Below are 57,671 nucleotides of genomic sequence, written 5' to 3' on the forward strand. Positions count from 1 at the left end.
GCGCGAAGAAATTCCACACCACTGGCCTGGTCCAGGACTTCTCGCCGGGCTCGAGGTCGCCGGGCTTCCCGTCCACGGGGCCGGGGGTGTGGCCCGCGTCGAACGCCGCCCATGCGACCGGATACCCGGCCCGGCACCCCGAGTAGGTGGTGACGATGTGCGTAAGGCTGCCTTGCGCCGGCTCGGGCGGGTTCTGGGGGGTGCAGCCGTTGTTCCTGACGAACCTGTCACGTAGCGACCGGCCCGTGGAGATGTTGAGCACCCCATCCCTGAGGCCGTGCAGCCCGATGTACGCGATGGGCTGGTTGCCGCCGCTGCACCCACTGAGCTGCCCGCCGGAGTAGACCGCCACGGCGCGGAAGACCGTCGCCCTGTTGCACGCGAGCGAGTAGCTCATGCCGCCGCCGTAGCTGAAGCCCATGGCGAAGCGCTGGGCGGTGTCGACACAGAGGTCCGCCTCGATCCGGCGGATCATGTCATCGACGAAGGTGGTGTCCTCACCGCCCGAGTTGGCCCAGCCGTTGTTGAAGCCCTGGGGCGAGACGAAGATCGCGGTGTTGTTCGACAATGCCCTGAGCCCGTAATAGGACCAGGGGTAGCCGCTGGTTCCGCCCCCGTCGACATCGTTGGCGGTGCCGCCATTCCAGTGGAATCCGAAGATTAACCGGTAGGGGTTTGCGTTGTTATAGTTGTCCGGAATTCTCAGGATATAGTTACGATTTTTTCCGCTGGTGGTAATCGACTGCGGACCGCTTCTCAGCGTCGGGGACTTGCCGCATCCAGCGCTGCCCGCGAGGGCGCTCTGTTGTGCGAGGGACGAGGGCGCGGTGTCGCCCAGCGCCGTATGCACCGTGGCCAGGACGACGAGCAGTACAGCGGACGCGATAGCGGTGAAGAGGTATCTAGGCCTCGACATCACGCGAATTCCTTTCCCTTTTTGGGGAGTGAGGGCGTTTGACGTGTTAGCGCTCACTCAACGCCGCCATAATGGGCTCTCCCTTCTTCCTGGCGGCTGGAGGCGATGGTGCAGCGGAGCAAATATGACGGTGACAAGACCTGTCAAGGATCGGCCTTCTCGACGTTGGCGGACCGCGTCTGAGATGACCTCGTCGCTCTGGCGCCTGACCAGGAGAAGCGGCCATGGCAACCACTGGCGCGTCGTGATGAAACTTTCACGGCGGTTAATCGAATCGTTCCGCGCGCTCGGTATCGCGGGGTGTGCTCGTGCTAACGCTGTAGCCGTACGGGATCGGCCGGTCCGCTGCGGCGGACGATCCAGGCCTCGGTGATGTGCTGGAACATCGCCTCGGCGGCGCCCGCGGGATCATGGGCGGCGATGCGTTCGTAGACGCGGCGGTGGCCGAGGTTCGACGCCACGCACAGGGCCCGTTCGGTCCGGCCCATGTACCGGGCGGTGTTGATGACCTGGCTCTCCATCGCCCGTACGACGCCACGGGCGATGCGGTTTCCAGACGCCCGCATGATCGTGTCGTGGAAGGCGCGGTCGCTTTCGGCGTACGTGACCGGGTCGGCCACGAGCTCGTCCATCCGATCCACCAGCACGCGTAGCTGCTCGACGGTGTCCGGCTCGGCCAGGCGGGCGGCGACGTTGGCCATGTCGGACTCCAGCACGCGCCGGGTGACGACGAGGTCGTCGAGGATCGTCAGGCTCTCGTCCGCGGCGATGGTCGCGGCGAGGACGAGTTCGTCGAGCATGTCCCACATCACCGGAGGGGTCACCATGGTGCCGGAGCCCTGACGGACCCGTACCAGTCCCTTCTCCTGCAGGACTTTCACCGCTTCCCGGACGACGGTGCGGCTCACGGAGAAGGCTTCGCACAGCGCGGGCTCGGTGGGCAGCGGCGTCCCCGGCGGGTGCACGCCGCGAACGATGCGCTCCACCAGCTCGGCGGTCACCGCTCTGGCGAGACTGGCCGGCCGCTGGGACCAGGCCGGTGGCGCCGGGACAGCGCTGCCCGTTTCCTGCGGTGCCGTCATGTCTCCCCTCCGGGGCTGGCCAAGGACAGCGCGACCGCATCAGTCTACATGTCCCACTTGACCGTAATACGTCATACGAATTATGTTTCGGGCCAAGACGGCCGGGCTCATCGGCCGCTCTCGGAGGGTGAACAACTATGAAGCAGCGAGCGTTGTGGTCGGTCCTGCTGGCCTCGGGACTGGCCGTGGCCGGCTGCGGGAGTGCGGCGCGGCCGGAGTCCCCGTCCGGCGGAGAGTCGCAGCCCAAGTCGCAGAAGCTCGTGGTGTGGGACTGGAAGTCCGGCGAACCGGCGGCGGCCACCTACATCGAGAAGGCCAAGGCCGACTTCGCCAAGCGGCATCCCGGCGTCACCGTCGAGTTCGTCGCTCAGCCCTTCGACCAGTACTACACCTTGCTCGGCACGGCCATTCAGTCCAGCAAGGGGCCCGACGTCATGCTCTTCAACGGGGGCGGCCAGATCCGCGACCGGGTGACCGCGCTCCAACCGCTGGACCAGTACGTGACCGAGGACAAGAGCCGGTTGGCGGGCTGGGACGCCTTCAGCAAGGACGGCAAGACCTACGCCGCGCCGGTGACCCTGCAGGGCCACCCGATCTACTACAACAAGGCGCTCTACGAGAAGGCCGGTCTCGACCCGGCGAACCCGCCCAAGACCTGGGACGAGTTGGTCAGCGGCTGCGCCGCCATCAAGAAGGCGACCGGAGCCACGTGCTTCGCGCTCGGCAACAAGGAAGGCTTCGGCATCCAGTTCTTCATGTCGGGCCTCGGGTCCGGCATCCTGACGCCTCAGGAGTACGACAACTGGATCGCCGGGAAGCGTGACTGGACCTCCCCCCACGTGAAGCGGATCTTCGAACTGTGGAAGGACGCCGGCGACAAAGGGCTGAACAACGACGGTGCCAACTCCACCGCGATGTTCACCGACATCTTCCGAGTCTTCGAGACCGGTAAGGCCGCGCACATCATCGGGCTGATGTCGGACGTCGGGCACTGGAAGGACTTCGCCGAGTTCCTGCCGCCCGACAAGATCGGCGTCATGCCGGCCCCGGTCGTCACCGACGGAGCCACGCCCAGCCTTCCGTACGACGGCGGCATCGGCTACGCCGTCGCCAAGTGGACGAAGGACCCGAAGCTGGCCGCCGATCTGGTGCGATCCCTGACCTCGACCGACGCCTTGAGCGCGTTCTACGCCAAGGCCGGCGCGATCGCGTCCGACACGACGATCGACGTCTCTCAGGCGGGCCCGGCCGTCGCCGCGATGGTGCCCGAGATCAAGACCGGCAAGCCCGCCCTGCATGTCGCGCTGTCCTCCAAGACCCTGGACCTGATGGGAAGACTGTCCCAGCAACTCCTGAGCGGTTCGACCACCGTGGACAAGGCAGTGCGGCAGTTGGCCGCCTCCGATCGGACGGGCTGATCGCGTGCCGATCGGACATTCGTCGTCGTCGGTCCGCCCGGCCGGATCCGGGCGCGCCGATGCGGACCTGATGGAGCAGCGTGGACACCGCGGGGGCGTCCACGCGAGCGCCCGTGGGGCGCGCGCCGAGCGCCTCGCGCCCTACGTTCTGGTGGCCCCGGCCGTACTGATCATCGTGGTGCTGCGGCTGTGGCCGCTGGTTCTCGGCGTCAACTTCTCCTTCACGGGTGACGGCGACCTCAATGGGACCGCGGTCGGCGTGCGCAACTACCTGGAACTGCTCGGCGACCCGTTGTTCCACACCTCGCTGGGCAACGTCGGGCTGCTGGTGCTGCTGCTTCCCGTGGCGGTGGCGATTCCGGGTCTGCTCGCGACCTTCATCTATCTGCGGGTGCCCGGCCACCGGTTCTACCGCAGCGTCTACTTCTTCCCGGCCGTGCTCTCACCGGTGATCGTCGGTGCGATCTTCAACCTCATGCTCGGGTTCGACGGCCCGCTGAACACTGTCCTCGGGGCCGTCGGCGTCGGCCCGGTCGACTGGCTCGGCGATCCGGGCATCGCCATGTTCACGGTTGTCGGCGTGCACATATGGGCGACGTTCGGGATGGCTCTGGTGGTGTTCCTCGCCGGGTTCAGCACGCTGGACGCCTCGCTGCTGGACGCCGCCCGCGTGGACGGCGCGTCGCTCCGCCAGATCATCTGGCACGTGATCATCCCGAGCCTGACGCGCACCATTCAGTTCGTCTTCGTGACCACGATGATCGGGATGCTGACGTCCATGTTCGGCCTGCTCTTCGTGATGACCGGCGGCGGCCCGGAGGGGTCGACCTACCTGCCGGAGTACTACATCTGGCACCAGCAGGGACAGATGAACCGCCCGGCACTCGCCTCGGCCGCGTCGACGGTCCTGTTCGTCGTCATGCTCGTGGTGGGGCTGCTGCAGATCGGCGTGCTTCGTCGCACGGGGAGGCAGGACTGATGCCCGGCAGACGTCTGGCCAGGTGGGCGGCCGCCGTTCCGATGGCCGTTCTCGCGCTGGCGACGATCTATCCTCTCGTGTTCACCGCCAACGTCGCGATGAAGACCCGGCGTGACTACGTCCTCGACCGGTTCTCCCCGGCGGGTTCCCTGCGCTGGGACAACCTCGCCGAGGCGTGGGCCAGCGCGGGAATGGCACGGTATTTCGTCAACTCATTCGTCGTCGTGGCATTCGCCGTGGCCCTGTTGCTGCTGTTGGGGTCGATGGCGGGCTTCGCGCTGAGTCAGCTGCGCTTCCGCGGTTCTTCGGTGATCTTCCTGGGCTGTCTCGCGGGGCTGTTCATCCCCTTCCAGGTGATCATGGTGCCGCTCACCAGAATCATGGCCGACAGCGGGCTCATCGACACCTATCCGGGGCTGATCCTGGCCTACGTGGCGCAGTTCCTGCCGTTCACCGTCTTCCTGATGACGAGCCACTACAGGACCATCCCGGCGGAGATCGTCGACGCGGCCAGGATCGACGGGAACACGGTGTACGGCGTGTACCGGCGGATCATGCTGCCGCTGGGTGTTCCGGCACTGCTGTCGGTCGGCATTCTCGACGCCTTGTTCTGCTGGAACGACGTGCTCATCTCCCTGCTGATGATGCCGTCGCCCGAGCATCGCACCCTCATGATCGGGGTCAACGCGCTGCGTGGACAGTATTCCGATGACATCCCCACCTTCGCCTCGGGGGTCCTGATCGCCGCGGTACCCGTGCTCATGATCTATCTGTTCCTCCAGCGGCAGATCGCCGAAGGCGTCACCGCCGGTTCCACGAAGGGCTGACATGCGGATCACGGGGTATCGCACCACGACGACGGTCCAGGAATGGGGCCGTCCCGTCGGTGACGCCAACGGCGTCTTCGCCGACGGAGTCGTCTCGGTGCCGCTCGTCATGGTGGACACCGACGAGGGGATCACCGGCATCGGGCTCGGGCCGCATGTGGAGATCGAGGCTGTCTTCGCCGCGATCGAGGGCGAGGATCCGCGCGGCGTGACGGCGCTCTACGACCGCATGCTGCGGCAGACCTTCAAGGCGGGCCACGCCGGAGCCGTGTTCGGCACGATCGGCGCGCTCGACACCGCCCTGTGGGACATCAAGGCACAGGCGGCCGGTGAACCGCTCTGGCGGCTGCTCGGCGGCCGCGACCGGCGGGTGCCCGCCTACGCCTCGGGCCTCGACATCGGCCTGACCGACGACGAACTCGTCTCGGCCTACCAGGTCTACGCCGAGCACGGTCTGCGCGCGGCCAAGATCAAGGGTGGCCTCGACGTCGAACGTGACCGGCACCGCCTGACGCTGGTACGGGACGTCCTGACCGAGGCCGGGCACGGCTCGCGGCCGGGCCTGATGCTCGATGTGAACGAGGCCTGGACTCGCAAGCAGGCGGTCCGGCACGTCTGCGAGCTCGAACGCACCCTGGATCTCACATGGATCGAAGAGCCGGTCCGGCGGTGGGACGCCGAAGGCCTGGCCGTCGTCGGCAACGGGATCCGCGCCTCCGTCGCCACGGGGGAGAACCTGACCGGGCTCGAGCAGTTCCGTCCGCTGCTGGCCGCGGGGGCGGTCGACATCGTCCAGACGGCCGCGGTCTGGGGGGTGACCCACTTCCTCCGGGTGTCCGCCCTGGCGCACGCCCATGACCTGCCGGTCAGCCCGATCGGCACCACGCCGGTAGCGCTGCTGCATGCCGCGACGTCGGTGCCGAACCACCTGGTCAGCGAGCTGCAGGACCTGCACCCGCCGGTCGGGTTGTCGCTCGACCTGTACGTCGAGGACGGCGCCTTCATCCTCGGAGACGCGCCGGGTCTCGGCGTCACGATCGACGAGAACGCGATCAACGCGTTCACCCGCCGACCGGACGTCAGGGCCGCCAAGGGCCCCAACATCCGGCCGGAGCACGCCGGACGGCGGCTGCTGGCGGTCACCGGCGGCTTCCATCAGACCTAGTGTCATGCGCCGTTCGCCCGGACGCCGGTCACCGCCTCCCCCTGCTGGGCGGAGTAGGTGGCCGGCGTCCGGGTTCGCCGGAGGTGAGTGAGGCCGGGTCAGCGGTAGCCGGCGGCGATGATGTCGGCCTGGACGGCGTTCTCCGTGGCGTCGGTGGGATAGCCGGCGACCATGGCTCCTTCGTAGAAGGTTCCGGCGCTGAGGTTGGCGCCGCCGTCGGGCTTGCAGCAGTCGCCGCCGCTGCCCAAGATGATGGCCCCTTGCTTCTTCATCGGGTTGTAGCCGTTGGGGAGGGACCCGTCGTACAAGGTGTACAGGCTGCCGGACTGCGCGTTGCTGCCCTTCATGGCGAACCGGCTGGTGCCGTTGTTCTTCAGCGTGGCGGTGACGAACTTGTGGGGGAAGGCCCGCTGATTGGGGTTCCAGGACTGGCTGCCGCCGGGGTAGAGCCCCCATTCGAGATCGGCCTGGACCCAGGGGCCGCGTCCCTGGCAGCCGCCGAACCAGCACTGGGTGCTGAAGTTGATGGCGTCCATGGCGCCGGCGGCGTCGGCCTTCCTGGTCGTCTCGCTGTTGCCGTAGTCGAAGCAGCAGCCGCCGTTGACGTGGGTGCCGCTGGTCACCATGTACATGCCCTCGGGCGCGGTCCCCGTGGGCACGCCGGTCAGGTGGCCGTCCCGCCAGTAGCTGTTGCCGGGGTTGATATAGAGCGAGTACGCCTTGCCGCCGCCGACGGTGAGCGACTCGGTGGTCGCGATCGCGGGCCTGCTCTGAGGGGAGCCGGGGACCACGCTGGATCCCTGGTACCACAGGTCGTTGCCCCGACCGGACTGGTCGTACACGACGGTCATGACGCACGTGGTGCCGGTGCAGAACGAGTCCTGGGCGGCGGCGTCGGCGACACCGCCCGCGCTCAGCGCGCCGATGTTCCTGGTCGTGTTGTCGGATGAGCGCCTGACCTGGTACAGGTTGCCGCTGTAGGAGCCGTAGAGCGCCCGTGTCGTGCTGTGCGCGGCCACGCACGGCGTGCCGCCGGAGGCGTAGATGTCGCACGGGCGCGCGCCGGGCGGCTGCGGGGTCGGGGTCGGCGTCGGGGTGGGCCCGGCCCCGGTGGTCCATTTCTGGTTGGTGCCGCCGTGGCAGGTCCAGATCTGCGTCTTGGTGCCGTTGGCGGTGCCGGCGCCGCTCACGTCCAGGCACTTGTTCGCTCCGACGGCGGTAATGCTGCCGTCGGCGTTGAGGCGCCATTTCTGGTTGTTCTGTCCGTTGCAGTCCCAGATGATCACGCTGGTGCCGTCGGCGGTGCCGGCGCCGTAGACGTCCAGGCACTTGGTGCCGGAGATCCGCAGCTCATCGGAGCTGGTGGCGGTCCACTGCTGGTTGGCCTGGCCGTTGCAGTCCCAGATCTGCGTCTGCGCGCCGTTCGTCTGCGAGGCGCTGACGTCCAGGCAACGCCCCGAGCCCACGCCCACCAGCGGCGTGGTCGCCGCCGAGGCGGGTGCCGACCAGGTCAGGGCGGCGGCCAGGAGCATTGCCAGCGCCGCCACCACAGCGGCGACGACGGCCGCCCGGGAGCCCGATAAGGGAACGGATGAAGGCTGCATGTCGTACTCCTTGGAGGTAGGGCGAGACGGAGACAGCCGCGCTCGGAGACCGATGCGAATCGATTCGCCAACGGACTGAGCTCACTGAGGAGGGGGAGGCAGCGGTGTACGGCGAAGCACATACGACGGGCGGACCGCCTGTCAAGGCTCCGTCCTGTCCGGCTGCCCGCCAGAAGCCCTGCCCGGCGGCGCTCATCGGCGACGCTTTTCAGCCGGGCTCGATGAAACGTTCATCCGCCGTCGGCGGCTGATCAGGTCCCGTCAGTTCCCAGATCACTGGAGGAGAAGAGGCGCTGCTGGATCTCTCTCCGGTAGTCGTCGAGGGTGTTGTCGATGTGCGTGGCCGCGGCCTGGGCGGCCGCTTCCGGGTCGCCGGCCCGGATGGCCTGGTAAATGGCGTCGTGCTCCTCGACGGCCTTGGCGGCGTGCCCGCCCACCGAGCCGTGCAGCCCGATGAGGTTGGACTGCGCCTGCAGCCTGCGGGCCTCCCGCACCGCCACCTGGAGGAACATGTTGTGCGAGGCCGTGGCGATGGCCATGTGAAAGGTGTCGTCGCCCTTGTTGAACAGGTCTTCTTGTCCGGTATCGAAGCCGTGGCGGCACAGGCCGGCCGCCTCCTCGATGGCCCTCAGCTCCGCGGGGGTGGCGCGGCGGGCGGCCAGCCTGCTGGTCTCCATTTCCTGCGCCCGGCGGAACTCGAACAGCATGTAGACGTGGTCGAGGTCGGTCGGGAGGAAGAAGGAGGCCCAGCGCCCGGTGCCGAACATCCCCTCGTCGTCGGCCACGTACAGGCCGCGGCCCTTCTGGGCGCGTACCCGGCCGAGCGCGGAGAGGATCTTCACGGCCTCGCGCACCACGGTGCGGCTGGTGCCCAGTTGCCGGGCCAGCTCGATCTCGGTCGGCATGCGGTCGCCCGGGCGCAGGCCGAGCCGGACGATGTATTCAAGCACCTGCTCGGCAGCCACCTCGTAGCCCGGCCGGTATCCGCTCTCGCGCGGGGTGTCGGTCACCGTGCTTCCTCCTCGCCGTTCCCTGCAAAGTATGACTGATGCGGGTGCCTCCCCAGCTCAGACGTACGGCCTGATTAGTACGACACATATGAACGGTTCATACGAGGGCGGTCGGCGCGGATAACCGTGATGGCAGGCATTGCCGCTGGTGAAGAAGGAATGCGGCTAACTGTGGCCATGCGCTAGGTGTGCAAATGGTGAAATAAGCGGGCTTAAGGTCTTGACGGCTATCAATACTCACAACGTAATTGGAGGCGAGGACCCTCAGAAGGGTGTCACCTGCCTGAGCAGCAGGGCGTGACCTGGCCACACCCGTTACCCCCCAAAGGAACAACTGTGCAGTCATCTTCGCCCGTCACGGCACCGAGACCGGCTCTGATCGGCATCGTCGCCGCGGCGCTGGCCGCGGCGTTCGCCCTCGTCACCCCCGCCACCCCGGCCTTCGCGGCCACCACGACCCTGTACGCGTCACCCACCGGCACCGGCACCGCCTGCACGTCCGCCCAGCCGTGCTCGCCGGCCGCGGCGCAGACGGCGGTACGGTCGCTGAACGGCGCGATGTCCGGTGACATCGTCGTGGAACTGGCCGACGGGGTGTACCGGCTCTCCGCGCCGCTCCGGCTGACCGCCGCCGATTCCGGGAACAACGGCTACTCCGTCAAATGGCAGGCCGCGGCGGGCGCCCACCCCGTCATCAGCGGAGCCAAGGCGGTCACCGGATGGACCGTGGCCGATTCGGGGAAGAACATCTGGCGCGCCGACGTCGGCACCGGGATCGACACCCGGCAGTTGTACGTCAACGGCGCCCTCGCCACGCGGGCGCGTACGGCAGTGAACCGGTCGGACTTCACCGCGACCGGCACCGGCCTGAGGTTCGGCAACAGCGCGCTGAACTATCTGAACAACCTGGCCAACCAGAACCGGGTCGAGATGGAGAGCGTGGGCTCGTTCACGGACCGCTACGTGACGGTACAGAGCATCAGCGGGAACTTCATCACGATGCGGCAGCCCGGCTGGAACAACAACACCTTCGGATACGACACCTTCACGCGGCCGCACCGGGCGGGTCCGCTCTACCTGGAGAACGCCTACGAGTTCCTGGACGCGCCGGGGGAGTGGTACATCAACCCCGGCACCGGCGTCCTGTACTACATCCCGGCTGCCGGGCAGAACATGAGCAATATCAGCGTCGAGCTGCCGATTCTCCAGTCCCTGGTGAATGTCGGAGGCACCTACGACGCGCCCGCGCACCACATCACGTTCGGCGGGATCACGTTCAGCGGGACGACCTGGCTCGGACCCAGCGGCGACCAGGGCTACGCGGACCAGCAGACCGGCGCCTACATCGCGGGCAACTGGGACTGGCCCGCCGACAGGCTGACCTCCTGCCAGGAGGGCTGCCGGCAGTTCGAGGCCGCGCGGCCGAACTGGTACCAGATGCCGGCAGCCGTACAGGTGTCCGCGGCCAACAACATCACCTTCACCGACTCCCGGTTCGTCAACCTCGGTCAGACGGCCGTGGGCATCGGCAACGACGCCAACGCGCATGCCAGCGGTGTCGGCCTGGGCGCCGGCGACATCACGGTCACCCGGTCCGAGATCGCCCAGAGCTCGGCCGGCGGCATCGTGGTCGGCGGCGTGCGCGCCGACGCGCACCACCCCGGTGACCAGCGGATGATCAACCGGAACATCACCGTCAGCAACAACCGCATCCACGACCTGGGCCTGGACTACCGGGGCATCGTCTCGGTCCTGACCACCTACGTCACCGGCACCGACGTGTCACACAACGAGGTCTACAACCTGCCGTACACCGGCATGTCGATCGGGTACGGCTGGGGCGCCAACGAGCCGGGCGGCAGCAACCAGTACGCCAACCGCGGCCTGTACAACTACCAGCCGCGTTACACCACGCCCACCACCGCGTCCGGCAACAAGCTCACCGGCAACTACGTGCATGACGTCATGCAGCAGATGACCGATGGGGGCTGTATCTACACGCTGTCGTGGAACCCGAACGCGGTGATCAGCGGCAACCACTGCCTCCGGACCAACGGCTGGTTCGGGATCTACTTCGACGAAGGCTCCAAGTACTACACCGTCACCGGCAACGTGCTCTCGAACACCGGCACCTGGGCCACCGCCAACTACTGGGGTGGCGAGAACATGGGGAACTTCACCGTCACCGGCAACTGGTCGACCAACGGCAGCACCAACGTGACCAACGGCGACCGCGGCAATGTGGTGAACAACAATGCCACCGTCGCCAACGGCGCCTGGCCGGCGGGCGCCCAGGCGGTGATGGCGTCCGCCGGGCCCCAGGGCCAGCCTTCGGGGGGCGCGAGTGCGTACAAGGGTGCGGGGTCGGGGCGGTGCCTGGACGTCAGCGGAGCCTCGCAGGCCAACGGCGCGCAGGCGCAGATCTGGGACTGCAACGGCCAGGCCAACCAGCAGTGGACGGCGACCGCGAGCGGTGAGCTGCGGGTCTATGGCGGCAAGTGCCTGGACGTGAACGGGGCCGGGACGGCGGACGGCACCAGCGTGATCATCTGGGACTGCAACGGACAGAACAACCAGAAATGGCGCCTCAACACCGACGGCACCATGACCGCGGTCGGCGCGAACAAGTGCCTGGACGTCAGCGGCACCGCCAACGGCACCAAGGCGCGCATCTGGACCTGCACCGGCGGCACCAATCAGAAGTGGACCCGCGCCTGACACCGTCTGGCGACGCACCCTCGGCGCCTCACTCTCGGGGACGAGAGGCGGGCCCTCCCTTCGCTCGAATCGATTCGATAGCAGAGGAACGCTCATGCACCGACGTCCGTGGCTCACCTTGCTGACCACGATGGCGCTGATCATTCCCGGAGCGCTCGCGCTCGACGCCTCCCCGGCGAACGCCGTCGTCATTCCGGCGGCCGACTACCAGCAGGTGTCTCTCGCGTCGGGAGGTGCGGAGCTGGGTGAGGCGATGTCGCTGGCCGTGATGCCGAACCGGTCGGTGGTGCACACGGCGCGCGACGGCACGGTGCGCGTCACCGATGTCAACGGCAACACGAAGGTGGCCGGCAGGCTCAACGTCTACAGTCACGACGAGGAGGGCCTGCAGGGCGTGGCGGTGGACCCCGACTTCGCGTCCAACCGGTACATCTGGCTCTACTACTCGCCGCGGCTGAGCACGCCCAACGGTGATGCGCCGAGCAACGGCTCGCAGGCCCAGTTCGACCAGTGGAAGGGCGAGCTGTACGTGTCCCGGTTCGTTCTCAAGCCGGACGACACTCTCGACCTGGCCAGCGAGAAGGTGGTCCTGCGGGTCCAGAACGACCGCGGCCTGTGCTGTCACGTGGGCGGGGACCTCGACTTCGACGCCGCCGGAAACCTCTATCTGACCACCGGCGACGACAGCAACCCCTTCGAGTCGAGCGGCTACTCCCCGCTGGACGAGCGGACCGACCGCAACCCGCAGTACGACGCCCAGCGCTCGGCCGGCAACACCAACGACCTGCGCGGCAAGCTCCTGCGGATCAAGCCGCAGCCCGATGGCACCTACACGATTCCCGGCGGCAACCTGTTCCCGCCGGGGACGGCGAAGACCCGGCCGGAGATCTACGCGATGGGCTTCCGCAACCCGTTCCGGATGAGCGTGGACAAGGCGACCGGCATCGTCTACCTCGGTGATTACGGGCCGGACGCGGGCGTGACCAACGCGAACCGAGGGCCGAGCGGGCAGGTGGAGTTCGACCGCATCACCGGTGCGGGCAACTACGGATGGCCGTACTGCACGGGCACGAACACCACCAGCGAGACCTACAACGAATGGAACTTCGCCACCAACAGCACCGGTCCGAAGTACAACTGCGCGGGCGGCCCGACCAACAACTCCTTCCGTAACACCGGTCTGACCACGCTGCCTGCGGCGAAGCCGGCCTGGATCAGGTACGCGGGGGACGCCGGAAGCCCGCCGGAGTTCGGCTCCGGGTCGGAGTCGCCGATGGGTGGCCCGGTCTACCGGTACGACCCCAACCTGAACTCGCCCGTCAAGTTCCCCCAGGCGCTCGACGGGCGGTATTTCGCCGGTGAGTACGGTCGGCGCTGGATCAAGGCGATCGAGGTCAAGCCGGACGGCGCCTATGGGGAGATCTTGGCGTTCCCCTGGTCGGGGACGCAGGTGATGGACATGGCCTTCGGCCCCGACGGGGCCCTCTACGTCCTCGACTACGGCGACGGCAACAACAACCAGGCGCTGTATCGCATCGAGTACATCGGCAGTGCCAACCGCAATCCGATCGCCAAGGCGTCCGCCGACAAGACGTCGGGACCGGCTCCGCTGACGGTGGCCTTCTCCTCGGCGGGCAGCTCCGACCCGGAGGGCGGCGCGCTGACGTACTCGTGGAACTTCGGCGACGGCACCACCTCCACGGCGGCGAATCCGAGCAAGACCTACACCACGAACGGGAGCTACACGGCGACGCTCACGGTCCGGGACCCGCAGGGGCTCACCGGTACGGCGAATGTGATCGTGAACGTCGGCAACACCGCGCCCACGGTCACTCTCACCACCCCTGCCGCCGGGCAGCTGTTCTCCTTCGGCGACACCGTGCCCTTCCAGGTCACCGTCAGCGACCCGGAGGACGGCACGATCGACTGCGCCGGGGTCACCGTCGCCTACTTCCTCGGCCACGACAGTCACCGCCACCAGATCACCTCCAAGACCGGCTGCTCGGGCACCATCTCGGTGCCGGTGGACGGTGAGCATGACGCCGCGGCCAACATCTACGGCGTCTTCGTGGCCTCCTACACCGACAAGGGCGGCCTGACCTCCACCAGCGACCGTACGCTCCAGCCACGGCACCGGCAGGCCGAGCACTTCGGCGTCCAGCAGGGCGTCCAGACGGCTGACCACACCACCGCGGAAGGCGGCAAGACGGTCGGCTTCACCGACGACGGCGACTGGATCTCCTTCCAGCCGTACAGCCTGGGCAACGCGACGAGGATCACCGCCCGGGTCTCCTCCGCCGGCGCGGGCGGCCGGATCGAGGTGCGCACGGGCTCGGCGACCGGCACCCTGCTGGGAACGGCGAACGTGACGAGCACCGGCAGCTGGGACACCTTCACCGACGTCTCGGCGAACCTCAGCGGCGCGCCGACCGGCAGCACGACGCTCTATCTGGTCTTCCGTGGCCCGACCGGACAGGGCTACCTGTTCGACGTGGACGCCTTCACTTTCGACACCGGCACTCCGCCCTCGGGGAGCACGAGTGCCTTGAAGGGTGGGGGATCGGGCCGGTGCCTGGACGTCAGCGCCTCGCCGCCCAACGGCACGCAGGCGCAGATCTGGGACTGCAACGGGCAGGCCAACCAGCAGTGGACGTCGACGGCCGCGGGTGAGCTGCGGGCCTCTGGCGGCAGGTGCCTGGACGTGAACGGGGCCGGGACGGCGGACGGCACCAGTGTGATCGTCTGGGACTGCAACGGCCAGAACAACCAGAAGTGGCGCCTCAACGCCGACGGGAGCATCACGGCGGTGGGGGCGAACAAGTGCCTGGACGTCAGCGGCACCGCCAACGGCACCAAGGCGCGCATCTGGACCTGCACCGGAGGAACCAACCAGCGCTGGACCCGCGTCTGAAAGGACACCCATGCTGCGACACCTCATCCCCGCCGCGCTCGGGCGCATCGCGGGGAGCGACCGAAAGACATCCGCGCTACGACGCCTGTCCATGGCGGTGGTGGCGATCACCGCCGCCGCGACGGTGATCCCCGCCATCCCGGCCCAGGCCGCCGCCTTCAAGGTGCTGGTGTTCTCCAAGACGGCCGGGTTCCGGCACGACTCGATCCCCAACGGGATCCAGGCCATCCGCGATCTGGGGGCCGCCGGCGACTTCGCCGTCGACGCCACCGAGGACGCGAACGCCTTCAGCACGGCCAACCTGGCCCAGTACAAGGCGGTGGTGTTCCTCAGCACCACCGGTGACGTGCTGAACGACAACCAGCAGGCCGCCTTCCAGACGTACGTGGACGGCGGTGGCGGTTACGTGGGGGTGCATTCGGCCGCCGACACCGAGTACAGCTGGGCGTACTACGGGCAGTTGATGGGGGCCTGGTTCAACAACCACCCGGCCATCCAGCAGGCCACCGTGCGGACCGAGGACCGGGCGCACGCCGCGACCGCCCACCTGGGAGCGACCTGGTCACGTACCGACGAGTGGTACAACTACCGCACCAACCCCCGCCCGAACGTCCGGGTGCTGCAGAGCCTGGACGAGGGCAGCTACAGCGGCGGCAACATGGGCGATCACCCGATCACCTGGTGCCACCCCCAGTCCGCCGGCCGCGCCTTCTACACCGGCCTGGGCCACACCAAGGAGTCGTACGCCGATCCGAACTTCCGCACGCTGCTGCTCGGCGGAATCCGGTACGCGGCCAAGGCCACCAACGCCGACTGCCGCCCGGAGACCGGGTACATGACGTTGTACAACGGCTCGACGACGGGCTGGTCGCAGGCCGGGCCGGGGTCGTTCGCCAACAGCGACGCCACGCTGACCTCCCAGGGCGGCATGGGCATGCTGTGGTACAACGCCAAGGAATTCCGCTCCTACTCCGTCAAACTCGACTGGAGGATGACCGGCGACTCCAACTCCGGCGTCATCGTCGGTTTCCCGGCCACCAGTGACCCCGACGCGGCGCTCAACACCGGATATGAGGTGCAGATCGACGCGACCGACACCCCGGACAAGACGACCGGGGCGATCTACGGGTTCAAGGCCGCCGACATCGCCGCCCGCGACGCGGCGCTGAACCCGCCGGGTCAGTGGAACACCTATGAGCTGCTGGTGGAGGGTGAGCGGCTGCAGGTGTTCCTGAACGGCACCAGGATCAATGATTTCACCAACACCGATCCGGTCCGCTCGCTCCAGCAGGGCTACCTCGGCATCCAGAACCACGGGTCCGGCGACGTGGTGGCGTTCCGCAACATCCGCGTCAAGGAACTGACCAGCACACCGGGTGGTTCGGGCGCGCTGCGGGGCGTGGGGTCGGGTCGGTGCCTGGACGTCAGTGCCTCGCCGCCCAACGGCACGCAGGCGCAGCTCTGGGACTGCAACGGGCAGAACAACCAGAAGTGGACGTCGACCGCCGCGGGTGAGCTGCGGGCCTCGGGCGGCAAGTGCCTGGACGTGAACGGGGCCGGGACGGCGGACGGCACCAGTGTGATCGTCTGGGACTGCAACGGCCAGAACAACCAGAAGTGGCGCCTCAACGCCGACGGCAGCATCACGGCGGTGGGGGCGAACAAGTGCCTGGACGTCAACGGCACCGCCAACGGCACCAAGGCCCGCATCTGGACCTGCACCGGAGGAACCAACCAGCGCTGGACCCGCGTCTGAAAGGACAACCGGTCAGCGGCTTCCGAGGGCCAGGCCGGCCAGGAGGCTCTTGACCTCGGTCGCCTCGTAGGAGTCCCGGTCGAACGGCCCGATGATGAGCGGGCCGTCGTCGGGGAGGTCGGGCAGCCGGCCGTGGCTGCCCCGCACCGGCGCCGGGTCGAGCGGCACCACCCGCATCGTGTACCGGAAGCCCAGTTTCTTCCTGGCCAGCGCCGCCGCCGCGCGGAGCTTGACGAACGGATCACTCGGGTCCATGAACAGCTCGGCGGGGTCGTAGCCGGGTTTGCGGTGGATGTCCACGAGCCTGGCGAAATCCGGGGCGCGGTCGTCGGAGAGCCAGTAATAGTAGGTGAACCAGGCGTCAGGTTCCGCCACCGCGACGAGCTCGCCGGCGCGTTCGTGGTCGAGCCCGTACTTCGTCTTCCCCGCGTGGTCGAGCACCTCGTCCACGCCGGGCAGCTCGGCGATGACGGCGCGGGTGCGGTCGAGGTCGGCGGGGTCGCGCACGTACACGTGGGCCACCTGGTGGTCGGCGACGGCGAAGGCCCGGGACGTCCACGGGTCGAGATACTCCATCCCGGCTTGGGTGTAGACCTCCAGGAGACCCGCGGTACGCAGCGCCCGGTTGATGTCCACCGGGCGGGACACCGGGGTGATGCCGTACTCCGAGAGCACGACCACCTCGGCGTTCTCGGCGAGGAGCGGAGCCAGCGCGGCGTCGACCGCGCGGGCCGCCGCCACCGCCTCGGGGCCGGCGGGGCCGTACCGCTGGAGGTCGTAGTCGAGGTGCGGCACGTAGACCAGCAGCAGATCGGGCCGTTCGCGGGCCAGGATGCGGCGGGCCGCGGCGATGATCCACTCGGAGGAGGCGATCCCCGCGTTGGGGCCCCAGTAGGTGAACAGGGGGAACGGCCCCAGCGCGGCCTCGAGGTCGTCGTGGAGCGAGGGCGGGCGGGTGTAGCAGTCGGGCGACTTGCGGCCGTCGGCGTGGTAGACGGGGCGCGGGGTGACGAGCAGGTCGGCCGGCGCGCCCATCGCGTACCACCAGCAGACGTTGGCGGTGCGCAGGCCGGGCGCGGCGGTCCACAGCTGGTCGCCCTGGATGAGCGCGTTGTGCTGGCGCCACAGCAGCACCTCGCCGAGATCCCGGAAGTACCACCCGTTGCCGACGATGCCGTGGTCGCGGGGCATCGAACCGGTCAGCAGAGTGGCCTGCATCGAGCACGTGACGGCCGGCAGCACGGGCCGCAGCGCGGCCGCCGCGCCCGCCTTCGCCACGTTCGGCATGTGCGCGAGCAGGCGCGGGGTCAGCCCGACGACATTGATCACGACCAGCGGTGCCATCACGTCTCCTTCAGCCCGAGGGCGGCGAGCTGCCCCCGCATCCAGTCGAGCTCGGCGGCGATGCCTTCCGCGACGTCGGCCGGCGCGCCGGGAAGCACGTTCCACGTGTAGGTCTCCACCTCGACGTGCCTGGTCAGCGGCCGTTCTCCGCCGAGGAGCACGGTCAGCAGGTCACGCAGGAAGGGGGCGCTGGTGGCGAGTGGAGGGGGCGGCGCGTCGTGCAGCGGGACGTGGAAGTGCACGCGCCAGCTCTCGTCCGCGGGCAGCCCACCGGCCAGGGCCTCGCCCAGGTCGTCGGCGTAGGCGGTGGCGGAGCGGGTCTGGTGGAGGAAACGGGCCTCGTCGAACGCGGCCAGCGCCGACTGCGCCCCCGGCGGAGCCACCAGGGCGCACGACGCCTGGAGCTTCACGATGGGCAGCCCGCTGCGGGCGCCCGCGCCGGGTTCCTCGAAACCCACGGCCATATGACAGGCGTCCAGGCAGAGGCCGAGATGGTGGTGATCCACGTCGCTCAGCAGGGCGGTCGCCTGGGGCGTCGTCTCGACGATGCAGCCGGGCTCCGGCTCGAAGCCCAGCCGGATCACCTTGCCGGTACGGCCGGCCAGCGCGCGCAGGCCCTGGGCGACCGTGTCGAGATTGGCCATGACCACCGCCGCTTTCTCTCTCGTCCACCCCGTCCGCCAGGCGAGGGGGAGGGTCGAGATCGTGCCCTCGGTGACGTCGTCCGGCAGCAGCGCGGCGAGGATCTCGGCGAGCCCGAGCGTGTGGCGCAGCCGCTCCGCGTCGGCCCAGTCGGGGGCGTAGACGCGGTACTTCACGATCTCGTCGTGGAAGCCCCGGTAGGGGAACCCGTTGAGGGTCACCACCTCCAGCCCGAGCGCGGTCAGCCGCTCGCGCAGCCCGGCGAGTTCCTCGGGCCGGGCGAGGAGGTCCGCGGCGGCGTGCTGCGACAGCCACAGCCCGAGCCCGAGCCGTTCGACGCCGAGCAGGTGCCTGACCCGCGCCGCGACGCCGGACAGCTGACCGTGGATACCGGGGAGATCCTCGGCGGCGTGGACGTTGGTGCAGTAGGACAGGTGCACCGTCGAGCCGTCCGGATGGCGCAGGCGCATGGTCACCCTCGCTTGATCGTGTTGCCGGCGTGGTCGGGGGCGGCTTGCGGGCCGGTCTCGAGGTCGAGGCGGCCGCTCTGCCCGTAGAAGGCGACCGGATTGCGCCACAGCACCCGATCCACGTCGTCCTCGCCGAAGCCGGCCGCGAGCATGGCATCGGCTACCTCGCGCGTCTTGAGCGGGTCGCTGCGTCCCCAGTCGGCGGCCGAGTTCACCAGCATCCTGTCCGTGCCGTACTCCTTGAGCAGCGTCACCATCCGGTCCGGGTCCATCTTGGTGTCGGGGTAGATCGAGAACCCCATCCAGCAGCCCGAGTCCGCGACCATGCCGGCGGTCAGCTCGTTGAGGTGGTCGATGAGCACCCGCCCGGGGGGTATCCCGGCGTCCCGGACCACGTGGAGGGTCCGGCGGGTGCCCGCGGCCTTGTCCCGATGCGGCGTGTGCACGAGCACCGGAAGATCATTCACTCGTGCCAAGGTGAGCTGTGCCTCGAAGGCTCGTTCCTCCTCCGCCGTCATGGAGTCGTAGCCGACCTCGCCGACCGCGACGACGGAGTCCTTCAGCAGGTATCGCGGCAACTCGGCCAGCACCCCCGCGCACCGCGGATCGTTCGCCTCCTTCGGGTTGAGCGCGAGCGCGCAGCGGTGGTGGATGCCGTACTGCGCGGCGCGGTACGGCTCCCAGCCGACCAGCGCGTCGAAGTAGTCGAGGAAGCTGCCCACGTTGGTACGGGGCTGCCCCAGCCAGAAGGCGGGTTCCACCACGGCCCGGACGCCCGCGGCGTGCATGCGCTGGTAGTCGTCGGTGGTCCGGGAGGTCATGTGGATGTGGGGGTCGAAGATGCGCATTCAGCTCCTCTCCAGGACGTCGCGCGGGACGGGCCGGCCGGCCGCCCGCAGCTCCGCCGCGTAGTCCGACAGCATCCGGGCCAGTTCGGCGTCGAAGCGGCGGTCCAGCCCGGCCACCGCCGACAGCGGGATCGACATGAAGACGCACTTGAGCACCCCTTGCCGGAAGGCGTGGTCGTCCAGCCATGCCGAGCCGTACGGGCCGAGGGCCGCGGCGACCAGTCGCGCGTCATTGGTGCGCAGCGCGTCCTCCACCAGCCAGACCGCCGTCTCTCCCAGGTCGAGCTCGTGCAGAGCGGTCAGGATCGCCAGCCGCTCGCCGCTGTCGCCGGCCTCGTACAGGCCGCGGATCGTCGCGTGGCCGCCGGGCAGCGCGCCGAGCAGCGCGCGCCGGGCGCCAGGGCCGCCCCGCCGTTCGGCCTGCGGGAAGAGCCGGTGGATCGCGTACGGGTCAGCCTCGACCTGCCGGACGGCCCGTGCCAGCCACTCCTGTTCCGGCTCGTTCATGTGCCCTCCTCAAGAAGTCGATCGAGCGGCGGGCGACCTGCGGGGCCGCATGGCTGTGCCGGGCCAGCTCCACTGCCACCAGACCCGAGTAGCCGTGCAGAGCGGCGAGCACCGGCACGAAGCCGATCTCACCCTCGCCGAATTCCAGGTGCTCGTGGACTCCCCGGCGCATGTCCTCGATCTGCACGTGCACGGTGTACGGCAGCGCCCGGCGGACACAGGCGTCCAGGTCCTCCCGCTCCACGCAGTGGCAGTGCCCGATGTCGAGGGTGAGACCGAAGCGGGGGTGGGCGCCGAGCATCGCACGCAGCCGGTCGAACCCGTCAAGGTCGGCGACGAGCATCCCGGGTTCGGGTTCGAATCCGAGCGTGACGCCCAGCTGGTCCGCCTCGTCGAGCAGCCGTGCGCACTGGTGGGCCAGCCGCGTGTACGCCTCCGCCTCCGGCATGCCGTCGGGCCGGACCCCGCTCCACAGGTGCACCACGGGAGCGCCCAGGTCGGCGGCGACCCGCATCGCCGTGGTCAGGAACTCCACCCTGCGCTCGGCGTCGTCGCTGATGAGGGTCGGATGGTGTTTGCGCAGGGGATCGAGGGTGTAACGCCCGCCCGTCTCGACGGCGGCAGCGAGGCCGAGGCGTTCCAGGAGCCCGCCGATTCGCGACACCTCCGCGACCAGGCCGGGGGAGTGGGGGTCGAGATGACCGTGGTCGAGGGTGATCGCCGCACCGGTGTACCCCAGATCGGCCAGGACCGTGAGCGCCTCGGGCAGCCGGTGGCCGGCGAAGCCGTTGGTGCAGTAGGCCCAGTTCACGAGGTCGCCAGCCGGGAGGAGAGCCACCTTCCCAGGGGCAGTGAGCACAGCAGCGCGCTCGCCGTCGCGAACCGTCCGCCACCGGCGACCGCCGCCGCCTGGAGCGGGATCAGGCCGAGGATGCTCAGCCGGACGGCCTGCCGTACGTTCTCGGGGCCGGGACTGGCCCGTAACCCGGCCTGGACCGGAAGGGTGGCGGCGAGATAGCCGGCGATGAGGACGCCGGCTCCGGCCTGGGCGGCGGCTCCGTTGCGCACACAGGAGGCCGCCGCGAACCCGGCCGCCACGGTGCTGGCCACGAGCGCGCGTTCGGCCGTCCCGGGTGCCGCCCCCGCCACCTCGGCCCGGCCCAGGACGCTGATCCCGTAGGTGTGCGCGCCTATCGCCAGCGCCGCCGGCACGGCGGCCCCGGCCTGCTCGCCGGCGCCCAGCAGCACGTCCAGCACCCGGCAGGCGGCCATCGACGCCGGTCCCGCCGCCGTCCGTTTGAGGCCCAGGTCGTAGGCCCACACCGCGCCGGCCAGCAGGCCGGCGCCGGTGAGAGCGCGCCGGCCGCCGGCGACGGCGGCGACGGCCAGGCCCGCACCGGTCAGGGCGGCCGCGAGCCCGAGCGCGGCGCCCGGGCGGACCCGGCCGGACGGGATCGGGCGCTCAGGACGCTCGACGGCGTCCGCTTCACGGTCCGCCCAGTCGTTGAGCGCCATTCCCGACCAGTACATGAGCACCGACGCCAGGGCCAGGCCGGGTGCCGGACGCCGTCCCGCGGCGGCGGCCCCCGCCATGGTGTCCCCCGGCACCGACAGTGCGGCCGGTGCGCGGACCAGCTCGAGCAGCGCCCTCATGACAGCTCCTCGGCGAAGGCGCGCAGCCGGGCGTACTGGGCGGCCAGGGCGTGCTCGTCCGTCCCCAGCGGGCTCTTGAAGAAGTAGCCGAGCTCGGACAGGACGCCGTGCCGCCCCTTCTCGTGCGCACGGGCGACCAGCCGGGCCAGGTCCAGGACGAGCGGAGCGGCCAGCGCCGAATCGCAGCCCTGCCAGGTGAACTGCAGCGTCATCCGCACGCCGAGAAAGCCGTCGAAGGTCACGTGGTCCCAGGCTGTCTTCCATTCTCCGAGATCCGGGACATAGTCGATGTGCGTCTCACCCTCGACCGGTCCGCCCAGGACCTTCGCGACGACCTGGTCCTTGGAGAGCTGCTTGCTGGATCTGGCGGCCGGATCGGTGAGTGTCGCCCCGTCGCCGCCGCCGAGGAGGTTGAGCCCGGACCAGGAGCGGACCGGCAGCGCCCGGTCGGCGAACATGGGCGCCAGGGCGCTCTTGACCAGGGTCTCGCCGGTCTTGCCGTCGCGTCCCGCGTACGGCACGCCCCGCCGGGCGGCGAGTTCCGCCAGGGCGGGCAGGGTCGGCCCGGTGGAGGGGGTGAACTCCACATAGCCGCACCCGGCGTGGAAGGCCGCATAGGCGTACAGGGAACTCGGCGGCAGGACGTCGTCCCCCGCGGCCAGCCGATCCTCGAGATCGGCCAGCCTCTCGAACTCGGGGCGCGGATCCACCGGGGGCTCGGTCGACGACACGTTGACGACGACCACCCGGGCCAGTTCGTGCCGGGCGCGGAAGCCGGCGATGTCGTCGATCAGCCGGGTCGCGGCCCGGCCGCCGTCGCCGGGGACGTAGCCCGGCCGGATCTCGGCGTCGGCGGCGTCCAGATCGGACGCGAGCAGCCCAGGGAGGTCCGGTGATATGACCCCTGCTCTGCCCAGCTGTTCGGCGCGCTTGCGTAAGGAGGTCTCGGTGATGTCATGGCCGCCGAAGGTCAGGCCGGTCAGCGGAACCAGGTGTCCGGGAAAGCCGGGGGACTCGCTCACGCATCCTTGCGGGGTCGCTGCTCCTGCCCTGATGGCCGCGGCGCCGACGATGGCAGTGGTCGCCACGGATCCCCGTGCCCCGATAAGCCACACACCGAGCTTGTCCATGAAAGCTCCATCGTGTCGGGACTAGCCCTGGATGCGGAAGGCATCCGATATGTAAGTATCTGCGATGGTATGAGGTATTTTTGTTAATGGTCAAGCATAAGCGGGCTTATTGTTTGTCCAATCCTGCGCCGCCTGCTGGCATCTCCGCTCGTATCGGGCGCGAGCTCTGCTTGACCGTCGATATAAGCCCGCTTAGCATCCCGCAGAGTGAGGAATATAAGCCAGGAACTTGCCGATAGCCGGTGGGCCGCGTGCTGAGCATGCGCGGCATCGGCAAGAGCTTCCTGGGTGTGCGCGTGCTGTCCGGAGTGGACCTGGACGTGACGGCCGGCGAGGTCCACGCCGTCGTCGGCGAGAACGGCGCCGGCAAGTCCACCCTGATGAAGATCATCTGCGGGATTCACCCGCCGGACGAGGGCACGATCGAGATCGACGGCCGTCCCGTCTCCTTCGGCCATCCGCTCGAGGCGCAGCGCTCCGGCATCGCGATCATCCACCAGGAGTTCAACCTGCTGCCCGAGCGCACCGTCGCCGAGAACGTCTTCCTCGGGCGCGAGCCCGTCAGACGCGGTTTGGTCGACCGGACCGCCATGGAGACGGCGACCGCGCGGCTCCTCGACGAGCTGGGCGAGGAACCCTTCGGCCCCCGCGACGTCGTCAAGCGCCTGTCGGTGGCCCAGCGGCAGATCGTCGAGATCATCAAGGCGTTGTCGGTGAACGCCCGGCTCGTCGTCATGGACGAGCCCAGCGCGGCGCTCGCCGAGCACGAGGTCGAGCTGCTCCGCCGGCTGATCGGGCGGCTGAGGGAACGCGGCGTCGCCGTCGTGTACATCTCCCACCGATTACGCGAGGTGTTCGACCTCGCAGACCAGGTCACCGTCCTCAAGGACGGCTCGCGCGTCACCACGTGCCCGATCGGCGAGGTGACCCCGGACGAGCTGATCCGCCTGATGGTGGGCCGCGACCTCGCCACCTACTTCCCGCCCCGCTCGGCGGGCGCCGGCGAGGTACGGCTCAGCCTGCGCGGAGCGGGCAACCACAAGCTCCGCGACATCGATCTGGAACTGCGTGCCCGGGAGATCGTCGGCATCGCGGGCCTGCAGGGATCCGGCAGATCGGCACTCGCCAAAGCGATCTTCGGCGCGGAGCCGTTCACCACGGGCGAGATGAGCCCGTCGCGCCCGCGCTCGGTCCGGGAAGGCGTGGCCATGGGCATCGGGCTGGTGACCGAGGACCGCAAGGCCGAAGGGCTCGCGCTGCGACAGTCCGTGCGCGACAACGCCCTGCTCGTCGCCCGCGCGGTGGGCGCCAAGGGCCGCGACGGCCTGCGCGGCCTGCTCGAGCGGGTACGCCTCTCGCCGCCGCGCCAGGAACAGGAGGTCCGCTACCTGTCCGGAGGCAATCAGCAGAAGGTCGTGCTCGCCAAATGGATGACGATGGCGCCGCGGGTGCTGCTGTTCGACGAACCGACCCGGGGCATCGACGTCGGGGCCAAGGCCGCGATCCACGACCTGATGCGCGACCTGGCGAATGACGGCATGGCCATCATGATGATCTCTTCCGAGCTGCCCGAGCTCATCGGCATGAGCGATCGCGTCGTCGTCCTGCGCGACGGCCGCGTCGCCGGCACGCTGCCGGCCGGGGCCGGCGAGGAGGCCGTCATGCGCCTGGCCGCCGGAGAGGTGGCCTGAATGAACCTGCTCGTGCGCGGGCGCCGTCCCGCCCGCCGCGGCGAGGCGCACGGTGGCCTGGCGGCGCGGTTGCGCGAACCCACACAGGTGGTGTTCCTCGCGCTGCTCGCTCTGGTCGCGGTCGGCTGGGCCCTCGTCGCGCTCGGCGGCGAGCAGTTCCTCACCATGGAGAGCATCGTCGGGATCCAGCAGCGCTCGGCGGCCCTCGGCATCGTGGCGACCGGGCAGACGCTGGCGATCCTGGCCGGGTCGCTCGACCTGTCCGTGGCGTACCTGGTCAGCCTGAGCTCGCTGGTCGCGGCGGAGATCATGGCGGGCCAGGACGGGAACATCGTGCCGGCGGTCGCCGCGGTGCTGGCCGTCAGCGCGCTGGTGGGGCTGGTCAACGGGCTCGTCATCACCAGGCTCCAGGTCCACGCCTTCATCGCCACGCTCGGCGTCGCCCTGATCATCAAGGGCATCGTCGACCACCTGTACGACGGCCCCGCGGGCAAGGTGCCCGAGTCGTTCCAGCTCCTCGGCTACTCCCGCATCGGGCCGATCCCCGTCTCCGCCCTGCTCTGGGCGGGCGTGGCCGTCGTGGCCTGGTTCCTGCTGAGCAGGACCCGGCTGGGCTACCGGATCTACGCGGTGGGCGGGAACGAGGAGGTCGCCCGGCTGTCCGGGATCCGTACCGGCCGGATCATCGTGCTCACCCACCTGCTCTGCTCCGTCTGCGCCGGCATCGCGGGCCTGCTGCTGGCCGCCAGGCTCGGGGCGGGGGCGCCAACCGTGGGCACCGACGGCGGCTACGACCTGGAGTCCATCGCCGCGGTCGTGCTCGGCGGGACCGCGCTGGCCGGCGGTAAGGGCGGTGTCGCCGGAACCGTGGGTGGGGTCCTGCTGCTGGCCGTCCTGGACACCATCTTCAACCAGCTCGAGGTCAACTCCTTCGTCAAGGACGTGGTCCGCGGCGTGGTCATCGTCATCGCGGTGGCCGTCTACGCCCGGCGCGGAACAAGGCGGTCGGCATGAAGCAGGCACTTCCCATCCTCGTGGTGCTCACGGTGCTGATGATCGCGATCGCGGTCACCAACCCCTACTTCCTGGAGCCCGCCGGGTTCCTGGCGTTCCTCAAACGGGCCGCGCCGCTGGTGATCCTGGCCGCGGGCCAGTATTTCGTCATCGTCTCCGGCGAGTTCGACCTGTCGGTCGGCTCTCTGGTGACGGCCGAAGTGGTGATCGCCGCGCGGCTCATCGACGGCGACGAGTCCGCCACCTGGCCGGTCCTCGCCCTGCTGATCGTCCTCGGGCTCTTCGTCGGACTGGTCAACGGCGTGGTCACCACCAAGCTGCGGGTGCCGTCGTTCATCGTGACGCTCGGCATGCTGCTCATCCTCAGCGGGGCGGTCTTCCTCTGGACCGGCGGCGCGCCGCGTGGCGCCCTGTCGGAGGGCTTCCGGACGTTCGGCCGCGGCGGGCTCGGGCCGCTGCCGTGGTCGGTGCTGATCCTGCTGGCCGCGGGCGCGGCGGCGATCTGGCTCATGCGCGCCGATTTCGGCAAGACCCTCATCGCCACCGGTGACAACGAGCGTGCCGCGGCGTTGTCCGGGGTCCGGGTCGACCGGGCCAAGATCTTCGCCTTCCTGCTCTCCGGTCTGGCCGCGGCCGTCGCGGCGATCCTGCTCGGCGGTTTCGCCGGGGTCTCGGCGCAGGCCGGCCAGGGGCTGGAGTTCTCCGCCATCACCGCGGTCGTCCTCGGCGGCGTGGCGCTCGGTGGCGGCCGTGGCTCCGTGCCGGCCGCCATGGCCGGAGCCTTCACGTTGGAGGCGCTGTTCACCCTGCTCAACCTGTACGGAATCTCGGGGCCGCTGGAGTCCACCGTGCAGGGCGTCATCATCATCGCCGCGGTCGCGGCGGGAGCCATCCGGCTTCCCCGGACGTTCACCCCCCGAAGAGGAGACGCACATGCCGCGCCATAAGGCCGCAGTCGTTGTGTTCACCGCGCTCGCCCTCGCCGGCTGCACGACCGACAAACCGGCGGCCACCACACAACCCGCGGCCTCCGCCGCGAGCACTCAGGGTTCGGGCACGGGCGCGCAGTCGAAGTTCTTCGCGCGGGCGGACTTCGACGCCCAGCTGGCCATGCGCTCCCAGACGCCGCAGGGTCCCGCGGACAAGCCCTGGGAGCAGGCCATCGCCCCGAAGATGGTCGACACGGCGAAGTACAAGAAGGATGGGCCGTACCACCTGTGCTTCTCCAACGCGGCGGTCAACAACCCCTGGCGCCAGGTCGGCTGGAAGACGATGCGGGCAGAGGCCGGCCTGCACAAGGAGATCGAGAAGTTCACGGCCCTGGACGCCGAGGGCAAGGACGACAAGCAGATCTCTGACATCGCCGAGCTGCAGGCCAAGGGCTGCGACGCGCTGATCGTCTCGCCGAACACCACGGCCACGCTCACCCCCGCCGTGACGGCCGCCTGCCAGAAGGTGCCCGTCATCGTGTTCGACCGGGGTGTGGAGACGGACTGCCCGGTGACGTTCATCAAGCCCATCGGCGGCTATGCCTTCGGCGCCGACGCCGCCGAGTTCCTGGTCGAGAAGGTGCCGGCGGGCGGGAAGGTGCTGGCGCTGCGCATCCTGCCGGGCGTGGACGTGCTGGAGACCCGCTGGTCGGCGGCGAAGGTGGTCTTCGACAAGAGCCGGCTCCAGGTGGTGGGGGTGGAGTTCACCGACGGCGACGCCGCCAAGACCAAGAGCATCGTGAGCGATTACCTCCAGCGGCACGGCAAGATCGACGGCGTCTGGATGGACTCGGGCGCCACGGCGGTGGCGGCGATCGAGGCGTTCGAGGACGCGGGCGTGCCGGTGCCGCCGATCAACGGCGAGGACCAGCAGGACTTCCTGCAGAAGTGGAAGGACGCGGGCCTCACCGCCGTCGCACCCACATACCCCACCTACCAGTGGCGCACGCCGATCATCGCCGCGTTGAAGATCCTCAAGGGCGAGGACGTGCCCAAGATGTGGAACCTGCCGCAGCCGAAGGTCACCAGCGAGAACCTGCCGACCTATCTCAAGCCCAACATGCCGCCGCTGCACTACGCGCTGTGCGGTTGTGAGGACCTTCCCGGGTTCCCGGAGGCCTGGGGCGGGAAGAAGAGCTGATCGGCTCCTTCCGCGAACCGACGACGAAGAGGGACACCATGTTCTCCATCGGCGTGAACACGTGGGTCTGGGTCTCCCCGCTGACCGACGATGACCTGGCGCGGCTCGCGCCCCGCATCGCCGGGTGGGGCTTCGACGTCATCGAGCTGCCCGTTGAGCGACCCGGCGACTGGAACCCGGACAAGGCCGCGACGGTGCTGGCCGAGCACGGGCTGGCCGCGTCCGTGGTGCTGGTCATGCCGCCGGGGCGCGAGCTCGTGGCCGCCTCCCCGGCGACCGTCCGCGACACCCAGGACTATCTGCGACACTGCGTCGATGTGGCGGTGACCGTCGGCTCCCCGGTGATCGGGGGACCGGCGTACGCCTCGGTCGGCCGTACGTGGCGGCTGTCACCGGACGAGCGCCGGAAGGTCTACGCCGAGTTGCGTGAGCGGCTGCGGCCCGTCCTGGACCACGCGGCCGAGCGCGGGGTGAAGCTCGCGGTCGAGCCGCTCAACCGGTACGAGACCAGCCTCATCAACACCGTCGAGCAGGCCCTCGACGCGCTGCCCGAGGACTGCCACCTGGCACTCGACAGCTACCACATGAACATCGAGGAGAAAGACCCCGCCCAGGCGGTGCGGGTCGCGGCGGATCGGATCGCGCACGTGCAGGTGTGCGGCACCGATCGCGGCACGCCGGGGGCCGACCGCTTCGACTGGCCCGGCTTCACCGGAGCCCTGCACGACGTCGGCTATCGAGGGCCGCTCGTCATCGAGTCCTTCACCGCGCACAACCAGACCATCGCCACCGCGGCCTCCATCTGGCGGCCTCTCGCGAAAAGCCAGGACGCGCTGGCTGTGGACGGCCTCGCCTACCTGCGCACTCTCTGATTGAAAGTTTCATACTTATCGAAGGGTCTTTTCGTTGTCTCACTGGGGGTCGGTGAGAAAACGCGGCACCGATAGCATCGCCTTCACCTGCTGATATCTGGTAAGCGCAGCGAGACTCTGGCTCAGTAGAAGCGAAAAGGTGGTCCTGGATTCGCGGAATAAGCCTGCTTGACACCTATGTTTAGCCAGACCTATTTTCGTTCCGAATCGATTCGACATCTGGTCTCACATGGTCGCCACGAGCCGCCCCCCAGGAGATCCTTCATGCGAAGATCACGCCTGCTTCCCGCCCTGGCCGCAGCCTTGTTAGGGCTGTGGCTGTCCGCGGTGCCGATGGTGGCGCACGCGGCCGCTCCGCAGTTCAAGGTGCTGCTGTTCAGCAAGACCGCGAGCGGCGCCTACCGGCATGACTCCATCCCCGCCGGTGTCGCGATGTTCCAGCAGATGGCGGCCGACAACAACTTCCAGCTCGACCAGAGCGAGGACTCCGCCGTCTTCACGACCGCGAACCTGAACACCTACGACGCGGTGATCATGTTGCAGACCAGTGGCATGGTGTGGGACAACGACGCCCAGCGTCAGGCCTTCCAGGCGTACGTGCGCAGCGGCCACGGCGTCGTCGCGATCCACAACGCCACCGACATGAACATCGAGACGCAGTTCCCCTGGTGGGACCAGGTTGCCCTGGCCGGCGCGCACATGACCGCGCATTCGGCGATCCTGCAGGGCACCGCCAAGGTGGCCGACAAGGTTCACCCCTCCACGAAGGGACTGCCGGATCGGTGGGTGCGCACGGAGGAGTGGTACAACTTCGACAAGAACCTGCGGGGCTCGGTGCACGTGCTGGTGAGCGCGGACGAGACCACCTATGACGCGGGGCCGAACAAGATGGGTGCCGATCACCCGATCTCCTGGTGCCACAACCCGGAGGGCGGCCGGGTGTGGGCCACCGCGATGGGTCACCAGGCGTCCTCCTATGCGGAGTCGCTGTTCAAGCAGCACCTGCTGGGTGGGGTGAAGTGGGCGGCGGGTGCGGCGCCGGGTGACTGCGGCGGCACCGTCGCGGCCCGGTTCCAGAAGGTGACTCTGGACGGCGCACCGGACCAGCCGATGGAACTCGACGTGGCCGGCGACGGCAGGGTCTTCTACATCTCGCGCTCGGGCAAGGTGAATCTGATCCCCGCCAATGGCGGCGGCACGCGCGTCATCGCCACCCTGCCGGTGTACGACGGCGGCGAGGACGGCGGCGTCGGGCTGGCGCTGGATCCGAACTTCGCCACCAACGGCTGGATCTACGTCAACTATTCGCCGTCCAACGGCGGTGAGGTGAACCGGGTATCGAGGTTCACCTTCAACGGCACCAGCCTCGACCTGGCGAGTGAGAAGAAGATCATCGAGGTTCCGGCGTACCGCAACGTCGACGAGCCCGGCCACACCGGCGGCTACCTCGCGTTCGGGCCGGGCGGGAACCTGTACATCGGCCCGGGTGACGACACCAATCCCAACGGGTCCAGCGGCTTCGCCCCGATCGACGAGCGGCCGGGCCGGGAGCATTACGACGCCCAGCGGTCCGCGGCCAACACCAACGACCTGCGCGGCAAGATCCTGCGCGTCCACCCCGAGCCCGACGGCACCTACACGATTCCGTCCGGCAACCTGTTCACCTCCGGCACCGCCAAGACGCGGCCGGAGATCTACGCGATGGGCTTCCGCAACGCGTTCCGCTTCTCGGTCGACAAGGTGACGGGCTGGATCTCGGTGGGTGACTACGGCCCTGACGCGGGCTCCGCGAACCCCAACCGCGGTCCCGAGGGCACCGTCGAGTGGAACCTGATCAAGCAGCCGGGCTTCTACGGCTGGCCGTACTGCGTGGGCAACAACATCCCGTTCAACGACTTCAACTTCGCCACCAACACCTCCGGCGCGAAGTTCAACTGCTCGGCACCGGTCAACGACTCGCCCAACAACACCGGCCTGACCAATCTGCCCGCGGCCAAGCCCGCGACCGTCTGGTACAACTACCACGCCTCGGCCGAGTTCCCCGAGATCAACTGCTGCGGCGGTGCCGCCCCGATGGGCGGCCCCTTCTACCGCTACGACGCGGCCGGCGGCTCTGACCGCAAGTTCCCCGAGTACTTCGACGGCACGCCGTTCTTCTATGACTGGAGCCGCAACTTCGTCAAGGAGTTCCGCCTGGACTCCTCGGGCAACCTCCTGAAGATCAACCCCTTCGCGGCACAGCTCGCCCCGCATGCGCCGATCGACATGAAGTTCGGTCCGGACGGCGCCCTGTACATGGCCGACTGGGGCAACGGCTTCGGCCACGAGAACACCGATGACAGCGTCTATCGGGTCGACTACGTAGCCGGAAACCGCGCGCCCCTGGCCAAGGCGAGCGCCAACCCCGACTCGGGCGCGGCGCCGCTGACGGTGACGTTCTCCTCGGCCGGCTCGGCCGACCCCGACGGCGACGCGATCACCTACGCGTGGGACTTCGGCGACGGCGGGACCTCCACCAGCGCCAACCCGTCCCACACCTACAACGCCAACGGCACCTACACGGCCAAGCTGACCGTACGGGACTCGGGCGGGAAGACGGGCAGCGTCACGTTGCCCATCGTCGTCGGCAACACCCGTCCCAAGGTCGTCTTCTCGGCTCCGCCCGACGGCGGGTTCATCGACTTCGGCGACAAGGTGACCTACGCGGTGAACGTCACCGACTCCGAGGACGGAGCCGTCGACTGCACCAAGGTCAACGTGATCACCGCGCTCGGCCATGACCAGCACGCCCACGACACCGGCCAGTACACCGGTTGCTCCGGGACGGTCACGACCACCGCCTCCGGCCATGACGAGGCCGCCAACGTCTACTACGCCCTGTCCGCCGACTACACCGACAAGGGCGGCCTGAAGGGCAGCGCCGGCGTCACCCTGCAGCCCAAGCACAAGCAGGCCGAGCACTTCACCGGCTCGTCCGGAATCCGGATCGTCGATGAGCCCGGAGCCGAAGGCGGCAGGCGCATCGGCGACATCTCCGGCAACGACTGGATCTCCTTCAGCCCGATCAACCTGTCCGGGATCGACACGGTGTCCTTCCGGGTCTCGGCACCGTCCAACACCGGGGCGTCCATCGAACTGCACGCCGACTCGCCGACCGGGGCGCTCATCGCCTCCAGTCCCGTGACGGCGACCGGCGGATGGAACACCTACGTGTCCTTGCCCGCGGTGCGGGTCACCGACCCTGGCGGCACCCACAATGTCTACGTCGTGTTCAAGGCGTCGTCGGCGAACTCGTTCGACGTGGACTCGTTCACCTTCAACGGCAAGGGCGTCGGGCAGGGTGACGGCTCGCCCCCCGGCAGCACGAGCGCGCTGCGGGGCGTGGGGTCGAACCGGTGCCTCTACGGAGCCTCGGCGACGAACGGCACACAGATGCAGATCTTTGACTGCAACGGGCAGTCCGGCCAGCAGTGGACGTCGACCGCCGCGGGTGAGCTGCGGGTGTACGGCAAGTGCCTGGACGTGAACGGGGCCGGGACGGCCGACGGCACCGCGGTGATCATCTGGGACTGCAACGGGCAGAACAACCAGAAGTGGCGCCTCAACGCCGACGGCACGATCACGGCGGTGGGGGCGAACAAGTGCCTGGACGTCGCCGGCTCCGGCACCGCCAACGGCACCAAGGTACAGATCTGGGCGTGCAACGGCCAGAGCAACCAGAAGTGGACTCGCGTCTGATCCCCGTGTGAGGTAACAGCCCTCTGATGACGGCCGGTCCCGTGTCGGGACCGGCCGTTCGTCGTGCGGCCGGCACGGTCTGACGGCGTGCCGTTTCCTGGGCGGGACCGGCCCTCATCGGGCTGATCCGAAAATCGGAGAGTAAGTAGGAAGGCGGCAGCGAACCCCGGCGGCTCTCGGTGGGCCGGGGTTTGTGATCAGGTCAGCTGGTCAGGCGATGGGTTCCAAGATGACTCGGTAGCCCAGGGCTTCGAGTTGGCGGATGTGGTTGCGTTTCTTGCGTTCGGGGCCGATGCGGGTGTCGTGGAAGTCGGCGCCCAGGTCGATGAAGTGAGCGTTGGGGTCGGACAGCAGGTGCCAGATGATGGTGAGGATGGAGCGGCCGACGGCGACGATGGCTCTCTTCTTGCCGCGGCGGCGGGCGATGCGGCGGTAGCGTTCGCCGAGGAAGGTGTTGGTTTTGCCGGCCGAGACCGCGGCTTCGCCCAGGACGCGGGCCAGGTAGGGGTTGCCGTGGCCGGTGGCGCTGCGGCCTTTCTTGCGGCCGGCTGATTCTTTCGTCGTGGGGGCGAAGCGTGCCCAGGAGGCCAGGTGGCCGGCGGTGGGGAAGCGCGTCATGTCCAGCCCGATTTCGGACAGGATGATCGAGGCGGCGGTGCGTCCGATGCCGGGGATGTCATCCAGCCGCTCCACCGCCTGCTCGAAAGGGGCGATGAGCTCCTCGATCTTGGCGTCGACCTCGGCGATGTCCCGGTTGAGCTGATCGACGCGGGCCAGCATCTTGGCCAGCAGGAACGCGTGGTGGTCGGTGAAGCGGCCGGTGAACGCCTCCTCTAACGCGTTGATCTTGGTGCGCATGCTGGCGCGGGCCATCTGCGCGAGCACGGCGGGGTTGCGCTCTCCTGCGATCAGCGCGCTCATCATGGCGCGGCCGGACACGCCGAAGATGTCGGAGGCCACCACCGATAACTTGATCTGTGCGTCTTCCAGGAGCTTTTCCGCCCGGTTCTTCTCCGCCGTGCGCACCGACACCAGGTCGCAGCGGTAGCGGGCCAGATCCCGCATCTGCCGGATGTGTGGCGGGGGCACGAAGCTGGGGCGGATCATCTGCCGTTCGGCGACCTTGCACAACCAGACCGCATCCAGCCGGTCGGTCTTGGGACGCCCGGGCAGATGTTTGACATCGCGGGCATTGACCAGCCAGGTCTCGAACCCGGCCGCTTCCAGGATGTAGAAGATCGGTTTCCAGTAATCGCTGGTCGCTTCCATCACCACCCGCGTCACGCCTAGACAGTGCAGGCGATCGGCCAGCGACAAGACCGAGCGGGTCATGGTCGTGTGCGTGGTGACCTCCTGCAGCCGCTTGCCCGGCCGATCCTCGCTGGGCAACCGGACACAGCAGACCAGCTCGGCCTTTCCGACATCCAGCGCCGCGACCCGTTCGATGATCTCCTCGGTGTCTTGCGTCTCCTCCAGCACCACAGCCTCCCGCCGTTTCCAGCACCCTGCACGTGCTGCCCGCAAGAGCCGCAGGGGAAAGGCGAAGCTGATCCGCGTGCTCGAAGCACAGTGAAGGGCCCATGGCGCGGCTCTCGGCGTCCGACTAATCCACGGCCTCAACCGGACCAGGAAGCAAACGACGTCGGCGGGCAACCACCACCAATTTTCAGCCCGGAACGGGCCTGCCGCCAGGGAGATCGGAGACTAATCCGAAACCACGCCAGAAGTCCCCACAAACCACTCTTGACATCCGCATTCCACGCCCTCAATCTGTTGCGTATAGCGCTAAACGTTGCTCGTTGTGAAACCGGGGTATGACGATGATCCCAGCGTGCCCTCTCGCGTCACTGCCGCGAGGCGAGGCTCTCCGTCTCGATATTGATCCGCCCATAGCGGTCTTCCACACCGACGAGGGCGACATCCTGGCGATCGATGACACCTGCACCCATCAGGATGCCTCGCTGGCCGACGGCTGGCTGGAGGGCTGCGAGGTCGAGTGCCCGCTGCACGCCTCGCGGTTCAACCTGCGCACCGGCGAGGTGGACGCGCCGCCCGCGAAGCGGCCGGTCCGCATCCACCAGGTCGTCGTCGAGAACGATGTCATCTACGTCGTGCCGTCGGACGCGCCGCCCAACCTGCCGCCGGGCGTCGCCCTGAAGGGGCAGGCGTGAAGACGGTCTGCGTGGTCGGCGCCTCGCTGGCCGGGCTGCTGACGGCGCGGGCCCTGCGGAGCCAGGGCTACGGGGGGCGGCTGGTCGTCGTCGGCGCCGAGGAGCACCGGCCCTACGACCGGCCACCCCTGTCCAAGGACTTCCTCAAGGGCGCGATCGGCGAGGCCGACCTGGCGCTGGAGGGCGATGCCGAGCACCAGGACATCGAATGGCGGCTGGGTGTGGCCGCCACCGGCCTGGACGCGATCGCCCGCCGGATCACGCTGAGCGACGGCACGTCGCTCGTGGCGGACGGCATCGTGATCGCCACCGGCGCGGCGGCGCGCACGCTACCGGGGACGCAGGCGCTGCGCGGTGTGCACACGCTGCGCACCCTCGACGACGCTCGCGCGCTCCGCGCCGACCTGGCGACCGCCAGGAGGCTGGTGGTGATCGGCGGCGGCTTCATCGGCGCCGAGGTCGCCGCCACCGCCCGCGAACTCGGCCTCGACGTGACCCTCGTCGAGTCGGGGGAGGCGCCGCTGGCCGCCGTCCTCGGCCTCACGATGGGGCGCGTCATCGCCGGCCTACACGAGCTGCACGGCGTCCGGCTGGTACACGGCGCGTACGTCACCGAGGTGACCGGAACGGACCGGGCCGACGGCGTACGGCTGGCCGACGGCACGCACCTGCCCGCCGATGTCGTGGTCGTCGGGATCGGCGCGGTGCCCAGCACCGGCTGGCTCCACGGAAGCGGCGTCGAACTGGGCGACGGGGTGCTCTGCGACGAGGGCGGCGGCACCTCCGTGCCGGGCATCGTCGCGGTCGGCGACTGCGCGGCCTGGTACGACCCGGCGCGGGGCAGGCACCACCGGGTCGAGCACTGGACCGGCGCCCGCCAGCGGGCCGCCGTCGCGGCGGCGACGCTGCTGTCCGGCGGCACCGCCCGCCCCGAGCCCGCGCGCCCGGCCTACTTCTGGTCCGACCAGTTCGACGTGAAGATCCAGTTCATCGGGCACGCGGGCGACGCGGACACCGTGACCGTGGAGGAGGGCGACCCGGCGGAGCACAGCTTCCTCGCCGTCTACCGGCAGGGGGACCGGCCGGTGGCGGTGCTGGGCGTCAACCAGGTGCGGCTGTTCACCCGCTGGCGCCGCCATGTGGAGACCACGCCGGTCCGGACCGGCTGAAACAGGAGTGAATCATGGCTCATGAAGTACGCGGCGTGGTCGCGACGGGCAAGGGCAAGCCGGTCAGCCTGGAGACGATCCTGGTGCCGGACCCGGGTCCCGGCGAGGCGCTGGTCAAGGTGCAGGCCTGCGGCGTCTGCCACACCGATCTGCACTACCGCGAGGGCGGCATCAACGACGACTTCCCGTTCCTGCTCGGCCATGAGGCCGCCGGAGTGGTCGAGGCCGTCGGCCCCGATGTCAGCGACGTGGCGCCCGGCGATTTCGTGATCCTCAACTGGCGGGCGGTGTGCGGGTCCTGCCGGTCCTGCTTGCGGGGCCGCCCGCAGTACTGCTTCGCCACCCACAACGCCACCCAGAAGATGACGCTGGCGGACGGCACGCCGCTCAGCCCCGCGCTCGGCATCGGCGCGTTCGCCGACAAGACGCTGGTGGCCGCGGGGCAGTGCACCAAGGTCGACCCGGCCGCCTCCCCGGCCGCCGCCGGGCTGCTCGGCTGCGGCGTGATGGCCGGGCTGGGTGCCGCCGTGAACACCGGCGCGGTCAGCCGCGGCGACTCGGTCGCGGTCATCGGCTGCGGCGGCGTCGGCAACGCGGCGATCGCCGGAGCGCGGCTGGCCGGCGCCACGACGATCATCGCCGTCGACGTGGACGACAGGAAGCTCGACTGGGCGCGCGGCATCGGCGCGACGCACACGGTCAACGCCAAGGGCGGCGACCCGGTCGAAGCGATCAGGGAGCTCACCGGCGGCTTCGGCGCCGACGTGGTGATCGACGCCGTAGGCCGGCCGGAGACGTTCAAGCAGGCGTTCTACGCCCGGGACCTGGCCGGGACCGCCGTCCTCGTGGGCGTGCCCACCCCGGAGATGACGCTGGAGCTGCCGCTGCTCGACGTCTTCGGCCGCGGCGGCGCGCTGAAGTCGAGCTGGTACGGCGACTGCCTGCCGAGCCGCGACTTCCCCACGCTGATCTCTCTCTACCTGCAGGGCCGCTTCGACCTCGACGCGTTCGTCACCGAGACCATCGGGCTGGACGACGTCGAGGACGCCTTCGCCAAGATGCACCGCGGCGAGGTGCTCCGCTCCGTGGTGGTGCTGTGATGCCAATCGAAGAGCCTGATGACCCGGCCCGTTACACAGAGGAGTAGTCCTGTGACCACTTCAACCACCTCCAGTGTGATCCCCACCCTCCCGGGCCGCTACTACACCGATCCGGAGATCTTCGCGCTGGAGCAGCGGAACATCTTCGAGACGATGTGGTTCTGCGCGGTGCGCTCGTCCGACCTGCCCAAACCGGGCGCCTTCAAGACGGTTCAGGTCGGCACCGAGAGCATGCTCATCAGCCGCGCCCGCGACGGGTCGGTCCGCGCCTTCTTCAACGTCTGCCGCCACCGGGGCGCCACCTTGCGCACGGAGGAGTCGGGCGAGGTCAAGCGGGCCTTCCAGTGCCCGTACCACGCGTGGACCTACGACCTCGACGGCAAGCTGATCGCGGCGCCCAACCTGACCAAGATGGCCGACCTGGACCGGGTGCGGTACGGGCTGGTCAAGGCGCACGTGCGCGAGTGGCTGGGCTACGTGTGGATCTGCCTGGCCGACGAGCCGCCGCCGTTCGAGCGGGACGTGCAGGGCGCGGTGGCCGAGCGGCTGGGCTCGCTGGACCTGATCGACAACTACGACGTGGCCGGACTGTCGGTGGGCCGGCGGATCGTCTACGACGTCAAGGCCAACTGGAAGCTCATCGTCGAGAACTTCATGGAGTGCTACCACTGCGCCACGATCCACCCCGAGCTGACCGAGGTGCTGCCGGAGTTCGCCGACGGATTCGCCGCCCAGTACTTCGTCGGCCACGGCGCGGAGTTCGGTGAGCGGATCGAGGGCTTCACCGTCGACGGCTCGGCCGGGCTCAGCCGCATCCCGGGCGTGACCGAGGACCAGGACCGGCGCTACTACGCCATCACCATCAAGCCACAGGTCTTCATCAACCTGGTGCCCGATCACGTGATCCTGCACCGCATGTTCCCGCTCGCGGTCGATCGCACGGTGGTCGAATGCGACTGGCTCTACCTGCCCGACGTGGTGGCCGCGGGTAAGGACCTGGACAAGTCGGTCGAGCTCTTCCACCGGGTCAACGAGCAGGACTTCGACGCCTGCGAGCGCTGCCAGCCCGCCATGAGCTCGCGTACGTACCGTGACGGCGGCGTGCTGGTGCCCAGCGAGCACCACATCGGCGCCTTCCACGAGTGGGTCCAGGACCGGATCGGGTGATGGTGACGGGCGAGAACGAAGACGAAGGATTGAGGGTCGGCCCGCCCAAGGAGTGGGCTGGCGGGCTGCCCGCCGTGGGGCACGCGCTGGAGATCGCCCATCGTGAGATGGGCGTCGCCCGCACCGCGCGCACGCTGCTGCGGGTGAACCAGAAGGACGGCTTCGACTGCCCAGGCTGCGCCTGGCCCGAGGGCGAGCACCGCAGCCCCGCCGAGTTCTGCGAGAACGGCGCCAAGGCCGTCGCCGAGGAGGCCACCACGCGCCGGGTCGGGCGGGAGTTCTTCGCCGCGCACCCGGTGGCGGACCTGGCCGTCCGCAGCGACCACTGGCTCGGCGGGCAGGGCCGGCTGACCGAGCCGATGCACAAGCCGCCCGGCGCGGAGCACTACCAGCCGATCACCTGGTCGCGGGCGTTCGAGATCATTGCCAGGGAGTTGCGCGCCCTCGACAGCCCCGACGAGGCCGTCTTCTACACCTCCGGCCGCACCTCCAACGAGGCGGCCTTCGCCTACCAGCTCCTCGTGCGCAGGCTGGGCACCAACAACCTGCCCGACTGCTCCAACATGTGCCACGAGTCCAGCGGCTCGGCCCTGACCGAGACGCTGGGCATCGGCAAGGGCACGGTGTCGCTGGAGGACCTGCACCGGGCCGAGCTCATCTTCGTGGTGGGCCAGAACCCCGGTACCAACCATCCCCGCATGCTCACCGCGCTGGAGCGGGCCAAGCGCGGCGGGGCGCGGATCATCGCGGTCAACCCGCTGCCCGAGGCCGGGCTGCTGCGCTTCAAGAACCCGCAGAAGCCCTCCGGGCTGGGCGCGGGCACCGCGCTGGCCGATCGGTTCCTGCAGATCCGGCTCAACGGCGACATGGCGCTGTTCCAGGCACTGTCCTTACTGCTGCTCGACAGTGCCGACCGGGCCTTCATCGACGAGCACACGTACGGGTTCGAGGCGTGGGAGAAGCACCTGCGCGCGCTCGACTGGGAGAAGGTCCGCCAGGCGACGGGCCTGACCCGGACGGAGCTGGAGGAGACGGCGCGCGAGGTCCGTACGGCCGACTCGGTCGTCGTCTGCTGGGCCATGGGCCTCACCCAGCACCGCAACTCCGTTGCGACGATCAGGGAGGTGGTCAACTTCCTGCTGCTGCGCGGCAACGTCGGCCGGAGCGGGGCGGGCGTGTGCCCGGTGCGCGGCCACTCGAACGTGCAGGGCGACCGGACGATGGGCATCTATGAGAAGCCGTCCGCGGCCTTCCTCGACGCGCTGCGCGCGGAGTTCGGGTTCGAGCCGCCCCGCCGCCACGGGCTCGACACGGTCGACGCGATCCGGGCCATGCGTGACGGGGCCGCCAAGGTCTTCTTCGGCATGGGCGGCAACTTCGTCCGGGCCACGCCCGACAGTGACGTGACGGAGGCCGCGCTGCGCCGGACCAGGCTGACCGTGCAGGTGTCCACCAAGCTGAACCGCTCCCACGCGGTGTGCGGCGAGGAGGCGCTGATCCTGCCGGTGCTCGGGCGCACCGAGCGCGATCCCGGCGGCTACGTGACCGTTGAGGACTCGATGGGGCTCGTTCACGCCTCCCGGGGCAGGCTCAAGCCCGGCTCACCGGACCTGCTGCCGGAGGTGGCCGTGGTCAGCCGGCTGGCGCGCGAGCTCTTCGCCGACGACCCGCACGTGCCGTGGGCGGAGTTCGAGCGCGACTACGGCGCGATCAGGGACCGCATCGCGCGGGTCGTCCCCGGCTTCGAGGACTTCAACGCGCGGGCGCCCGCCGGGTTCGCGCTGCCCAACGCGCCGAGGGACGAGCGCCGCTTCCCGACCGCGACGGGGAAGGCCAACTTCACCGTCAACGAGCTGGAGGTGCTGCGGGTGCCTCCCGGCCGGCTGCTGCTGCAGACCGTCCGCAGCCACGACCAGTACAACACCACGATCTACGGGCTCGACGACCGCTACCGAGGGGTCAAGGCGGGCCGCCGGGTGATCTTCGTTCACCCGGACGACCTCGCCGAGCGCGAGCTGGCCGACGGCGACCTGGTGGACCTGGTCAGCGAGTGGCCCGACGGCGAGCGCACGGCCGGGGGGTTCAGGGTGATCGCCTACCCCACGGCCCGAGGCTGCTGCGCGGCCTACTTCCCGGAGACGAACGTGCTGGTGCCCCTCGACTCGGTGGCCGAGACGTCCAACACCCCGACCTCGAAGAGCGTGGTGATCCGGCTGCTCAGGACCGGTCCGCGTAGCCCAGCCGGCGGCTGATCTCGTCGGCTCCGCTGATGAGCATGGGGGCGAGTTCGTGGATGCGTTCGACGGTGAAGCGGTAGGCCGGCCCCGAGACGCTGACCGCGGCCACGACCTCGCCGTGATAGGAGCGGATGGGCGCGGCCATGGCGTTCAGGCCCTCTTCGAGCTCCTCCAGGCAGTAGGCGTAGCCCGTCTGCCGCGTCCGCGCGAGCTGCAACTCCAGCGCGTCGACGTCGACCATCGTCTTGGGGGTGAAGCTCTCCAGCTCGCCGTCCGACAGCAGCCGGGCGCGTTCGCGGTCGTCCAGGTAGGCGAGCAGCACCTTGCCGCTGGACGTGGCGTGCAGCGGGGTGATCTGGCCGACCCAGTTGTAGGTGGTGATCGTCGAGGGGCCGCGCACCTGGTCGAGGTTGACCGCGTGGGCGGAGCGGAGCACGGCGATGTTCACCGTCTCGCCGATCTCGCCGGCCAGCTCCTGGCAGATCGGCCGGGCGCGCCCGGTGATGTCCATCTGCGTGCTGACCCCGCCGGCCAGCCGGATGATGCCGAAGCCCAGACGGTATTTGCCACGGTCCTCGGCCTGCTCCACCAGGCCGCGGGCCTCGAGCGCGCCGAGCAGCCGGAAGGCCGTCGACTTGTGCACGTCGATCTCGGCGGCGACCTCGCTCACGCCCGCCTCGCCGCGCTGGGACAGGATCTCCAGCACGCTGATCGCTCTGTCGACTGACTGTACGCCTCCGCTGCCCGAATCGTTGCTCATAGCGAAACTGTAAGTGCTACGGGGAACTCCGTCGATCTGCCAGGCAAAAAGATCTGTTGTTGCGACTAGTGAAACGCAATGCGTATAGCGCTACGATTTGGTGAAACGTGTGATGAGACGAGGCACTATGACGCCACAGCAGTACGACTTCGTCATCGTCGGAGGCGGCTCGGCGGGGTGCGCCCTGGCGAACCGGCTCTCCGCGGACCCCGCTACGCAGGTGCTGGTCCTGGAGGCCGGCCGGCCGGACTATCCGTGGGACGTGTTCATCCACATGCCCGCGGCCCTGCCCTTTCCCTGCGGCAACCGTTTCTACGACTGGCGCTACGAGTCCGAGCCGGAGCCGTACATGCAGGGCAGGCGGATCCACCACGCCCGCGGGAAGGTGCTCGGCGGCTCCAGCAGCATCAACGGCATGATCTTCCAGCGCGGCAACCCCCTCGACTACGAGCGCTGGGGCGCCGACCCGGGCATGAAGAGCTGGGACTACGCGCACTGCCTGCCGTACTTCAAGCGGATGGAGAACTGCCTGGCCGACCCCGGCACCCCCTTCCGCGGCCACGACGGGCCGCTGGCGCTGGAGCGCGGGGCCGCGAGCAGCCCGCTGTTCGGGGCGTTCTTCGAGGCCGTCCAGCAGGCCGGCTACCCGCTCACGGACGACGTCAACGGCTACCGCCAGGAGGGCTTCGCCCGCTTCGACCGCAACATCCGGCGGGGCCGCCGGCTCAGCGCTGCGCGGGCCTACCTGCACCCGGTGCTGAAGCGCCCGAACCTCACGGTCAAGACCCGCGCGTTCGTGACCAGGATCCTCTTCGAGGGCACGCGAGCGGTCGGGGTGGAGTACGACGGTGGCACCGTACGCGCCAAGGAGGTCATCCTCTCCGGCGGCGCCATCAACTCGCCCCAGTTGCTGCAGTTGTCCGGCGTCGGCAACGCGGGGGAGCTGGCCGCCCTCGGCGTCGACGTGGTGCACGACCTGCCGGGCGTCGGCGAGAACCTGCAGGACCACCTGGAGGTCTACATCCAGCACGGCTGCGCCCAGCCGGTCACCATGCAGCCGAACCTGCAGAAGTGGCGCCATCCCTGGATCGGCGCGCAGTGGCTGTTCGCGCGCAGGGGGCCGGGGGCGACCAACCACTTCGAGGCGGGCGGCTTCGTGCGGTCCAACGACGACGTCGACTACCCCAACCTGATGTTCCACTTCCTGCCCATCGCCGTGCGCTACGACGGCTCGGCGCCGGCGGCCGGGCACGGGTACCAGGTGCACGTCGGGCCGATGTACTCCGACGCCCGCGGTTCGGTCAAGATCAAGAGTGTCGACCCGCGGCAGCACCCCGCCCTGCGGTTCAACTACCTGTCCACCGAGCAGGACCGGCGGGAGTGGGTGGAGGCCATCAGGGTGACCCGCGCCATCCTCGGCGCGCCCGCCCTGGCCGAGTTCAGCACCGGAGAGCTCTCACCCGGGCCGTCCGTCGAGACCGACGAGGAGATCCTGGACTGGGTCGCCAAGGACGCGGAGACGGCTCTGCACCCCTCGTGCACGGCCCGGATGGGCACCGACGAGATGTCGGTGGTCGACCCGGAGACCATGCGCGTACACGGCCTGGACGGGCTGCGTGTGGTGGACGCCTCGGCCATGCCGTACGTGACCAACGGCAACATCTACGCGCCGGTCATGATGCTGGCGGAGAAGGCGGCCGACCTGATCCTCGGCAACACCCCGCTCCCGTCCGAGACGACCGAGTTCTACCGGCACCGCGCGTGAGGAGCCCCGCCAACAGGTGAAAGGAGGCGGTGGGGGCCGCAGCACCCCCACCGCCTCCTGGCCGGTGCCCGCCTCGGGCGGAGCCCTCAGCGGGTCCTCAGCGGAAGACGACCGTGCGGTCGCCGTTGAGCAGCACCCGCTGCTCGCTGTGCCACTTCACGGCCCGGGCGAGCACCTGGGCCTCCACGTCGCGGCCTGCCGCGATCAGGTCCTCGGGGTCCAGCTCGTGGTCCACCCTGGCCACGTCCTGCTCGATGATCGGCCCCTCGTCGAGATCGGCCGTGACGTAGTGCGCGGTCGCGCCGATGAGCTTCACCCCGCGCTCGTGCGCCTGGTGGTACGGCTTGGCGCCCTTGAACCCCGGCAGGAACGAGTGGTGGATGTTGATGGCCCGGCCCTCCAACCGCTTGCACATGTCGTCCGACAGGACCTGCATGTAGCGGGCGAGCACCACCAGGTCCGCCTCGTACTCCGCCACCAGCTCCAGCACCCTGGCCTCGGCCTCGGCCTTGCTCTGGGGCGTGACCGGCACGTGGTGGAAGGGCACGCCGTAGGAGGCGGCGAGCGGTTCGAGGTCGGGGTGGTTGGAGACGATCGCCGGGATGTCGATGTTCAGCCCGCCCACCTGGCGGCGGAAGAGCAGGTCGTTCACACAGTGAGCGAACTTCGACACCATGATGAGCGACCTGGTGGGGGTCGCGGCGTCCTTGAGCTGCCAGGTCATCTGGAAGGACTCGGCGACGTAGGTGAAACCGGCGCGCAGCTCCTCGAGCCCGTGCTGGGCCGCGAAGTGCACGCGCATGAAGAAACCGCCGCCCTGGCGGTCGTTGAACTGCTTGTTCTGCAGCATGTTGCCGCCGTGCTGCACCAGGAAGCTGGTCACGGCGTACACGATGCCCGGCTTGTCGGAGCAGGAGACCGTGAGGATGAACTCGCGTCCAGGATCGGGCCTGGGAGACATCACACCTCCTAGTGTTGCGTATGGCGCAAAGTGGTGATGTATGCGCAACAGGGTGCGGGTCTGGATGCCGTTCAGTCAAGAGAGCCGGCGGAAATCACGGAGTAAGGATTCCGGATGTGATTTCGGCCACCCCTTGACTTATCCGAGCAAGCGCGTCAATGCTGTTCCCCACTAAGCATTGTCTTGCGCGATACGCAACGATCAGGGGTGTGCCGATGATCGATCTCTACATCGGCGGCACGTGGACCAAGCCGGCCGACGGTGGACAGCGTGACATTCGCTGCCCCGCCGACGGCAGTCTCGTCACCACGGTCGCGGAAGCCACCGCGGCCGACACGGTGGCCGCGATCCTGGCGGCCAGGCACGCCTTCGACCTGGGCGAATGGCCCGGCACGCCGGCGCGCGAGCGCGGCGCGCTGCTGTACAGGGTGGCCGATCTGCTGGAGCGGGACAAAGCGGCCTTCGCCCACGCGGAGTCGTCCGACACCGGCAAGCGGTTCGTGGAGAGCGAGTACGACGTCGACGACTCCGTGGCCAGCCTGCGCTACTTCGCCGGCGTGGCCGGCACCGACGCCGGGCGGGTGATCGACACCGGCCGGGACGACGCGATCAGCCGGGTCGTCTATGAGCCGGTCGGCGTGTGCGGCCTGATCACGCCGTGGAACTACCCCTTGCTGCAGGCGACCTGGAAGGTGGCGCCGGCGCTCGCCGCGGGCAACACCTTCGTGCTCAAGCCGAGCGAGCTGACCCCGAGCACCGCGATCCTGCTGATCCGCGCGCTGGAGGAGGCGGGCCTGCCCGCGGGCGTCGCCAACCTCGTGCTCGGCGCCGGACCGGCCGCTGGCGCGCCGCTCGCCGAGCACCCCGACGTGGACCTGGTCTCCTTCACCGGCGGCGCGGCCACCGGGCGGCGGATCATGGCCGCGGCCGCCGCCACGGTCAAGCGGGTCGCGCTGGAGCTCGGCGGCAAGAACCCCAACATCGTCTTCGCCGACGCCGACTTCGACACGGCGGTGGACTTCGCGCTCACGGCCGTCTTCCTGCACTCCGGGCAGGTGTGCTCGGCCGGTGCCCGGCTCCTGGTGGAGGACTCGCTGCACGACTCGTTCGTGGACGAGGTCGTACGGCGTGCCGAGCTGATCCGCCTCGGCGGCCCCTTCGACCCGCAGGCCCAGACCGGTCCGCTCATCTCCGCCGCGCACCTGGCCAAGGTGGAGGAGTACGTGGCGGCCGGGCTCGCCGAGGGCGCCGTGCTGCGCTGCGGTGGCCACCGGCCGGCCGGTGAGGGCTTCTACTACCGGCCGACCGTGCTGGACGAGTGCAAGCAGGGCATGCGGGTGGTACGCGAGGAGTCGTTCGGCCCCGTGCTGACCGTGGAGCGCTTCACCACCGAGGACGAGGCCGTCCGCCTCGCCAACGACACCGAGTACGGCCTGGCAGGCGCCGTGTGGACCCAGGACGCCGGTAAGGCGCAGCGGGTCGCGGGGCGGCTGCGGCACGGCACGGTATGGATCAACGACTACCACCCCTACGTCCCGCAGGCCGAATGGGGTGGCTTCAAGCAGTCGGGTATCGGTCGCGAGCTCGGACCGACCGGCCTGGACGAATACCGCGAGATCAAACATGTGTGGCAGAACACCCGTCCGCGACCCCAGCGGTGGTTCCCAGCGAACTGACGCTCCGACGACCAAGAGGTGGTCATGACTGTGCCGTCAGTGGCCGAACGTAGTGCGACCGACATCGACGCCCCTCCCATCCTCGCCGTACGCGGCCTGTGGAAGGTGTTCGGCCCCAAGGCCGAGAGCGTCGTCGGCAGCACGCTCACCCGCGATGAGCTCAAGCAGCAGAGCGGCTGCGTCGCCGCCGTCCGCGACGTCTCCTTCGAGGTGCGGCGGGGCGAGGTGTTCGTCGTCATGGGCCTGTCCGGTTCGGGCAAGTCCACCCTGGTCCGCTGCCTGACCCGGCTGATCGAACCCACGGCGGGCGAGATCCTGCTGGACGGCGAGGACGTGCGCACGGCCGACGACCGCAGCCTGCGCGAGCTGCGCAGGCACCGCATGGCCATGGTCTTCCAGCACTTCGGGCTGCTGCCGCACCGGTGCGTCCTGCACAACGTCGCCTTCGGGCTGGAGATCCGCGGGGTCGGCAAGCGGGAGCGCTACACGCGGGCCCGCGAGGTGATCGGGCTCGTCGGCCTCGACGGCTTCGAGGACTCCTACCCGGACCAGCTCTCCGGCGGCATGCAGCAGCGGGTGGGCCTGGCGCGGGCGCTCGCGGCCGACCCCGAGGTGCTCCTGTTCGACGAGCCGTTCTCCGCGCTGGACCCGCTGATCCGGCGCGAGATGCAGAACGAGGTCATCCGGCTGCACCACGAGGTCGGCAAGACCATGATCTTCATCACCCACGATCTCAGCGAGGCGCTCAAGCTGGGCGACCGGATCCTCATCATGCGCGACGGCGAGCTCGTCCAGGTGGGTACGCCCGACCAGGTGGTGGGCGCGCCGGCCGACGACTACGTCAGGGACTTCGTCAGTGACATCCCGCGCTCGCACGTGCTGACGCTCCGCTGGATCATGCGCCCGGCCCAGCCCGACGAGCCCCTCGACGGTCCCGCGCTCGGCCCCGACGTGGTCATCAGGGACGCCGTGCACGCCGTGCTCTCGGCCGAGCGGCCGGTGCGCGTGATGGACGGGGAGACGCTGCTCGGCGTGGTCACCAGCGCGGAGATCCTCGAAGTGATCGCCGGAGGGCCGCAGGCATGACCGGACGCGGTGAGGCCGTCAAGAGCAGCGGCACCGTGGCCATGAGGCCGGCGAAAGGAGGCCTCAGGACCACGATGTCCGGGGTGGCGGCGCGAGTGGCGGCGAGGCTGCCGGCCCGCGGCTACCTGGTGGCGGCGGCGCTCGCGGTGTGGGTGCTGGGCTGGGCGATACTCCGCGGGCGGGACACGCTGGCGCTCGGCGGCGCGGAGCTGACCCCCCTGCACGGCGGACTGAACACCGGCATGGACGCCATCGACGACAGCCGCAACAGCAACCCGTTCTTCCTCTACTTCATCAACTACATCCGGCTCTTCATCGACGAGGCCGTCCGGTTCGTCCAGGCCCTGATCAGCCAGCCGTCCTTCGACCGGCCGGTGCCGGTGCTCGGCTGGCTCGGCGTGACCGGCCTGGCGAGCGCCATCGCCCTGCTGTACGGCAACCGGAAAGTGGCGCTGCTCACCGCCGCCGGATTCCTCTCCTTCGGCGTCCTCGGCCTCTGGCAGGAGAGCATGGACACGCTGGCGCTCACGCTGACCGCCGTGGCGCTGTCGCTGGCCGTGGGCATCCCGCTCGGGGTGTGGGCCGGGCTGAGCGACCGGTTCCACCGGCTGGTGACCCCGGTGCTGGACTTCATGCAGACCATGCCGACCTTCGTCTACCTGGCGCCGCTCACGCTGTTCTTCCTGATCGGCCCGGCCAGCGCGACGGTCGCCACGATGATCTACGCGATCCCGCCGGCCATCCGGATCACCGCGCTCGGCATCCGGCAGGTCTCGCCCGAGACGCTGGAGGCCGGCACGTCGCTGGGTGCCACGCCCGCCCAGGAGCTGCGGCTCGTACTGCTCCCCATGGCCAAGCAGACGATCATCGTCGGGGTGAACCAGACCATCATGGCCGCCCTGTCCATGGCCACCATCGCGGCGCTCATCGACGCCCCCGGCCTGGGCCAGACGGTCCTGAAGGCGCTGCAGACGCTCGACGTGGGCACCGCGTTCAACGCCGGGCTGGCCATCGTCATCATGGCCGTGGTGCTCGACCGGGTGACCTCGGCGGCCAGCCGCCGCGTGGAGGTCGCGCGCCGGGCCGGGCGGCTGCGCACCACGCGGGGGCGCCGCGTCGAGGTGGCAGGCGTGCTCGGGGTCGCCGCCGTGCTCGGCTACCTGTCCTACACCTACATCTGGGCGGCGGAGTTCCCCGCCGACGCCAACCTCGGCTCGTACGTACGCCGCGCGGCCGACGCGGCGAGCGCGTGGGTGCAGGACAACCTGGTCACCTACACGAACGCGCTGAAGAACCTGCTCACCAACGCGCTGCTCAACCCCTTCGAGAAGCTGCTGACCGGCTCGCCCTGGTGGCTGGTCGCCGTCGTGGCGGTCGTCATCGTCCTGCTGGTGGGCAGCGTGCGGGCCGCGCTGGTCGCCACGACCGGGCTGCTGCTGCTGGTGCTGCTCGGGCTCTGGCAGGACAGCATGGTCACGCTGGCCTCGACGCTCGTCGCCACGGTCCTGGTCATGCTGCTGGGCGTGGTCATCGGGGTGTGGATGGGCCGCAGCGACCGGGTCGACACCCTGCTCCGTCCCGTGCTGGACGCCGGCCAGACCATGCCGGCCTTCGTCTACCTGGTGCCCATCCTCGGCCTGTTCGGGCCGACGCGGTTCACCGCGATCATCGCGGCCGTGGTGTTCGCCGCGCCGGTCGCGATCAAGCTGGTCGCGGAGGGCATCAGGGGTGTTTCGGCCACCACCGTCGAGGCGGCGACCTCGGCGGGGGCCAGCACCTGGCAGCTCATCTCCAAGGTGCAGCTGCCGATGGCCCGCGCCGCCGTGACTCTGGCGACGAGCCAAGGGCTGATCTACGTGCTCTCCATGGTGGTCGTCGGCGGTCTGGTCGGCGCGGGGGCGCTCGGCTACGACGTCGTCGCCGGGTTCTCGCAGCACGAGCTGCGAGGCAAGGGGCTGGCCGCCGGGCTCGCGATCGTCGCGCTCGGCATCGTGCTCGACCGCGTCACGCGGGCCGCCACCGAGCGGGCGGACGCCGCCGCGCACGGCGGGCTTCATCAGAGATGAACGTTTACCGGCCGGTTCAGGCCGGCGGAACTTACAGGAGGACCAGGTGTCAGTAACCAGGAGTGGAAAGGTCCGGGCCGTCGTGCTCGTGACCGGCGCCGGCCTCCTGCTCACCGCGTGCGGAGGAGCGAAGGTCGGGCAGGTTGATACCGCCGCGAGCAGCAGTGCCGGCGGTGCGAAGAGCTGCGGCACCGTCAATCTCGCGGTGAACCCGTGGGTGGGCTACGAGGCCAACGCGGCGGTGATCGCGCAGGTGGCCGAGAAACAGCTCGGTTGCAAGGTGGTCAAGAAGGACCTGAAGGAGGAGGTTGCCTGGCAGGGCTTCGCCACCGGTGAGGTCGACGCCGTCGTGGAGAACTGGGCCCACGACGATCTCAAGAAGAAGTACATCGACGACCAGAAGGTCGCGGTGAACGCCGGGCCGACCGGCAACAAGGGCGTCATCGGCTGGTACGTGGCGCCGTGGATGGCCAAGAAATACCCGGACATCACCGACTGGAAGAACCTCAACAAGTACGCCTCACTCTTCAAGACCTCCGAATCCGACGGCAAGGGCCAGTTCCTCGACGGCGACCCGTCGTTCGTCACCAACGACGCCGCCCTGGTGAAGAACCTCAAGCTCGACTACAAGGTGGTGTACGCGGGCAGCGAGACCGCGCTCATCACCGCCTTCCGCCAGTCGGAGAAGCAGCAGCAGCCGATCCTCGGCTACTTCTACGAGCCGCAGTGGTTCCTGTCGGAGCTCAGGCTGGTCAAGGTCAACCTGCCTGCCTACACCAAGGGCTGCGACGCCGACGCGGCCAAGGTGGCGTGCGACTACCCGCCGTACGAGCTGGACAAGATCGTGAGCAAGAAGTTCGCCGACTCCGGCAGTCCCGCGTACACGCTGGTCAAGAACTTCACCTGGACGAACGACGACCAGAACCTCGTGGCCAAGTACATCGCCGAGGACAAGATGACGGCCGATGAGGCGGCCGCCAAGTGGGTGGCCGACAACCCCGACAAGGTCAAGGCCTGGCTGCCCGCCGGCTGAGGTAAATCCGCATGCGCCCGGCCCGGTCGTCGTTCGGCGATCGGGCCGGGCGCATGCGCGTCCGGAGGGGGTGGGCGACCAGGTTGGAAACCGTAAGGAATAAGGCGCGACGCACTCTTGACACCCCGAACGCGGAGAGCGACGCTTGTTGCGGAAAGTGCGGTTGGTTGCATATTAGGCAACAACGGAGGTGGCTATGACGGGCCCGAGCGTCGTCATCATCGGCGCGGGTGTGGTCGGCGCGGCTCTGGCCGACGAGCTGTCCGCCCGCGGCTGGACCGGCGTCACAGTCGTCGATCAGGGAGACGTGCCCGCCACCGGCGGTTCCTCCTCCCATGCCCCAGGTCTGGTGTTCCAGATCAACGGATCGAAGACCATGACCGAGATGGCCCGCTACACCGTCGAGAAGTTCGTCGAGCTCGACAGCTTCCTCCAGGTGGGCGGGCTCGAGGTGGCCACCACCCCCGAGCGGCTCGCCGAGCTGCGGCGCCGCCACGGCTGGGCCACCTCCTGGGGGATCGAGGCCCACCTGCTCTCGCCGGAGGAGAGCGTGGCCAAGCACTCCCTCCTCGACCGCGACAAGGTGCTCGGCGGCCTGTTCATCCCCACCGACGGGCTGGCCAAGGCGGTCAAGGCGGTCGACGCGCAGCTCGCGCGGGCACAGGAGCGCGGCGTGCGGGTGCTCGCCAGGCACGAGGTGCTGGACATCAGGAGCGAGGGCGGCCGGGTCAGCGCGGTGGTGACCGACCGGGGCGAGATCTCCGCCGACATCGTGGTGTGCTGCGCCGGGATCTGGGGCCCGCGGGTCGCCCGCATGGCCGGGATGGAGCTGCCGCTCACCCCGCTCGCCCACCAGCTGGCCTGGACCGGGCAGGTCCCCGACCTGGCGGGCCAGACCGTCGAGGCCTCCCGGCCGATCCTCCGCCACCAGGACGCCGACCTGTACTACCGCGAGCGCTACGACACGCTCGGCATCGGCTACTACGGTCACCGGCCCATGCCGATCAGCTCCGACGACATCCTGTCCGTCGAGGCCGCCGAGGTGATGCCGTCCGTGCTCACCTTCACCCCCGACGACTTCGCCGAAGCCTGGACGCAGACCCGGGACCTGCTCCCGTCCACCCGCTCGGCCAAGGTGGAGGACGGCATCAACGGGCTGTTCTCCTTCACCAGCGACCACCTGCCGCTGATGGGCGAGTCTCGCGAGGTCGAGGGCTTCTGGGTGGCCGAGGCCGTCTGGGTCACCCACTCCGCCGGAGTCGGCCGGGCGATGGCCGAATGGCTGGTCGACGGCCAGTGCACGACGTTCGACCTGCATGAGTGCGACGTCAACCGGTTCGAGCCGCACCAGCTCGCGCCCGACTACGTGCGGGCCCGCGGCTGCCAGAACTACGTCGAGGTCTATGACATCATCCACCCGCTCCAGCCGATGGAGGAGCCCCGCCCGCTGCGTACCAGCCCGTTCCACCCCCGGCAGCGGGAGCTCGGCGCGGCCTTCCTGGAGGCGTCGGGCTGGGAGCGCCCGCAGTGGTACGACGCCAACGCCCCGCTGCTGCAGGGCCGCGACATCCCCACGCCGGGAGACTGGGCGGCGCGGTACTGGTCGCCCATCGTCGGCGCGGAGGCCCAGGCCACCCGCGAGAGCGTCGCCATGTACGACATGACCGCGCTCAAGCGCCTGGAGGTCAGCGGCCCGGGAGCCGTCGCCTTCCTGCAGCGCCTCACCACCGGCAACGTGGACAAGTCTGTCGGCTCCGTGACGTACTGCCTGCTGCTCAACGCCGACGGCGGCATCCGCAGCGACGTCACCGTGGCCCGCCTCGGCCCGCAGGAGTTCCAGGTCGGTGCCAACGGCAACCTCGACCTCGACTGGTTCGACCGGCACCGGCCCGCCGACGTGTTCATCCGGGACCTCACCCCGGGAACCTGCTGCATCGGCCTGTGGGGGCCCAGGGCCCGCGACCTCGTCCAGCCGCTGACCACCGCCGACCTGACCGCGCTGCGCTACTTCCGCGGCACCCGCGCCTACCTCGGCAACGTGCCGGTCACCATGCTCCGCCTGTCCTACGTCGGCGAGCTCGGCTGGGAGATCTACACCACCGCGGACATGGGCCTCAAGCTGTGGGACACCCTGTGGGAGGCGGGCCAGGACCACGGCGTCATCGCCGCCGGCCGGGGCGCCTTCACCAGCCTGCGCCTGGAGAAGGGCTACCGCTCCTTCGGCACCGACATGACCTTCGAGCACGACCCGTACGAGGCGGGTGTCGGGTTCGCCGTCAAGCTGGACAAGGGCGACTTCATCGGCCGCGAGGCGCTGCTCGCCCGCAAGGAGTCGGTCGGCCGCCGCCTCGCCTGCCTGCTCACCGACGAGGTCGTCATGGGCCGGGAGCCGGTGTACGACGGCGAGCGGCCGGTCGGCTACGTCACCAGCGCCGCCTACGGATACACGATCGGCAGAGGGATCGCCTACGCGTGGCTGCCCGCCGCGCTCGCCGACCCCGGCCAGGCCGTCCAGGTCGGCTACTTCGACCGGCGGGTGGACGCCGTCGTGGCCGAGGAGCCCCTGTTCGACCCGGCGATGACCCGGCTGCGCGGTTAGGAGACGACACACCCCCGTACGGCCCGGCAGCTTGTCGTGTTAGTTTTTATACGTGTATAGAAACTCGTGGGTCGTAGGGGTGCTCGCGTTCGCGGTGGCCGTGGGAACTCTCCAGATGACCGTCGTCGTGCCACTGTTACCCGGCCTCGGACAGCAGCTCCACGCCCCGTCCACCACCGTCTCGTGGACGCTCACCGCCGGGCTGCTGTCCGGCGCGGTCTCGATACCGCTGCTGTCGCGGCTCGGCGACATGTACGGCCGGCGCACGGTGTCCCTGGTCGCCCTAGGGCTGCTCGTCGCCGGTTCGGCGCTCGGCGCCCTGGCGGGCACGCTGCCGCTGCTCATCATCGGCCGGGTGCTGCAGGGCACGGCCGCGCCGCTGCTCCCGCTGGCCATGGGCCTGGTCAGGCAGGTGGTGCCCGGCAACCGGCTGCCGAGCGCGATCGGGGTGCTCAGCGCCACCATCGGCGTCGGGAGCGGCGGCGGCATGATCCTCGCCGGGCTGCTGGACGGGAACCACCGGACGGTGTTCTGGACGCTGACCGGGCTGGCCGCCCTGAGCTTCGTCCTGGTGGCGGCCGTTGTGCGGGAGGCACCCGCGCGCGGATCAGGACGGCCGGACCTGATCGGGGCGGCGCTGGTCGCGGTGTGGCTCGTCTGCCTGCTGCTGGCCATCACCAAGGGCGGGGCCTGGGGCTGGACCTCGCCGCCGACGCTGGGCCTGTTCGCCGCAGCGGTGGTGGTGGCGGTGGTGTGGGTCGTGACCGCCCGCCGTACCGCGTCGCCGTTGATCGAGATCCCCATGCTGCTGCACCGGGGGACGGTGGGGGCGACCGTGGCATCGTTCCTGCTGGGGTTCGCGCTGTTCGCCGCCATCACGACGGTGTCGGCAGTGGCCCAGGGCGCGCTCGGGGCCTCGGTGCTGCAGGTCGGGATCTACCTGCTGCCGACGACGGTGCTGATGCTCGTCGTCTCGGTGCTCGCGGGCCCCCTGATGCGCCGGTTCACCGCATCCACGCTCGTGGCGGGCGGCTCCGCCCTGGTGACGGCCGCCGCCCTGTGGCTGGCGGTGTCCAGGTCGTCGAGCGCGGACCTGTACGGAGCGGCGACGCTGCTGGGACTCGGCATCGGCCTCGGCTACGCGGCGCTCGGAACGATGGCCGTCGAGCACGTGGAGCCCGCCAAGACCGCGGCGGCCGGAGGGGTGAACGCGCTGGTCAGGGTCGTGGGCAGCAGCGTGGCCGGGGCGGTGGGGGCGGCGGTGCTGTCGAGCGGGGGCGCCGGGTGGACCTTCGGCGTCGCGGCCGGCGCGGCCCTGCTGGCAGCCTTCTTCGCCTACCTTGGGTGACTCTGCTCCCGCAGGACCTCCCCGCACACCAAGACCCCGCCCGGCACGCCCGGCGGGGTCGTGGTGCAGTGGCCCCTATCGGGGAGGCTGGTCCGTCCAGCCGGCGGTGACCCAGATGAATCTGTTGCCGAACGACACGCTTCCGTCGTTGCCGGTGAGGTAATTGGCGCGCGTCACTTGAGCGGTCTCGGGATCGACGACCAACTTGACCTCCCACTCAAAATCAGGATGGGGGAACCGCAGTTCCTGCCCGCCTTCGACCGCGCCCATGCTCTCGACTCCCGGAATCGTGGCGAGCGCCCGGAACGCCGCTGAACGGACCTCTGGCGGCGTCGGCAGCTCCGAGATCAGCGTGACAAGTGAGAAGAGCGGGTCACCGCGCTGCTCAGATGCGGTCATGGCGCCGTCACGCCCCTGAAGCCCGGCGAGCCGCGCCTTCAACGCCTCGGGATCTGTCGGCAGCCTTTCGAGGTCCTCAATGCTCACTTCGGCTCCCTTGAGCCTGAGCGGGGCCGGGTCTGCTACGACGACGCCGGGAGGTTCCTCCGGCTCGCCGATGGACCAGCGCCGGCCGTCGCGCGCGGTCCAGCTCTCCCGACGCAGGTTGTCCCCGTCCCGCATCTCACGTGTGACGTGCCAATAGGTACCGGAGCCTTGGGGCGTGCGTTCCGCGCTGACAGCGGCCATGAGCAGCACCTCCCTGCCTGAGGTGGGTGCGCCGACGGGCGTGATCACGCCCGTGACGAGCACGGCGACGACCGCCGCGGCGGCGGTGGCCAGGGTGAGCGCGGGTACGAGCCACCCGGTCCGCCGCCCGCGGCCTCGCATCCTGTCCTGGAGCCGTTGAGGCCGCGGGGCGGGCAACGGACGGTCATCGTCCCCGACGATCTCCGCGCGAGCCGCCATGGCGTCGCGGAGCCGATCTTCGATGCTGTTCATGCGTTGTCTCCCAGTTCGCGAAGGAGCTTGGCCAGGGCTCGGGCGGTCATGGACCTGACGGTGCTCTGCCTGACGCGCATGACCTCGGCGATCTCGGCGTCGGACAGGTCGAGGTAGAAGCGCATCACCAGGGCCTCTCGCTGGCGCCGCGGCAGGCGGGCCAGGGCGCGCAGCACCTCCCGCCGCGACTCCCCGATCAGGGCGGCGGTCTCCGCCGAGTCGGCCAGTCCCGCGACCGGCTCGGCCCGTCGCAGCGCGACCGCCCGGCGGCGAAGGACCGACCGGGAAGCATTGAGCACGCACGTCCTGACATAAGCGATCGTCGTGACTCCCGGCCGCCACCTGTCATGAAGCCGGGCGAACACGTCCTGCACCACGTCTTCGGCCGTCTCCTGGTCGCCGACGAGCAGCACCGCGAACCGCACAAGACTGAGCCGATGCTCGCGATAGAAGGCGACCAGCTCAGCGTCAGGGGATGCGGCCGGCGAAGCGGACACCCTCACTGCCGGCTCCGCCAGCCGCAACATTTCACTGTCCATGCACTATGAACGCGCACCCCTACTGATCCGCTGCTCCGCCACGTCGAAATGATTTCGCCGATCTACGGGCCGGCTTGGTCATTCCGGTTCGGGGAGATCGAAAGGAGGACCGAGCGGGGGGTCGGTGGCCAGGTTGAGTGCGGCGGCGAGGATGGTGAGGACCTGGCTCATGGCCTCGGGCGCGAACTCGTAGTCACCACGCCGCCGCTGTTTGATCAGCCTGGCGCTCTGCAGCGCGCGCAGGTGGTGATAGAGCTGGCCACTCGTGCTCTGCTCGCCGTCTCCGCCAAGGGCTTCCTGGAGGTCGGCCCGGCTGCACCGGCCCTGCCGTACGAGTGCGCCGAGCAGCGCCAGCCGCGGCTGGCTGCCGAGAGACTCCAGGATGTCGGCGACCGGCGCCCAGTCGGCCGACATCAACTCCGCGAGAGGGAGCTCCCTGGCCCAGAACCTCTCACCGTCGGGCAGCCGTACGGCTCCGACGTAGCCGACTGTCCCGGATCCGTTGTCCTTCTCCGCCTGGCGGCGCATCTCATGGATCACCCCCATGAGGGACGGCGACTCCGGTGGGCGTCGCGGCGGGCCGGCGGGGTCGGCCAGCCCCTCCAGACGGGCGATCCGGGCCTCGAGCTCGGCGAATCTTTCCTCGCTCATCGCGCTCTCCTACGTTTTTCCATAATTACGATATAGCGTAGAAGGCTGACTTGGGCATGGCAAGGGGCCCTCCGCCCCTTCAGGTGAGCGGAGCTTTCCTGCGGTGTACGGCCATCGCCGCCCCGAGGGCGAGCGCGGCATAGGCGCAGGTCACGGCCAAACCTGCCCATGGCGGGAGCGGGTAATAGCCCCCGATCAGTGACTGGTCCACGTCCACATGCGCGTATGTGGGGACGCTCTGCGTGATCGCGAACCCGGCGGCCGGGGTGATCGCCAGCAGCCATGGCAGCACGCCCGCGGTCGCCAGCAGGTACGGCACGACGACCAGCGCGACGGCCAGCCCGATGGCGACGACGGCCCGCTTGACCAGCGCGGCCAGGCCCAGAGCCAGCACGGCGGTGACCGCGGTCAGCGCCGCGTAGCCGACGATCACCCGCAGCTCGGTGCCCAGGGTGATCGGCTGAATCGGGTTCTGGTTGGCACGCAACATCGCCAGGCCGACAGGGACCACGGCCCCCGAGGTCACCAGCCCCGCCACGAACGCGACCGCGCCGACCACCACGGCCTTTGCCGCCAGCAGCCGCGCCGTCAGCAGCCGCGCCGGCTGCGGCTCGGCCGGCGGGCCGGTCCCGATCAGCCGGCGCCGGTGTTCCGCCGTGAAGAACGTGACCGCCACCACGAGCACCAGGATCAGCCCCACGGCCCCGCCGATCAGCATGAGGTCGGCGCGCAGGCCGCCCCCCGCCGTGGCGGGCCCGATGTCACCGGTCCCGGTCACGATGAGCTTGTCGCCGGACTCGACCACCCCGCCCGGGTGATGCGGGGTCTTGCCGTCGGACTCCATGGCGACGCCGACGTCGTCGCGGCGCCACGAACCTTTCGCGCCCTGCACCGTGATCTGGTCGAAGGTGGCGGTGGCCTGCGCGAAAGCTTCCGCCATCGTCCACACCGCGCCTGGCGAGGCGGCGAACAGCCCGATCTCGGCCGTCTCCGGCAGCCCGGTCAGCTCGACCGTGCTGACCTCGGTCCACGCCTTGCCGTCGTCCGACTCGTAGCCGGTGATGGTGTCGCCCGACCTGGTCAGCCGCAGCCACTGGGGGCCGTTGTGCGGACCGCCGGGCACGTCATGGGTGAAGTTGTACTGCATCCGCACGCCGTGATAGCCGGTGAGCATGACGGCGGCGTACGGTGTGCCCTGCTTGAGGCTCTGCCTGACCAGGAGCCCGGCCTTCGCCCATGGCACCACTCCCTCCTTGACGTTACGCACCCCGGGCACGACGTCCGGCAGCCGAATCTGCCCGGTCATGTCCGACACCCGGGCGGTGATGCTGCCGTTCCCCTTGAGCGGCTGGTGCACGAAGTAGTACCTGTCGTTCACCGCCGTGCCATCGGGCCCCACCAAAGGCGCCGGGCAGGCACCCTCGCCCTTCCCGGTCACGCAGGTGGTGCGGGCGCCCCCGGCGATCAGCAGTCCGAGCGACACGGTGACCAGCACGGAGGCCGCCATAGTGATCATCCAGCCGCGCGCGGAGCGGAACCTGGTCCACTCCCCGCGCAGCGACTGGAGGAAGCTGGCCCGTTGGCCGGCTCGGTGAGGCGTGAATGAACTCATGCCGACGGTTGTACGCGGCACCCGGTCCCAGCCGGGTCGCGGCGGCTGCGACCTAGCTGGAACCGGGGGTCTGGCATCGTTGACCCATGGCACCTCGACCCGGCGGCCGGTCCGGCCGCCCCGCCCGTACGACGACCGGTGGTGAGTGGCGGTGAGGGTCCTCGTCGTCGAGGACTTCGAGGTCCTCGCCCGCTCCATCGGAACCGGGCTGCGCCGCGAGGGCATGGCTGTCGACGTCGTCCTGGACGGGACCGACGCCCTCGACCGCCTGGCCCTCACCCGCTACGACGTGGTGATCCTCGACCGCGACCTGCCCGGCGTGCACGGGGACGAGATCTGCCGGCGCCTGGCCCACGGCCGCTGCGAG

At 69.5% G+C, this 57,671-nt stretch carries 44 protein-coding genes (2 of these 44 running past the window's edge); 26 read left to right on the forward strand and 18 right to left on the reverse strand.

Annotated features, from left to right (window positions below):
• Both KME78_RS25765 and KME78_RS25770 read right to left on the reverse strand, forming a co-directional pair.
• Positions 1 to 568: the 5' portion of an RICIN domain-containing protein gene (locus KME78_RS25765; protein ID WP_219531910.1), read on the reverse strand. The gene continues 452 nt to the left of window position 1, outside the view; 568 of the gene's 1,020 nt are visible here — the first part of the coding sequence; the start codon lies at positions 566 to 568; the stop codon falls past the left edge of the window.
• A 659-nt stretch (positions 569 to 1,227) separates the two neighbouring features.
• A complete protein-coding gene (locus KME78_RS25770; RefSeq protein ID WP_219531911.1) occupies positions 1,228 to 1,998 on the reverse strand; it encodes a FadR/GntR family transcriptional regulator in 771 nt (256 codons plus the stop codon).
• A 137-nt stretch (positions 1,999 to 2,135) separates the two neighbouring features.
• On the opposite strand from KME78_RS25770, the gene KME78_RS25775 reads away from it, so the two are divergent.
• The 4 genes from KME78_RS25775 to KME78_RS25790 are packed head-to-tail and all read left to right on the forward strand — an operon-like array spanning position 2,136 to position 6,387.
• A complete protein-coding gene (locus KME78_RS25775) occupies positions 2,136 to 3,416 on the forward strand; it encodes an ABC transporter substrate-binding protein (RefSeq protein ID WP_219531912.1) in 1,281 nt (426 codons plus the stop codon).
• A 4-nt stretch (positions 3,417 to 3,420) separates the two neighbouring features.
• The gene (locus tag KME78_RS25780) at positions 3,421 to 4,395 is read left to right on the forward strand and encodes a carbohydrate ABC transporter permease (RefSeq protein ID WP_219531913.1); all 975 of its coding nucleotides are present in this window, start codon (positions 3,421 to 3,423) and stop codon (positions 4,393 to 4,395) included.
• Positions 4,395 to 5,222 carry a carbohydrate ABC transporter permease gene (locus KME78_RS25785; RefSeq protein WP_219531914.1) on the forward strand — a complete coding sequence of 276 codons (828 nt, stop codon included), beginning with the start codon at positions 4,395 to 4,397 and terminating at the stop codon, positions 5,220 to 5,222. The genes KME78_RS25780 and KME78_RS25785 overlap by 1 nt, the downstream gene beginning before the upstream one ends.
• A 1-nt stretch (position 5,223) precedes the next feature.
• A complete protein-coding gene (locus tag KME78_RS25790; protein WP_219531915.1) occupies positions 5,224 to 6,387 on the forward strand; it encodes a mandelate racemase/muconate lactonizing enzyme family protein in 1,164 nt (387 codons plus the stop codon).
• Positions 6,388 to 6,485: 98 nt separating this feature from the next.
• Here the strand turns inward: KME78_RS25790 and KME78_RS25795 are convergent, their stop codons facing one another.
• Positions 6,486 to 7,991: an arabinofuranosidase catalytic domain-containing protein gene (locus KME78_RS25795; RefSeq protein WP_219531916.1), complete on the reverse strand. Its 1,506-nt coding sequence runs from the start codon at positions 7,989 to 7,991 to the stop codon at positions 6,486 to 6,488.
• A 251-nt stretch (positions 7,992 to 8,242) separates the two neighbouring features.
• Positions 8,243 to 9,001: a FadR/GntR family transcriptional regulator gene (locus KME78_RS67295; RefSeq protein ID WP_219531917.1), complete on the reverse strand. Its 759-nt coding sequence runs from the start codon at positions 8,999 to 9,001 to the stop codon at positions 8,243 to 8,245.
• Positions 9,002 to 9,337: 336 nt separating this feature from the next.
• On the opposite strand from KME78_RS67295, the gene KME78_RS67300 reads away from it, so the two are divergent.
• The 3 genes from KME78_RS67300 (at position 9,338) to KME78_RS25820 (ending at position 16,386) form a co-directional block, all read left to right on the forward strand.
• Complete coding sequence (locus KME78_RS67300; RefSeq protein ID WP_308127133.1) at positions 9,338 to 11,719, forward strand: ricin-type beta-trefoil lectin domain protein; 2,382 nt, start codon at positions 9,338 to 9,340, stop codon at positions 11,717 to 11,719.
• Positions 11,720 to 11,813: 94 nt separating this feature from the next.
• On the forward strand, positions 11,814 to 14,630 hold the full coding sequence (locus KME78_RS25810) for a PQQ-dependent sugar dehydrogenase (protein WP_246651851.1): 2,817 nt from the start codon (positions 11,814 to 11,816) through the stop codon (positions 14,628 to 14,630).
• 10 nt (positions 14,631 to 14,640) lie between these two features.
• Positions 14,641 to 16,386 carry a ThuA domain-containing protein gene (locus tag KME78_RS25820; protein WP_219531918.1) on the forward strand — a complete coding sequence of 582 codons (1,746 nt, stop codon included), beginning with the start codon at positions 14,641 to 14,643 and terminating at the stop codon, positions 16,384 to 16,386.
• Between the two features lie 12 nt (positions 16,387 to 16,398).
• Here KME78_RS25820 and KME78_RS25825 read toward each other — a convergent pair whose 3' ends face one another.
• The 7 genes from KME78_RS25825 to KME78_RS25855 are packed head-to-tail and all read right to left on the reverse strand — an operon-like array spanning position 16,399 to position 22,980.
• Positions 16,399 to 17,730: an alkaline phosphatase family protein gene (locus KME78_RS25825; protein WP_219531919.1), complete on the reverse strand. Its 1,332-nt coding sequence runs from the start codon at positions 17,728 to 17,730 to the stop codon at positions 16,399 to 16,401.
• On the reverse strand, positions 17,730 to 18,842 hold the full coding sequence (eboE, locus tag KME78_RS25830) for a metabolite traffic protein EboE (RefSeq protein WP_219532000.1): 1,113 nt from the start codon (positions 18,840 to 18,842) through the stop codon (positions 17,730 to 17,732). The genes KME78_RS25825 and eboE overlap by 1 nt, the downstream gene beginning before the upstream one ends.
• Before the next feature lie 2 nt (positions 18,843 to 18,844).
• On the reverse strand, positions 18,845 to 19,690 hold the full coding sequence (locus tag KME78_RS25835) for a TatD family hydrolase (protein ID WP_219531920.1): 846 nt from the start codon (positions 19,688 to 19,690) through the stop codon (positions 18,845 to 18,847).
• On the reverse strand, positions 19,691 to 20,197 hold the full coding sequence (locus tag KME78_RS25840; protein ID WP_219531921.1) for an EboA domain-containing protein: 507 nt from the start codon (positions 20,195 to 20,197) through the stop codon (positions 19,691 to 19,693). It abuts the gene before it with no gap.
• Positions 20,142 to 21,008 (reverse strand): sugar phosphate isomerase/epimerase family protein, encoded by an 867-nt coding sequence (locus KME78_RS25845; RefSeq protein ID WP_219531922.1) that lies wholly within the window; start codon positions 21,006 to 21,008, stop codon positions 20,142 to 20,144. The genes KME78_RS25840 and KME78_RS25845 overlap by 56 nt, the downstream gene beginning before the upstream one ends.
• On the reverse strand, positions 21,005 to 21,850 hold the full coding sequence (locus KME78_RS25850; protein WP_219531923.1) for an SCO3242 family prenyltransferase: 846 nt from the start codon (positions 21,848 to 21,850) through the stop codon (positions 21,005 to 21,007). Before KME78_RS25850 ends, KME78_RS25845 begins: the two co-directional genes overlap by 4 nt.
• Positions 21,847 to 22,980, reverse strand: coding sequence for an inositol-3-phosphate synthase (locus KME78_RS25855; protein ID WP_219531924.1), 1,134 nt, complete (start codon positions 22,978 to 22,980; stop codon positions 21,847 to 21,849). Before KME78_RS25855 ends, KME78_RS25850 begins: the two co-directional genes overlap by 4 nt.
• Before the next feature lie 260 nt (positions 22,981 to 23,240).
• Between KME78_RS25855 and KME78_RS25860 the strand changes: the two genes are divergently transcribed.
• The 6 genes from KME78_RS25860 to KME78_RS25885 all read left to right on the forward strand — a co-directional run bounded on the left by KME78_RS25860 (position 23,241) and on the right by KME78_RS25885 (position 32,425).
• Positions 23,241 to 24,671, forward strand: coding sequence for a sugar ABC transporter ATP-binding protein (locus KME78_RS25860; RefSeq protein ID WP_219532001.1), 1,431 nt, complete (start codon positions 23,241 to 23,243; stop codon positions 24,669 to 24,671).
• Positions 24,672 to 25,685, forward strand: a complete 1,014-nt coding sequence (locus tag KME78_RS25865) for an ABC transporter permease (RefSeq protein WP_246651852.1) — start codon at positions 24,672 to 24,674, stop codon at positions 25,683 to 25,685.
• A complete protein-coding gene (locus KME78_RS25870) occupies positions 25,682 to 26,632 on the forward strand; it encodes an ABC transporter permease (protein ID WP_219531925.1) in 951 nt (316 codons plus the stop codon). Before KME78_RS25865 ends, KME78_RS25870 begins: the two co-directional genes overlap by 4 nt.
• Entirely contained in the window at positions 26,619 to 27,815 is a 1,197-nt protein-coding gene (locus tag KME78_RS25875) for an ABC transporter substrate-binding protein (protein WP_219531926.1), read from the forward strand. The genes KME78_RS25870 and KME78_RS25875 overlap by 14 nt, the downstream gene beginning before the upstream one ends.
• Before the next feature lie 38 nt (positions 27,816 to 27,853).
• The gene (locus tag KME78_RS25880) at positions 27,854 to 28,687 is read left to right on the forward strand and encodes a sugar phosphate isomerase/epimerase family protein (protein ID WP_219531927.1); all 834 of its coding nucleotides are present in this window, start codon (positions 27,854 to 27,856) and stop codon (positions 28,685 to 28,687) included.
• A gap of 264 nt (positions 28,688 to 28,951) precedes the next feature.
• Positions 28,952 to 32,425, forward strand: coding sequence for a ThuA domain-containing protein (locus KME78_RS25885; RefSeq protein ID WP_219531928.1), 3,474 nt, complete (start codon positions 28,952 to 28,954; stop codon positions 32,423 to 32,425).
• Positions 32,426 to 32,635: 210 nt separating this feature from the next.
• Here KME78_RS25885 and KME78_RS25890 read toward each other — a convergent pair whose 3' ends face one another.
• Entirely contained in the window at positions 32,636 to 33,904 is a 1,269-nt protein-coding gene (locus KME78_RS25890; protein WP_219531929.1) for an IS110 family RNA-guided transposase, read from the reverse strand.
• Positions 33,905 to 34,239: 335 nt separating this feature from the next.
• Here KME78_RS25890 and KME78_RS25895 point away from each other — a divergent pair, with 335 nt between their 5' ends.
• Genes KME78_RS25895 through KME78_RS25915 form a run of 5 tightly spaced genes read left to right on the forward strand, consistent with a single transcriptional unit; the run spans position 34,240 to position 40,284 of the window.
• Positions 34,240 to 34,596, forward strand: coding sequence for a bifunctional 3-phenylpropionate/cinnamic acid dioxygenase ferredoxin subunit (locus KME78_RS25895; protein ID WP_246651853.1), 357 nt, complete (start codon positions 34,240 to 34,242; stop codon positions 34,594 to 34,596).
• On the forward strand, positions 34,593 to 35,765 hold the full coding sequence (locus tag KME78_RS25900) for an NAD(P)/FAD-dependent oxidoreductase (RefSeq protein WP_219531930.1): 1,173 nt from the start codon (positions 34,593 to 34,595) through the stop codon (positions 35,763 to 35,765). Before KME78_RS25895 ends, KME78_RS25900 begins: the two co-directional genes overlap by 4 nt.
• A 14-nt stretch (positions 35,766 to 35,779) precedes the next feature.
• Complete coding sequence (locus KME78_RS25905) at positions 35,780 to 36,865, forward strand: S-(hydroxymethyl)mycothiol dehydrogenase (RefSeq protein WP_219531931.1); 1,086 nt, start codon at positions 35,780 to 35,782, stop codon at positions 36,863 to 36,865.
• 18 nt (positions 36,866 to 36,883) lie between these two features.
• On the forward strand, positions 36,884 to 38,032 hold the full coding sequence (locus KME78_RS25910; RefSeq protein WP_219531932.1) for an aromatic ring-hydroxylating oxygenase subunit alpha: 1,149 nt from the start codon (positions 36,884 to 36,886) through the stop codon (positions 38,030 to 38,032).
• On the forward strand, positions 38,032 to 40,284 hold the full coding sequence (locus tag KME78_RS25915; RefSeq protein ID WP_219532004.1) for an FdhF/YdeP family oxidoreductase: 2,253 nt from the start codon (positions 38,032 to 38,034) through the stop codon (positions 40,282 to 40,284). Before KME78_RS25910 ends, KME78_RS25915 begins: the two co-directional genes overlap by 1 nt.
• Here KME78_RS25915 and KME78_RS25920 read toward each other — a convergent pair.
• Entirely contained in the window at positions 40,250 to 41,029 is a 780-nt protein-coding gene (locus KME78_RS25920; protein WP_219531933.1) for an IclR family transcriptional regulator, read from the reverse strand. The genes KME78_RS25915 and KME78_RS25920 overlap by 35 nt on opposite strands.
• Before the next feature lie 127 nt (positions 41,030 to 41,156).
• Here KME78_RS25920 and betA point away from each other — a divergent pair, with 127 nt between their 5' ends.
• Complete coding sequence (gene betA / locus KME78_RS25925) at positions 41,157 to 42,794, forward strand: choline dehydrogenase (protein ID WP_219531934.1); 1,638 nt, start codon at positions 41,157 to 41,159, stop codon at positions 42,792 to 42,794.
• Positions 42,795 to 42,891: 97 nt separating this feature from the next.
• Here the strand turns inward: betA and purU are convergent, their stop codons facing one another.
• Positions 42,892 to 43,755: a formyltetrahydrofolate deformylase gene (gene purU / locus KME78_RS25930; protein WP_219531935.1), complete on the reverse strand. Its 864-nt coding sequence runs from the start codon at positions 43,753 to 43,755 to the stop codon at positions 42,892 to 42,894.
• A gap of 215 nt (positions 43,756 to 43,970) precedes the next feature.
• On the opposite strand from purU, the gene KME78_RS25935 reads away from it, so the two are divergent.
• The 6 genes from KME78_RS25935 (at position 43,971) to KME78_RS25960 (ending at position 53,563) form a co-directional block, all read left to right on the forward strand.
• The gene (locus KME78_RS25935) at positions 43,971 to 45,431 is read left to right on the forward strand and encodes an aldehyde dehydrogenase family protein (RefSeq protein WP_246651854.1); all 1,461 of its coding nucleotides are present in this window, start codon (positions 43,971 to 43,973) and stop codon (positions 45,429 to 45,431) included.
• A 24-nt stretch (positions 45,432 to 45,455) separates the two neighbouring features.
• The gene (locus KME78_RS25940) at positions 45,456 to 46,517 is read left to right on the forward strand and encodes a quaternary amine ABC transporter ATP-binding protein (RefSeq protein WP_219531937.1); all 1,062 of its coding nucleotides are present in this window, start codon (positions 45,456 to 45,458) and stop codon (positions 46,515 to 46,517) included.
• Positions 46,514 to 48,583 (forward strand): ABC transporter permease subunit, encoded by a 2,070-nt coding sequence (locus KME78_RS25945; protein WP_219531938.1) that lies wholly within the window; start codon positions 46,514 to 46,516, stop codon positions 48,581 to 48,583. Before KME78_RS25940 ends, KME78_RS25945 begins: the two co-directional genes overlap by 4 nt.
• A gap of 46 nt (positions 48,584 to 48,629) precedes the next feature.
• Positions 48,630 to 49,616: an ABC transporter substrate-binding protein gene (locus tag KME78_RS25950; protein WP_308127135.1), complete on the forward strand. Its 987-nt coding sequence runs from the start codon at positions 48,630 to 48,632 to the stop codon at positions 49,614 to 49,616.
• A gap of 196 nt (positions 49,617 to 49,812) precedes the next feature.
• Positions 49,813 to 52,215: a GcvT family protein gene (locus KME78_RS25955; RefSeq protein ID WP_219531939.1), complete on the forward strand. Its 2,403-nt coding sequence runs from the start codon at positions 49,813 to 49,815 to the stop codon at positions 52,213 to 52,215.
• 52 nt (positions 52,216 to 52,267) lie between these two features.
• On the forward strand, positions 52,268 to 53,563 hold the full coding sequence (locus KME78_RS25960; protein WP_219531940.1) for an MFS transporter: 1,296 nt from the start codon (positions 52,268 to 52,270) through the stop codon (positions 53,561 to 53,563).
• A gap of 75 nt (positions 53,564 to 53,638) precedes the next feature.
• Here KME78_RS25960 and KME78_RS25965 read toward each other — a convergent pair whose 3' ends face one another.
• The 4 genes from KME78_RS25965 to KME78_RS25980 all read right to left on the reverse strand — a co-directional run bounded on the left by KME78_RS25965 (position 53,639) and on the right by KME78_RS25980 (position 57,304).
• Positions 53,639 to 54,502 (reverse strand): CU044_5270 family protein, encoded by an 864-nt coding sequence (locus tag KME78_RS25965; RefSeq protein ID WP_246651855.1) that lies wholly within the window; start codon positions 54,500 to 54,502, stop codon positions 53,639 to 53,641.
• Positions 54,499 to 55,005: an RNA polymerase sigma factor gene (locus tag KME78_RS25970; protein WP_308127136.1), complete on the reverse strand. Its 507-nt coding sequence runs from the start codon at positions 55,003 to 55,005 to the stop codon at positions 54,499 to 54,501. Before KME78_RS25970 ends, KME78_RS25965 begins: the two co-directional genes overlap by 4 nt.
• A gap of 114 nt (positions 55,006 to 55,119) precedes the next feature.
• Complete coding sequence (locus KME78_RS25975; RefSeq protein WP_219531941.1) at positions 55,120 to 55,692, reverse strand: ArsR/SmtB family transcription factor; 573 nt, start codon at positions 55,690 to 55,692, stop codon at positions 55,120 to 55,122.
• A 79-nt stretch (positions 55,693 to 55,771) separates the two neighbouring features.
• A complete protein-coding gene (locus KME78_RS25980; protein ID WP_219531942.1) occupies positions 55,772 to 57,304 on the reverse strand; it encodes a DUF1349 domain-containing protein in 1,533 nt (510 codons plus the stop codon).
• Between the two features lie 151 nt (positions 57,305 to 57,455).
• Here KME78_RS25980 and KME78_RS25985 point away from each other — a divergent pair, with 151 nt between their 5' ends.
• On the forward strand, positions 57,456 to 57,671 hold the 5' portion of the coding sequence (locus KME78_RS25985; RefSeq protein ID WP_219531943.1) for a response regulator transcription factor. Its footprint extends 447 nt past the window's final position; the window shows 216 of its 663 coding nt (coding positions 1–216); it begins with the start codon at positions 57,456 to 57,458; the stop codon falls past the right edge of the window.

Source organism: Nonomuraea guangzhouensis (genome assembly GCF_019396345.1).
Lineage (GTDB): Bacteria > Actinomycetota > Actinomycetes > Streptosporangiales > Streptosporangiaceae > Nonomuraea > Nonomuraea guangzhouensis.

Coding starts and splice junctions, on each gene's coding strand:
- KME78_RS25770 (WP_219531911.1), bottom strand. CDS start 1,998: ATGACGGCACCGCAGGAAACGGGCAGCGCTGTCCCGGCGCCACCGGCC.
- KME78_RS25775 (WP_219531912.1), top strand. CDS start 2,136: ATGAAGCAGCGAGCGTTGTGGTCGGTCCTGCTGGCCTCGGGACTGGCC.
- KME78_RS25785 (WP_219531914.1), top strand. CDS start 4,395: ATGCCCGGCAGACGTCTGGCCAGGTGGGCGGCCGCCGTTCCGATGGCC.
- KME78_RS25790 (WP_219531915.1), top strand. CDS start 5,224: ATGCGGATCACGGGGTATCGCACCACGACGACGGTCCAGGAATGGGGC.
- KME78_RS25795 (WP_219531916.1), bottom strand. CDS start 7,991: ATGCAGCCTTCATCCGTTCCCTTATCGGGCTCCCGGGCGGCCGTCGTC.
- KME78_RS25810 (WP_246651851.1), top strand. CDS start 11,814: ATGCACCGACGTCCGTGGCTCACCTTGCTGACCACGATGGCGCTGATC.
- KME78_RS25820 (WP_219531918.1), top strand. CDS start 14,641: ATGCTGCGACACCTCATCCCCGCCGCGCTCGGGCGCATCGCGGGGAGC.
- KME78_RS25825 (WP_219531919.1), bottom strand. CDS start 17,730: ATGGCACCGCTGGTCGTGATCAATGTCGTCGGGCTGACCCCGCGCCTG.
- eboE (WP_219532000.1), bottom strand. CDS start 18,842: ATGCGCCTGCGCCATCCGGACGGCTCGACGGTGCACCTGTCCTACTGC.
- KME78_RS25835 (WP_219531920.1), bottom strand. CDS start 19,690: ATGCGCATCTTCGACCCCCACATCCACATGACCTCCCGGACCACCGAC.
- KME78_RS25840 (WP_219531921.1), bottom strand. CDS start 20,197: ATGAACGAGCCGGAACAGGAGTGGCTGGCACGGGCCGTCCGGCAGGTC.
- KME78_RS25850 (WP_219531923.1), bottom strand. CDS start 21,850: ATGAGGGCGCTGCTCGAGCTGGTCCGCGCACCGGCCGCACTGTCGGTG.
- KME78_RS25855 (WP_219531924.1), bottom strand. CDS start 22,980: ATGGACAAGCTCGGTGTGTGGCTTATCGGGGCACGGGGATCCGTGGCG.
- KME78_RS25860 (WP_219532001.1), top strand. CDS start 23,241: ATGCGCGGCATCGGCAAGAGCTTCCTGGGTGTGCGCGTGCTGTCCGGA.
- KME78_RS25865 (WP_246651852.1), top strand. CDS start 24,672: ATGAACCTGCTCGTGCGCGGGCGCCGTCCCGCCCGCCGCGGCGAGGCG.
- KME78_RS25870 (WP_219531925.1), top strand. CDS start 25,682: ATGAAGCAGGCACTTCCCATCCTCGTGGTGCTCACGGTGCTGATGATC.
- KME78_RS25875 (WP_219531926.1), top strand. CDS start 26,619: ATGCCGCGCCATAAGGCCGCAGTCGTTGTGTTCACCGCGCTCGCCCTC.
- KME78_RS25880 (WP_219531927.1), top strand. CDS start 27,854: ATGTTCTCCATCGGCGTGAACACGTGGGTCTGGGTCTCCCCGCTGACC.
- KME78_RS25885 (WP_219531928.1), top strand. CDS start 28,952: ATGCGAAGATCACGCCTGCTTCCCGCCCTGGCCGCAGCCTTGTTAGGG.
- KME78_RS25895 (WP_246651853.1), top strand. CDS start 34,240: ATGACGATGATCCCAGCGTGCCCTCTCGCGTCACTGCCGCGAGGCGAG.
- KME78_RS25905 (WP_219531931.1), top strand. CDS start 35,780: ATGGCTCATGAAGTACGCGGCGTGGTCGCGACGGGCAAGGGCAAGCCG.
- KME78_RS25910 (WP_219531932.1), top strand. CDS start 36,884: ATGACCCGGCCCGTTACACAGAGGAGTAGTCCTGTGACCACTTCAACC.
- KME78_RS25915 (WP_219532004.1), top strand. CDS start 38,032: ATGGTGACGGGCGAGAACGAAGACGAAGGATTGAGGGTCGGCCCGCCC.
- KME78_RS25920 (WP_219531933.1), bottom strand. CDS start 41,029: ATGAGCAACGATTCGGGCAGCGGAGGCGTACAGTCAGTCGACAGAGCG.
- betA (WP_219531934.1), top strand. CDS start 41,157: ATGACGCCACAGCAGTACGACTTCGTCATCGTCGGAGGCGGCTCGGCG.
- purU (WP_219531935.1), bottom strand. CDS start 43,755: ATGTCTCCCAGGCCCGATCCTGGACGCGAGTTCATCCTCACGGTCTCC.
- KME78_RS25935 (WP_246651854.1), top strand. CDS start 43,971: ATGATCGATCTCTACATCGGCGGCACGTGGACCAAGCCGGCCGACGGT.
- KME78_RS25940 (WP_219531937.1), top strand. CDS start 45,456: ATGACTGTGCCGTCAGTGGCCGAACGTAGTGCGACCGACATCGACGCC.
- KME78_RS25945 (WP_219531938.1), top strand. CDS start 46,514: ATGACCGGACGCGGTGAGGCCGTCAAGAGCAGCGGCACCGTGGCCATG.
- KME78_RS25955 (WP_219531939.1), top strand. CDS start 49,813: ATGACGGGCCCGAGCGTCGTCATCATCGGCGCGGGTGTGGTCGGCGCG.
- KME78_RS25965 (WP_246651855.1), bottom strand. CDS start 54,502: ATGAACAGCATCGAAGATCGGCTCCGCGACGCCATGGCGGCTCGCGCG.
- KME78_RS25975 (WP_219531941.1), bottom strand. CDS start 55,692: ATGAGCGAGGAAAGATTCGCCGAGCTCGAGGCCCGGATCGCCCGTCTG.
- KME78_RS25980 (WP_219531942.1), bottom strand. CDS start 57,304: ATGAGTTCATTCACGCCTCACCGAGCCGGCCAACGGGCCAGCTTCCTC.